Below are 54781 nucleotides of genomic sequence, written 5' to 3'. Positions count from 1 at the left end.
ACCTGGCCCTGGCCATTCGCAAGCACGTCTCGTCGGACCTGTCGCTGAGCGATTATGTGGCGTCGGGGGCCTTCGCGGATCTGGCGCGCCCGGACGCCTCTACGCACATCGACGCCCACCTGCGCACCCTGCTCGACGCGGGTGACGTCGCGGGCATGCTGGCCGCCGCAGTGAAGGGCCGTCGCAACATCCTCGTCTCCGGCGGCACCTCGACCGGCAAGACCACCTTCCTCAACGCCCTGATCCGCGAGATTCCGGCCGAGGAGCGCCTGATCCTGATCGAGGACACGCCCGAGCTTCACCTGCGCCATCCCAACGCCGTCGGCTTGCTGGCCGCCCGCAGCGCCCTGGGCGAAGCGGCCGTCACGGCCGAGGACCTGCTGAACGCCTCGCTGCGGATGCGGCCGGACCGAGTCATCCTGGGCGAACTGCGCGGCCCCGAGGCCTTCACCTTCCTGCGCGCGGTCAACACCGGCCACCCCGGCTCCATGACCACGGTCCACGCCGACAGCCCCGAACGCGCCGTCGAACAGATCGCCCTGCTCGTGCTCCAGGGCGGAACCCAGCTGCGACGCGACGACGTGCTCCACTACGTCCGCTCCACCATCGACGTCTTCGTGCAGTTGCAGCGCCTCGGCGGCCGCCGCAGCGTCGCCGGGATCAAGCTGCGAACCGCCCCATGACCGGCGACGGCGAGACGAACGTCCTGCTGGCGGCCGTCCGCTGGATCGAAGCCCTCCTCCTCGGCCCCCTCGCCACCAGCGTCGCGGTCATCGCTGTCGCCTCGATCGGCCTGCTGATGCTGGCCGGCCGCGTGAACGTCCGGCGCGGCCTGACGGTGATCCTGGGATGTTTCATCCTGTTCGGCGCAGGAGCCATTGCGCAGGGACTGCGTGGAGGGGTGGCGATGGTCGGGGGTGATGTTCCCACCATCGACGTATCCGCGCCTTCGTCGGATCTTCCCACCACGCTCCCGGCCTCCCTCGCTAATCCGACGCCGCAAGCAGATCCTTACGCTGGGGCTGCGCTTCGACGATAAGGCAGGCACTATCCGCGCCAACCAAACCTGAGTTCATCAAGCCGCGAGAGAATCCGGGCGATGCCAGAGGTGGCCATCACCTGACGCATGGGCACGCCGTAGATGAGCAGGGTCTCGAGCGCTTCCCGAGCATCCTCCGGCGAGCCGAAAATGTCCGCCGCATCCTTCGCAATGAGATCGAGGATTTCGTCCTGTCTCTCGTTCGGCACCCGCTCGCCACGCGCCAAGCCGAAGCGCTCGCATTCCGCAGCATAGTCCGTGATCGGGTATCGTTCAGCCATATGGCCTCCGGTGATCTGTCATGTTCCTCGTCATCAGGGGACTGCTCGCCTCAGTCCTGCTGCGCATCGAGCAATCGAGAAACGGACCTCAGCCGGATAACAGGGCTGTCGCTCACGGCCGTGAAACGAAGGTCCGATGTGCTGGGCCTGATCAACGGCTGCCAGACGCTCTCGTACTGATAATTTGGTCGTCGGGTCGCTGGGCCCATTACGACTCGTCGAGGAAGCCGAAGATGGGCGCGCAGTCTGGCCATGATCCCATCGGGCCGATGGAGATCTGCGCGATGCAAAAAACCCTCGTGTCGGGGAAACTGGTTGCGATGACCCCGGTCGGGCTCTTCGACCCAGGTTGAGAGGACGATCGCGGCGATTTCGCGGGTGCTGACGTATCGACTTCCAAACGTCTCTACCGACGCCGCACAAAGCGATGCCGGGTTGTCTGAAAGAAGCGTGAGGTTGCCGCTCTCGATGAGTCTGGTGATGTCTGCCGGATAGCAGTTCAAATAGCGCTCCGCTTCCGTCCGGGTCATCGCAGTGGGGCGGTACGGGCCGAAGTCGCTGATCCGCATTTCGTAGAACTGCTGGGCGCCGAACAACGCGCGCATCCGAAACGCCCATGCGACCGAGCTATGGATACACAGGTCACCGATCTTCAGTTCGTAGCGGCCGGAGCTTTGCAGCCCATGGGGAAACGTCCCGTACAGTGCCGCCAGCAAGACCGGCGCCCAAGGCTTATGCGCCCCGCCGATGACGGTGAACGCGTCATGCAGGGGCACCCAGTCGCGATGGGGGTGGCTGAACTGGATTCGATCCAGCAGGGCTGACGAGAACCCGTCGATCGACGCCTTGGTGAGCTGCGGCTTGTCGAAGACCTGCTCGACCTCGATCGACCGGTCCAGCTTGAGCAATCCGACGCCCAGGAGCTGCCGCACTACAACGGGCGAGACTCTGGTCTGTTTTGCCCAGGAAGAAGCGTAGGCGCGCCCTCCAACAAAGGCCGCTGCTCGGTGGAAATCCTCTTCTGAGAACCAGTCGTATCGTCTTTGCTGCCCGCGCGCTTCGCGATCGCCCAATACGCCGGCGTCGATGATCGTCCTCAACTGCGACCGCTCGATATGCAACGCGGCGGCGAGTTGCGTCGCGGTCATCTTCCCACCCGCCACTCGCTTTTGCTTCAGCCGAGACACGCCACGACGCCTTCCGCGCATGGCGGCCATGGTGTCGAGCATCTCCCTGAGCGGCCCGTCTCGCGCCTGGGCGGCGACCTCCAGTCGGTGGAAGAAGGCCGGCTCAATCTTGTTCTCATTGGCGTCAGCGACGCGCCTCAAGGATTCTGGAAAGCCGTACAGCGTTTCCAACCCGTCGATCAGGCCCTCCTCGGGGACGGTACCTCGTATCCCGCCCTCGCCTATACCATCCGGATTCTTGGCCTTGGCCAGCAGCACGATGAGCTCGAAGACTTGAGGGCCGGACAGCTGCGCCAACGGCCCCGGCAATCGAGTGTCGTAGACCCCGACACGGGTCCATTGTTTGAGAATGAACGTGGCGACGGTCGCCAGCCCCTCTCGGAGGTTTTTCGGGACTTCGCTCGTGACTGCTTCGCGGAGATCGAAACCGCATGACTTGCACTCGTAGAGCGGCGCGAGATCAAGTTTCAGCGACTTGCGGCACCCTGGACAGGCGTCGATCAGTCGCTGCCACGTGAACGGACAGAAGCCCAGCGGCCTGATCAGCCACGGCCATCGATGATGAGGCGATGCTTGAAGGGCGGCAGGAGCGACCCGCATCGACTCATAGGTCATGAAGGAAATATGCAGCCCGTTCTGATAGGTCTCACTGAACATGGAGCGTATCCGCGCGGCATACGATCGCACGACGACGGAGAGCTTGTTCTGAGCTGAAATGCTCAGATTGCTTGGCGGCCACTGGCGCTCGATCAGTATCGACGGATGCCCGAGCACGTTGTGATGCGCCACCCTCGCCATCAGACTGGGCAGGCTCTCGTTGTCTCCTACAGGCAGGCCGAACGCCACCCGCTGAGGGATCTTTCGGCTCACAACTGCATCCCTTTGAAAGGATTGCGGGATGTGAACTCCAGCGGCAGGGCCCATCTGTCGGTCGCTTGAGCCAGATCGTAGAGTTCGATCCGCCTGGCGTCGCGGCGCAGCGCAATGTCCAGGGCAGCCTCCGTCAGGCGAGATATGCGACCGACCACGCCGCTCGTGACGGTGTGAAGAGCCGCCACGACCTCAGCGTGATGCAGGCCGGTCGGCTCCGGCATAAGGCCAAGGCTTACGATCTCCTGATCGAGGCGTTCCCAATACCCTCGAAAGAGCTGCCTTTCCTCCTCGACGGTAGAGCGGAGGGGGTCGTAGTCACACGGCGGGAGCAGCCGGCCGTTGAGCTGGAGGTTTCGAGTGAACATGCCCTCCGCCTCCTCGGTGCCCATGAAGACGATAGGGACTACGCCGGCATCCAGCAGCGCTTTAAGGCTGTCGGTCACATCGGACTTGGGACCGCTTCTGAAATTGAGGTGCTGGACCTCATCAATGATCAACAGCTCGGTGTTGGCGTGCCCGAAATAGGTCAGCGCTCGCTGTCGCAACGTCTCTTCGGTTCCTCGTTCCGCGAACCCGTCACCGAACGCTCGCAGGATCGAACTGAACAGTCGCTTCACCGTCGTGGCGCTGCTGAGCGATACGTGTACGACCGGCCGGTCTGTCGACTTCGGGGGGAGCTCCCTGTTCACCGCTTCCACAAAGGCCAGGGCCGCCGTGGTCTTGCCAGACCCGGAAGGCGCCAACACCCGTAGCCCCCGTTGCGCCTGACCTCTCGTGGCGCGACCTAGCTGACGCAAGTAATCGCACCGCGAATGGAACTCGATGTGGCGAGGATAGGGGATGAAAATCTCCCGGAACCGGCCAATCTTTTCGGCCACCACCCGATTGGCTTCAGATGACGTCCGTTCGTGCAAATCTCCCGTCGCCGGCTCGCAGGCGAAAATCGTTTTGGAAGGATGGGTCATTCAAAGGTCTTCCATTGGCTCGATGGCTGGCTAGACGCAGGTTCAAACTTCGCTTCCTGCGTCACCGGTTTGGCGCGAGGTGCCTGGGGCGGAGCCTTCTTGGGTTTGCCGGCCCTGGCCGGACGAGACGAGATCGCCCCGCCGTCGCGGCGCTCGGAAGCTAAGGCGATCTGCGGGACGATCGGCGCCAGGCCGTCATGGCGCGCGGGTGCGTACTGAAGTTCGACCACGCCGTGCAGGCGATCCTGGATCGCAGGCGATTTCCAAAGCCGCGCGAGGGCCCGGCGTTGGCGGATTTTGGCGTCCGGTGCCAAGCGTTCGATCTTGGCGATGAGGTCCGCCCGCGCCTTGAGCCGCTCCGCCTGGGAGGAGAAGGCCAGGCCTGCCTGCCTTGCCCAGGCGTTGAGCGTGTTGTGGTGCCAGAGTGAAAGCCCCCGCGCGTATTGGGGCTCCGTGCACGGCAGGGTGACATACCGACGCCGGATGTGATGCCAGACGTGGATCTCACCCAAATCCGCCGGGTTGAACTTTACCTTGACCTTGGCTGTAGCGGAGCCGGATCGGCGCTGGTCCCTCTGAGGGTCTTGCGGGGCCAATTCAGACAACAAGGCGGAGACGACAACTGGATCGTGGTACTGAAGCGTATGCAGTTCGATGCCCGAACGACTGAGCCGGCGCCCCTCACGCACCGCGCCCATCATCTTGTCGAACTGCTGGAGGTCGTCGTGGACCGGGATTCCGAACGCTTCCACGTCTCGCGCCCAAACCAAGGCCGGCGGGGCTTTGATGCCGCTGTGCTCATCCAGGTGATAGAGCCGTAAGGCCTCCCAGATCAGCTCCTCGATCTCTTCGACCGTGAGCAACTGGCTGGCCTGCGGATCGTAGCCGAGCTCGCGCATTACCGGCACGGGCAGACGGGCGCCGGGGAGTTTGTGGTTCAGCAGGCTATTCAGGGTGCCGAAGAAGCGTTCGACCATCGCCTTGTGCTGCGGAGACGCCACCGGCGCCAGGCGGACCGTCATGCCTGCGTCCGCAAAGGCGTCCTCAAACGCGAGGCCCGCGAACTCCTTGCCGTTGTCGACCACGATCTCGTTGAAACGACCGAAGACGTTGACGAGACCGCCCGTCGCGCCGTCCTGGCCGTCGTAGTACATCTTCGGCGTACAGGCGCGTTTCAGGCACTCCATGACGCCGAGGGTCGATGGCGGTTCAAAGCTGAGGAAGAAGCCGACGATACAGCGGCTCTTCACGTCCATCACCACGACCAGCCAAGGCGTGCCGATGGGCAGCATCCAGGTCGCGTCCAATGCAGCGATCGCGTCGAAAGACGTCGCGTCCATCAGACCGAGGGACAGGATACGGGGAGCGGAAAGTCCCCCCTCCACGGCCTTGTAGCGATTGGCCGCACGCTTGGAGCCGAACTTGGCGGCTACCGTCTCACGACATTCGAGCGCCAGCACCTGCTGGCGGAAGGTCTCCCGCGACGGGATTGTGAAACCCCCTAGGCCGGCCCTCTCGCGCCATCGACTGAGACGCATGACCCTCATAGCCATCAGGGCGTAGGCGTCCTTGATGTCGAGCTCGCGCTGGGACCAGTACCGCAGCGCCCCCCGCTTCATCAGCGCCCGCACCTCTTCAGGAAGACGGCCGCGTCTGGGCACCCGTCCCGTCATGGAGACCATCTGGGCCATTGGCCTTGCGCCCGCCTCTCCTCGGGCCTGAAGCCAGCGGAGCACCGTCCTGGCCGGAGGCGGGGCCGATGTCGTCAGCGCGTCTGAGCTGGTAGCCCAGAGGCGGTCCAGCGCGGCCGCAACGGCTTTGACGCTGAGACTGGTGAGCCCAAGTTCGTCCATGCCGCGCAGCACGAAAAGGCGCAGCCGGGCGTCCGGGTCCATCTTGCGTATGGTGGTGCTGTCATACTCCCGAGCGGCCGCCACGCGGCGGGCGCTGCTGCCCTTGACAGCCGGCGCTCGCTTCAGGTCCCCCGCGGCATAGGCGGCTACGGCCCACCTAACATCTGGCGCGCCTCGCCCGCCCTCCGTTTCGATCTGGAGAGGCGCAAGCGTTCGCTCGTTCTGAAACAGGAGCAGGCCGTCGCCGAGTTCCCGCTCGAAGCTAAACGTCACGCCACGATAGCTCCAGCGTTCCCCTGGTTTGAAGGTGATCACAGAAGACATGGCGCGCCTCCGGCGATGACGACTCGCCGGACCGTGCTGGTCGGCCCCAGCGGACGGGAGAGATCGATTTGAACGACCCTTGCGGCCATCATTGCCCGCACCAGCGCCGCGCCCAGCGGGTGGGCGGCGACCTGGTCGGCTACGGTTTCGAAGGAGGCCTCCCCTCCCCCGGCGTCGATCGCCTCAAGCGCCGCGTAGACGTGAGTGTCGTCGAAACGGGCCATGCGGTCCTGTTCGACCATCAGCACGTTTGCGCGCAGCACAGGATCGGCAAGGAGCCGATCACGCGTGATGATTTTGAAGCGCCAACCTAGCAGGCAGCAAAGGGCCTCGGCGCCTTCGAGCTTGGACCGGTAGTCAGGATCTCGAAGCTGGCGATCATCGCCCTTGAGTTCCACGATCTCGATCGCGCCGTCGTCGAGCATGCGCGCGCAATCGGGGATGTAGATCCGCCGAACCCCGTCGACCACGAGCTCGAATCGAAACGGCTGGGCCCGGTAGTCGACCACGCGCGTGTCCACCTCGCAGAGCTGGTAGAAGGCGTATTCGTTCATGCTCTCGAACACCTGCCCGCAGCCGGCTTTTCGGCTGGCGTAGCTGCCGGTCACGCGGCGGTGGCGGCCAGTGAGGATGCTGCGGATCGGACGACCATTTTCGGTCATCACGATGCGGCCGGCGGTGCGGTATTCGCTGTGGCCAGCGCCGGCCAGGCAGCTGCGAACGATGTCTAAGACGCCCGGCGGCGAGGATCGGAGGCTTTGTGCGGGATTAGGGTGGCGAACGGCCGGCATGGCGCGCTCGCCGCCCCCTTCATGAGGGTGCGGATACATGGGAGAGCTCCTGAATATGGGAAGGACGAAGGGGCTGGCCTGATGGGCGCGCAGTCGCATTCCTCCCCTGTGAACCGGGAAGGACGGCTTGACGCGATCATCGCTTTCGGGGAGACTCTTCAGGTCGCTAGGAAACGACTTCGGGGCCCGCCCCGCGAAGAGCCCGCGCTTTGCAGAGCGCGGGCTTTTTCGTTTTCGGCCTATTGAGGCAAGGCTATGGCTCGGGCATCGACGCCTCCTTGCTGGCTCCTGTCTGGTATCGATTTGGCCAGATTTGAGCAGGTGACGAGCCGAGCGCATCAGCGATCGCCTGTTCAATGCGCCGCGAGCGGCGGTGTCCGCGCGACACGATCGAAACCGTCGATGGCGTGACGTCGAGCGACCGCGCAATGTCAGAAAGCGTCAGCCCCTTGAGACCCAAGGCGGACTTGATGCGGGCGTGGCGCTTGTCGTCTATCATGGCGCTCGACTCGGAGTTCTATATATGAGCAATGTTTCTCATACCGTCAGAACAGGCAAGCCCTTCGCCACCGGCATCGGCCGCAGACTGGCGGCAGTACGCCGCCACTTAGGGCTTACCCAGTCTGCTTTCGCCGAGCGTTTTGGCGTTCCCCGGCAAACCTATTTGTCTTGGGAGCACGAAAGGAACGAGCCCTCGGCGCGGCTGCTGGGCCAACTCGTCGAGGACATTGGTGTTGACGGATCCTGGCTTCTGGCGGGACCGGGAGACGGCTTCCAGCTTCGAGACCATCCGATTGATTGGGAACGGCTCCGACACCTGAGCATCCAGGTCGCAAAGGTCGCGAAGTCCGCACGAGTGGCGCTCCGCCCGGAACAGGTCTTAGATTATGCTCGAATTATGTACTTGGGCGATCCGGCAAAGGAGGAGTTCGCGCTCGCGCAGCTCGCCGAGATTCTTGGACCATTAGGACGCTGAAATGAGCGACGATAACGTCATTCCATTACCCCTAGCGTCGGGGCCGTCGAGCGAAGATGACCTGGCCCAGCAACTGAGAGACGCAACCGAGGCCAATCGCGTCGGCGATCCAACCCCGCCGGAAGAAGAGCCCGCCCCTTCTATCAAACCGCAGTGGGCAGCTATTGGCGCGTTCATCACCTTGATGGTGATCGCACTCGTAGCTTCTGTACTCGTGCCGCCGGCCCTAGGAGGTGGAATACGTTGGAACGCGGCATTCGCCCTGCTGTTGGCCGGATTTTGCGCCGTCCTCGTCGGATACTACCGCTTCAACCGCGACGCCTGGCGATAGGTCAGAGACGCGCCATAAGCCATTGGCACACCGGCAGAAAGCCGACATTCTCAGCGCCTAGCCGGCCATCCTACCCACCTCGCGAGCATTCTGACTGGCCTGAGGGCCGGGGTACCGATTAGTGCCTCCCGACGATATCCTTGGCGACTTCGAGGACTTCTTTCGCCACGCGCGGCTGCTCACCCTTTTGCAGTCGAAGTGCGACTACCAAGGGCTCCAAGGTGATAGCAGCCTCATGCTCCTGCACCAGGGCCAAGACAGCGTCGATGTCAGTTAGGCGCGCGACAGCCATTGCCGTATCCACGAAATCCGATAGCCACTCCCGCTGCACTGGAAGGCGATTCAGCGCCTGGCGCAGACATTCCAACGCCAGCGACAGTTCACCCCGTCTCGCCTCAAGCACAGCCAGCATTAACACCGCGGGCAGGAAGGTTTCGTCCTGATCGACCGCTGCGCGCAAGTCAGAGATTTGCGCCTCAGGCGCGCCGTGATTCAGGAGCTTCGCCCGCGCGAACAATGTGCGCGGATTGGCCGGCGCGAGCGCAATCGCACGCGCCAGCAGCGGCTCAGCCTGTGCCGGATCGACGAGCGCGAGACCCGTCAAGGCCGTTACGGATTCGTCTTCGAGCCTTAACACGGCGTCGAACGACTTGGTCGCCCCGTCTGCATCGCCTCTGCGTGCACAAATTTGTCCTCGCAGCAAAAGGCAGCAGACGCAGGTTTCGTTGATTTTCAACGCGTCATCCACAACCTGCTCAGCCCCCGCCTCATCACCCTTATGAACAAGCAGTTCAGCCAACTCTCGTGACGCCGCACAAACGCCGCGCCGCTGAGGATCTGCGATCGCCTCACGCAGGATTGCTTCGGCTTCCGATTGGGTTTCGATACGACCGGCGAGAATGCGAGCTAGGCCTACTCGAGCACCGACGTTGTCTTGATGATGGATCGAAGCGCGATAGGCGTTCTCTGCCTCGGCCTCCTCATCGAGGAAGGCGTACAAATCTCCCGCCAGATCCAGGGCCTCGGCCTTGTTCTGTATCTGGGTCACAGCGGTCGCCGCCAGCGCCATGAGCTGCTCGGGGGACGCTTCGGCCAAAATGAGCCGTTGTGCGAGGGCGCGGAATGGCAATGCACGATGCATCCCATGGGAAATGGAGGCTTCAAGCGCCTCCTGGGCCTCATTCGCGCGATCGGCATGCGTATTCAGGAAAAGACCCAGATCAGCCCAACCCATCGCATTGTTGAGCTCGACCGCCGCTGATCTAAGGATATCGACGGCTTCGTCAGTTCGCCCCGCATCGTTTAGCATGTCCACGAGGATGCGGCGGCTATCAAAGTTTTCAACGCTCTCGGCCAAGGCCGCTTTGAGAACCACCTCCGCCTCATCGTTTCGCCCGGCTTCGGCTAGCAGCATTCCGAAACGCGACCACAGCAGGTCGGGCATGGGGCCGACGGCGCGCGCGCGCTCGTAGATCGCGATCGCGGCATCCACGTCCCCCTCTTCTTCCCGCAGCTCGGCAAGCCCGACAGCGGCCATGACCTGAGCAGGATTCAGTTGCAGGGCCTGTTGGAAAAGGTCGATCGCCCGCGGGCGATCCCCAACGCCTACGAACGCTCGTCCGAGCACGGCCTTGGCCCACGCATCCTCCGGCGCCAACGCGACCGCTTTCTCTGCCGGTGCAATGGAAGCTTGATGATCATCGAGCCGTTGACGAACTAGAGCGAGCCGGAGCCAGGCCCCAGGCAGTTCAGGCCACCGATCCAGCATGGAGCCTAGGATGGAGAGCGCCTGCTCGAAATCTCCAAGATCGGCCGCCGCTTCAAATTCATCCGTCCGCGTCGCGATCTCAGCGTCTTCATCCGTCGATGCGGCGCTGCCGAATAAGTCGGGGTCCTCCATACGCAACAAGGATCGATCCCTGCGAAACACTCGGATGAACTCCTTCGGCGTCTGCTCCAGGATCTGCTTGCGAACGCCCTCCTCGGCTCTGCTCAGAATGGCATCGAAGGTCGAATGATAATCGCCGCGCAGTTCGGGCGCGATCGCACACGCTTCGCGCACCAGCAGGGCTGTGGTCTTCACCAGTTCGTCTTGATCGTAGTAACCGGTCATGAATGACACGAGCGCGCGCACACGATTGGACGGATGGCTGCGTCGCCGCATCAGGTAGTAGATATTGAATAGACGCTCAGCGGCGTAATAGATCGTCGCGCGTCCCTCGGCAGGCCCTCTGATCACGGCACCTCTGTCGCTGAGACGGCCCAGCATGGTCGAGGCGGTGTTGGTGTTCACTCGGGCTTGTTCAGCGATCTGTTTGGCGGACTGAGGATCCCAGGCGTCCAGCAGGGCTGCGAACACCTTGCGCTCCATCGGCGGAAGCGCATCGAGCTGACTTTTGAAATACTCGGTGTTCTGGTCGATCAGCTGGTTCAGATTGGCCATCAGATCTTGCAGGGACGGCGTCCGCATGAACTCTGCCAAGATATGCAGGAGTCGCGGACTTCCGCCGGTCAGGATTTCCAACGGCCTGATCCGCTCCCGCCGGACCGACTGGCCTGTGATGGCCTCCCAGAGCGTATGGCATTCCTCAAGCGTCAACGGCTCCAGATGAACCCGCACGTAGTCGGCCGGAATGACGTCCGGGTCCTCATCATCGATCCGCCCCTGCGCCACCGACGTCGCTAAGACGCCGAACAGGGTGGCGTCTGACAGCAGGGTTAGAAGACGGGCGGCGTCGGGCCCGATCTGATCGTGCAGGATAATGTGGAAGTTTTCGACGATGATCAGAAGGCGTTGCCTTCGTGTGAGGACAAAGTCCCGCAGCGCGGACAGGGTGGTCTCGATCAGTTCGTCTTCGCCTGAAGCCGCCACTGCCGCCTGATAACGCGCCTCGGGCACTGCCCCGGGCGTCTGGTCGCGTAGATGAAACAGACACTCTAAGAAGAACTCGCCGGGGGTCGTGACGACGTAGCTTTCCTCCCCAAGGAAGATGGCGTGCCAATCTTGGCTCAAACGGCCCTCACCCCGGCTTTCCGCCAAGACTCGGCGACACAGGGTCGTCTTGCCCGCTCCCCGGGGAGCCAAAACTAACACGCGGGCCGTCGATCCTCCGGGCGAGCTCTCGAACACGCTCAACACCGTATCGAGTTGACGCCTTCGGACGACGAAGTTGGCGACCGCCTCCTCGTCGGTGAGAAACCCTGGATTGAACTTGAACGCCTTGCTCATGCGGTGTGACGGCCCTTGTGCATCCCCCACCTACCATCCCAACAAAGTCGTTGGCAAACAGATATGCATGCGATATAGCCTCCGGCAAGTTCGCCAACAAAATCGTTGGCAACACAGCGTTGTCGATCAAGGAGGCTCAAACATGAACGATAAAACGACCCCCGCGGTCCGAAATGGAGGGAACTTCGTTTCCCGGTTTTCCGGCGACGACGGGCGGGCCAACCGCATCAAGGCCCTCATGGAGGCGACTCTGGTGCAGGGCGATCAACTTTTGGCGGAGGCCATCGCCAACGCGAGTGAGCCCGTGGCGCTTGAGGTGGGAGGCGCACTGATCACTGAAATGGGGCACGACACGGATCTCTATTTCATCCTCGCCGGAAAGGCCGGGATCATCGTCAAGGGCGTGCAGGTCAATGAGCGGGGGCCGGGCGACCACGTCGGCGAAATCGCCGCTCTCGACCCGACTCAGCAGCGCTCGGCCACTGTGGTGGGACAGTCCCCCGGTGTGGCATTGCGGTTGCCGGAACCGGCCCTGACCGACATCGCGGAACGCTTCCCGGCGATCTGGCGCCGTCTCGCCATCGAACAGGCAAAGCGTCTGGTCCAGCGCAACGACCTGGTGCGGGCGGCCAATGATCAGCCGATCGTTTTCATCATCTCCTCCGTCGAGGCGCTGACGGTCGCCCAGGAACTCCAGTCGCGCCTCACCCATGCGGACATGCAGGTCACGCTGTGGACGGACGGGGTGTTCCGCGCCTCCGACTATCCGATCCCGGCGCTTCAGCGGGCGATCGAGGCGTCGGACTTCGCCATTGCCGTGATCGACGGCGACGACACCATCGTGTCGCGCGAGACGACCCAGTTGGCGCCCCGGGACAATGTGACGTTCGAGCTGGGGCTCTTCATGGGCAAGCTGGACCTAGAGCGCACGATCCTGGTGGAGCCGCGTAACGCTCAGATCAAGCTCGCCAGCGACCTGCGCGGCATCACCACCCTCACCTACCGTCCCGGTGCGGACGACACCCTGGAAAGCCGCATCCAGCCCGTCGCCCACGAAATCTCCAAACACGTCCGCCGCGTCGGCGTGCGCCGCTCTTGAGGAAGCCCCCCATGCCCTGGTCAGAACCCCGCGCGCTCGAACGCATCGCCCGTCACCGCGCCTCCTCGCCCGAAACCGCTGTCTCCGTCTTCGATTTCTCCGACTATATGCGCTCGCGCCGGGTCGTGGCCGAACAGGCCCGCGCTTTGGGCGCCACGCCGCAACGCGAATGGTATGTGCCGCCCAACCGGGCGGTCACCACCCACGGCGTGCACATCTACGCCAATCTGCTGGCCTATAACGAACGACTGGTCGAACAGGGTCGTGAGACCGAGGCGAGCCATGCGCGGGCATTGCAGCTTCTGCACTTCCACTACAGCGCTTGCGATCTGCTGACCCAGGCGTTCGACATCCAGCGCGTCGACTTCCACGGCGGGCGGCTGCACGCGGTGGTGCTGACACCCGAGGGCGCTGATCGCGAAGGCGAACGGATCGCAAAGGCGCTCGCCTTCGCGGCGGCCTTCCGGGAAATGGTCGACCGGGCGGGCCGTCGATACGGCGCCGATTTCCAGACCGATGTCCGCGTCGGCATCGACAGCGGCCCGGCGGTGGCGGTGAATAGCGGTCGTGCGAGCGAGCCGGAGCCCCTGTTCATCGGGTCGCCCGCCAACCACGCCGCCAAGCTGGCGGACGGGGATGAGCCGGGCATCTTCCTGTCGCCGCGTCTGGAACAGGCGCGGACGGGGCTCCGGCCGCTCTCGCCCGTGCGATTTACCGAGGACGCCGCCACTCGGATTCTGAGCGAGGCCGTCGACATCCGGACCCTGCGCAAGAGCGCGCGGGGCCCTCTGGATGAGGCGTACGCCACCTTCGTCGAGGATCAGGAGCGGCTGCTCAAAGCGCATGGCGGCGTTCGACCTGCGGAGTTCACCTTCCACTACCGCCAGCCGCCGCTGCGGTCTGTGAAGTTCGCCGACCATCCGCCCAGTAACAGCATCCGGCTGCCGCTCGCCTCGGTGTTCGCCGACATCGACGGCTTCACCGCCTACGTGGACGCGGCGATCGCCAGCGGCCGGGTCGCCGAAGCGGTTTCGAACCTTCATGTCCTGCGGGCTGAAATGGCGGCCGTCCTTCAGGAGGACTTCGGAGGACGCAAGATTCGCTTCATCGGCGACTGCCTGCATGGCGTGATCGCCATCGGCAATGCGCGCGACACCGATGCGATGGCCACGATCAAGGAGGCGGTGCTTACCGCCGCCGCGATCCGGTCGTCCTTCGAGCTCTGCCGGGGCCAGCTGCCGGGGATCGCGGCCTTGGGCATCGCCATCGGGATCGAATACGGCCCGACCCCGATGTGCCGGTTGGGCCTGCGCGGGGACGCCAGCGTGCGGTGCTCGTCTAGCAAGGCGACCTGTGTCTCCGAGGCGGCGCAGGCCGCCTGTGGCGGGGTCGAGACCGCCATCGGCGAACGTGCCTATTCGGAGGCTGGCGCCACGGTGAAGCACCTATTCGGCCCGGCGCGGCGGGTGCCGAACCTGACCTATCCGGCGGCAGAAGCCCACCTTTCGCGGGTGAGCGCGCCGGCCGTCGTCGGCGCGGGAGCCGCTGCGGGGGCCTCGGCGGCGAGCGCCGCTTCGGCCGCGCCCATGCGGGCGCATAGCGCCGAATGATTGCGGCGATCGATCTTCTTGTGGCGACTGCGCCCGACTGGTTCACCGTGCGGTGCCGCACGGTGAACCAGGTGCGCGGCGACGCGGCGCATGGCCCGTGGGCCGAGTCGCCTGTGGATCTGACAATCCTGTCCGCGCCCTGCCCGATCGTGCGGGAAACCCAGCCGGGGACCCGGTTTCCGGCCTTCTGCCCGGATCGCCACATTCAGGGGGATCGCACCTTCTGCGTGGGGCTGGGCCGTCGGCCGGTCGACTCCCTGCGCCGCGCCCGGGCATGGTGGGCGGACCTAGATCAATATCTGGCCTGCCAGGCCATCGCCGAAGCCACCCGGCTGTGGCCGCCGCAGAACGCCCTCGATCACGGACCGGCGGGCCTCTATCACCAGCGCGCGCTCGGGCTGGCGGAACGCCTGGGCATCATGGACGCCTACCTCGAAGCCTATTTCGACCAACCGTCGTGGATCACCAGCACAGGGCTGACCAAGCTGGGCGAGCGAAAAGTGCGGCTGACGGGTCCGATCGTCGCGCGGGCGCCGGCGGTGAAGGGCGGGCGAAAGGCCCGGCTGCTGCTTCTGGAACTCGTTATGGCCGAAAGGGCGCGTCGCAAGGCGCTGAAGGCGTATAAAGATCTCATCGCCATCGGCACACAGACCTGCTGCGGGGCCATGCGCGATTGCGGCTTTCCAAGAACGGTTGCACTCGCCGCCTGAGTAAAACGGTATGCACAATGGTGATTAGTTTAGGCGCTACGAGCCACAAACGATCTGCTAATCAAGCCTCTGACGGTGCTGCGCAACACCCAACTCGAGTCGTGCGGTATCCAACTAACTGGTCTACCAAGACCATAGCGGACATTCCGATGTTCCGAAAAGCGTCAGAACCGACTGCAGGGGTCGGAAGCGCCGTCCTCCAACTTTTTGGGTAACGATCACGCGGGCGACGATCCACCCGATCATGGGGCCAGGTTCGAAAGGCCGAGAGACAAGTTAAGACTGGCACAACGCGCGGCGAGCCCTAGAAGAATCAACGTATTGATTTAATGCGGTATTTTTCTGAGTTTGTGCCAGTCTTAACTGGTTTGTGCCATCTTTAACTGGTTTCTGTGCCAGCCTTAACTGGTCCCGACAACGACGATGGCGACCCCGGCAGGACTCCAACCTGCGACCTCGGCTTTAGGAAAGCCTTGCTCTATGCGGCTGAGCTACGGGGCCGTCGCGGGTCGTCCCTAGCGGGTCTGGCGCTTCGGGAAAAGCCGGCGCGCGTCGCAAATCCTCCCGGCAAGAAAGTTCTAGCGATTAATAGCCGTTAAGCTACAATATGTTGTAGGGAACAAAGGCTGAATCGGGCCGTGTCGTTGATTCGATCATGATTCGTTTCACGCCTGTTCCGCTAGCGTCGCGCGTATCGTTAACCCGTCGCCGTTCCGCTTGATGAAACGCTCACCCTTCGCCACCTTGAACGCATGAGCGACCGCTCCGCAGGTTTGCCCCCGTCGCGCGTGGTCGCGGTGCTGGGCCCCACCAACACCGGCAAGACCCATATGGCGGTCGAGCGGATGCTGGGTCACGCCTCAGGCATGATCGGCCTGCCGTTGCGGCTGCTGGCGCGCGAGATTTATGACCGCATCGTCAGACAGCGCGGGGCCGCCGCCGTCGCCCTGATCACCGGCGAAGAGAAGATCGTCCCGGCGCGCCCGCACTATTTCGTCTGCACGGTCGAGGCCATGCCGATGGAGCGGTCGGTCGAATTCCTGGCCGTGGACGAGATCCAGCTGGTCGCCGACCCCGAGCGAGGGCACGTCTTCACCCACCGACTGCTGCATGCGCGCGGGCGGTTCGAGACCATGTTCCTGGGGGCCGGGACCATGGCGCCGCTGATGCGGTCGCTGATCCCCGATCTGGAGGTGGTGTCGCGCGAGCGGCTGTCGACCCTGTCCTATGCCGGATCGAAGAAGCTGACGCGTCTGCCGCGCCGGTCTGCGGTCGTCGCCTTCTCGACCGAGCGGGTCTATGCGATCGCCGAACTGCTGCGCCGTCAGAGGGGCGGGGCGGCCGTGGTCATGGGCAGCCTGTCCCCCCGCACGCGTAACGCCCAGGTCGAGCTGTTCCAGTCGGGCGAGGTGGACTTTCTGGTCGCCACCGACGCCATTGGCATGGGGCTGAACATGGACGTGGACCATGTCGCCTTCGCCGGCCTGAGAAAGTTCGACGGGCGGCGCACCCGCTGGCTGCACGCGCATGAGATCGGCCAGATCGCGGGCCGCGCCGGGCGGCATCTGCGCGACGGGACGTTCGGCGTCACGGCCGAGGCCGAGGACCTGGACGAGGATCTGGTCGAACAGGTGATCGAGCACCGCTTCGATCCGGTCGAGGCGGCCGAGTGGCGCAGCGGCAAACTGGATTTCGACACCCTGCCCGACCTGCTGCGGTCGCTGACCGTGACGCCGGATCGGCACGGCCTGCGGCTGACGGCCCAGGCGTTGGACGAGACCCTGTTGCGGCGCTTCGCCAACGACGAAGACGTAAAGAAGATCGCCCGATCGCGCGGGGCTCTGATGCGTCTGTGGGAGACGTGCCAGCTACCCGACTTCCAGAAGACGACCCTGGACGAGCATGCGCGCCTGTCGAAGGAGATCTTCCAGGCGCTGACCGGGCGACGTGGGCGGCTGACCGAGGACTGGATCGCCCCGCGCTTCAACGACCTGGATCGCGACGACGGCCAGATCGACCAGCTGTCGGCGCGCCTGTCGGGGGTGCGGACGCTGAGCTACATCGCCAACCGGCCCGATTGGATGGACCAGGCCCAGGGCTGGCGAGACAAGACCAAGGCGCTGGAGGAACGGCTGTCCGACGTGCTGCACGAACGGCTGACCGCCCGCTTCGTCGACCGGCGCACCACCGCCCTGATGCGGGTGCTGAACGTGCGCGAGGACGATGTGCCCGTCGGGGCCGAGGTGGGTGAGGACGGCGCCGTCATGGTCGAGGGCGAGGTGGTCGGCCTGCTGCAGGGCGTCCATTTCGCGCCAGAGAAGGGCGGATCGGTGCTGGAGGATCGCGCCCTGCGCCAGGCGGCCGTGCGGGCTGTGGCGCCCGAGATCGCCCGGCGACTGGGCCAGCTGGCGGCCGACGCGGACGAACATTTTGGCGTGACGCCCCAGGGCGACGTGCTGTGGCGCGGGGCGCTGGCGGCGCGGCTGGTCAACGACGATCCCTTCGCCCCCAAGGTCAGGCTGTTGGGCGAGCACGGCCCCGAGCCGGCGCGCGAGCGGGCGCGGCGCCGGATCGAGGCGGCGCTGGCGGCCGAGGCCGGGCGGGCGCTGCGGCCGCTGCGGCGGCTGAAACAGGCGGTGGAGTCCGGCGCGCTGAAGGGTCTGCCGCGCGGTCTGGCGTTTCGCCTGATCGAGGCCGGCGGTCTGATCGACCGGCGCGAGGTCGAGCGCGATCTGGCGGCGCTCAGCCAGGCCGAGCGGCGCACCGTCCGCACCTTCGCCATCCGGGTCGGCGTCCATTCCGTCTGGCTGCCCGCCCTGATGAAGCCGCGCTCGATGGCGCTGGCCCAGGCCTTCGTCGCGCGCGAGCCGTTCCGCGCGGGTCTGGACGAACTGACGTCCCTGCCCGATCCGGCGCCATCGGCGCGCGCCCTGGCCGCCTTTGGCCGCCGCGCCGTGGGTCGATGGACCGCCCCGGTCGAGGCGCTGGAGCGGTTCGCCGACCTGTCGCGCGAACGCAAGGGACCGCTGCCCCAGGCGGCGCTGGCCGAACTGGGCTGGACCGCAGATCAGGCGAAGGCGATCCAGGCGGCGCTACGCCCGACGCGGGCGCAACAGGCGCCGCGCCCCGACCGGCCGGTGACGGTGATCAAGGATTCGCCCTTCGCCGCCCTGGCCGAACTGACCCGCCCGCCCGCGCCGACGCGGCGTCGCCGGCGACCGAAGCGCAAGGGGGGCGTGGCGTGACCTTCCCTCCCCGCTCCTCCCGGCGGACGCCGGGATCCCGTGAGGACCGCATCGACCCCGGCCTGGCTTGGCCCAAGGCCTGGGTCCCGGCCTCCGCCGGGATGAGCGGAGCCTGAATGTCGGGTCCTGACTCCTGTCGCATCGACGTCTGGCTGTGGCGCGCGCGGTTCGCCAAGACGCGCAGTCTGGCCGCCAATCTGGTCGAGCGCGGCGCGGTGCGGCTGACCCATCAGGGCCGGCAAGTCCGGCTGGACAAGCCCAGTCGCAGCGTTCACCCCGGTGACGATCTGCTGTTCGCGGTCGGCGGGCGGATCACCGCCGTTCGCGTGGTCCAGTTGGGCGAAAGGCGCGGCCCGCCCGAGGAGGCCCGCGCCCTGTATCAGGCGCTGGACGCGCCTGAGTGAGCCTAAATCCTCCCCGTTCACGGGGGAGGGGGACCATGCGTAGCATGGTGGTGGGGGCGGAAACGACCTCAGCGATTGAAGCTCGCCCCCTACACCGCTTCGCGGTCCCCCTCCCCCGCTACGCAGGGGAGGATCGATGAACCTACTGCTTCACGAATTCGCCTTCGATGTGCAGTTCGACCTCGTCGCCCAGCATCGGCAGGGCGAAATTCACGCCGAAGTCCGAGCGTTTGATGACGGCCTCGCCGTCGAAGCCGGCCTTGTAGACGCCGCCCATGGACGGGCCCGCCTGGTTGAACTCGACCTCCATTGTCACGGACTTGGTGACGCCTCGCAGGGTCAGGTCGCCGACCACCGTCGCCTCGGTCGGATCGTCGGCGTCCACCGTGATCGAACGCGAGACGAAGGTCGCGACCGGGTGGTTGGCGGTGTCGAAGAAGTCCGGCGTCTGCAGGTGGGCGTTCAGCCCGTCCGAATTGGACGCGACCTTGGTCAGCGGAATGGTCGCGGTCAGCGTGCCGGCCGACGGGTTGGCCGGGTCCAGCGTCAGCTCGGCCTCCACCCCGACGAACTGGCCGACATAGGTCGAGAAGCCCAGATGATCGACTGACCAGGTGATCTTGCCATGGTCGGAATCCAGCTTGTAGGTCCCGGCCTGGACCTCGGCCGGAACCTTGGTCAGGGCGGCCTGGGCGACCACGCCGCCGGCGGCGATCAGGCTGAGCGCGGCGACACCGGCGACGGCGAGACGACGGGTGAACATCATGGGGAGCGTCCTTGGAAAACAATCTGTAATCGAGATGGATGCAGATATGATCCACCCCCGTCAAGACAAGGGTTGATGACGCGGACCACCTAGCTTGGTTGACAGCGCGGCCCGCCGGGGTCATGTCCCCGGCCTCCCATTCCGCCAACAGGCCTGCATCCGCCCCGCCATGACCTACATCGTCACCGACGCCTGCGTGAAATGTAAGTTCATGGACTGCGTCGAGGTCTGCCCGGTCGATTGCTTCTACGAAGGCGAGAACTTCCTGGTCATCGCGCCGGACGAATGCATCGACTGCGGCGTCTGCGAACCGGAATGCCCCGTCGACGCCATCGTGCCGGACACCGAGGACGAACCGGACGGCAAATGGCTTCAGGTCAACGCGGAGTACGCCAAGGTCTGGCCGAACATCACAGTGAAGGGCACGCCGCCCGCAGACCGTGAGCAGTACGAACGGGAAACCGGCAAGTACGAGAAGTATTTCAGCCCCAAGCCCGGCAAGGGCTCCTAAGACTTCGCCACAATGCGGTCACAACTTGCCACCCGGCTGACCGCTGGCTGTGGATGTTTTGAAATTCCGTCATTTTGTGATAGGTTCTGTTTCATTGGATCGGGCGGTCCGCGAACTCTTCGCGCCGCCCGCGTTTGCGACAGAACCCCGGCGGACGCCGGGGTCGGCCAGAGGTTGAGTGATCCGTTTCCGCTTTGACGCCTGAGTTGATCCCCGCCGTCGGTTCCGCCGCCGGCCCGGATCGCTTTTTCGTTTTCGCCTGACGCCACCCCTCCCTGAGTCCGGGAAAGGAATGACATGACGAGCAAGACCGGTCTGGAATTCAAGGTTGGCGACGCGGTTGTCTATCCGGCGCACGGCGTCGGCAAGGTCGCTGCGGTCGAGACCCAGGAAGTCGCGGGCATGTCGCTGGAGGTCTATGTCGTGACCTTCGACCACGAGAAGATGACCCTGCGCGTCCCGACCAAGAAGGCCAAGACCGCCGGTCTGCGCTCGCTGGCCGCCGACGACACCGTGACCAAGGCGCTGACCACCCTCAAGGGCCGCGCCCGCATCAAGCGCACCATGTGGTCGCGCCGGGCCCAGGAATACGAAGCCAAGATCAACTCGGGCGACCTGATCTCGATCGCCGAAGTGGTGCGCGACCTGCACCGCGCCGAGACCCAGCCGGAACAGTCCTATTCGGAGCGCCAGCTTTATGAATCGGCGCTGGACCGCATGGCGCGTGAAGTCGCCGCCGCCAACAAGATCGACAAGGACGCGGCCGTCGAACTGCTGGCCAAGTCGCTGAGCGCCAAGAAGCCGATCGTCCCGGCCGCCGAAGCCGCCTGATCCGGCGACAACGCTGAATATCGAAAGGCCCGGGAGCGATCCCGGGCCTTTCTGCTGTCGGCTATCGCCGCCGCGGAACTGGCGCGCAGCGCCTGTGCCTCAGACCTCAGAAATATTCAGCGCCGGCCGGGCATTGGGCGCTGATGCGGCGGGCCGTGATGCTGGCGGGGATATAGGGCGTGCCGCGGGCCAGTTGGGCCCCGCCGTTGAAGCGGAAGGCCGTCTCCGTATAGGTGCCGTTCAAGCGGATGTTCACCCGGCGGCCCTTGCGGTCCTGGCAGGTCCCTTCGAAGCGCGCATTGCCGTCGCCGACCACGCGGGTCGGATAGGTGCAGCGCCATTTGCGCGTCGACAGACCGCCGAAGAAGCGGTTGATCTCGCTGGGGCGGACGCATTTCTGCTCGGTGTCCCCCTGGCCCATGGCGCGGGTGGTGTATTCCCAATAGCCGGGCAGGACCTCGCTCTGCGCTGCGGTCTGGGCCGAGGGGGCGGCGGCAGGGGCGGCCAGCATGGCGGCGCCCGCCAACACCGGCGCGGCGACGGCCAGCAGGCGGATGGACACGGATCGCTTCATGGCGGGCTCCTTGGCGAGATGCGTATTCATGGTGAAGCCTATATAGGAAGTCCGGTTGAACGGCCGCTGAACAGGCCGCGTTCCCTTGCTGTCAGGGTTCGCGCGATGCAGCGCGGCATTGACTCCGGTCCGCGCCTTCCTCTATACGGCCCCCTCTTCGCGCGGGATGTCCTCCCGCGCGCTCCTGTTTCATGCGGCCGCGATAGTTTGTCGAGGGCCCTCCCGTAAGGATCTGACGATGTCGCGTCGTTGCGAACTCACCGGTATCGGCCCCATGGTCGGCCACAGCGTGAGCCACTCGAACATCAAGACCAAGCGCCGGTTCCTGCCGTCGCTGAAGACCGTCAAGGTCGCTTCGGACGCTCTGGGCCAGTCGTTCAGCCTGCGTATCTCGAACGCCGCCCTGCGCACCCTGGATTACAAGGGCGGCCTGGACGCCTTCATCGTCAAGGCCCGCGACGAGCAGCTGTCGACCGCCGCCCAGCGCATCAAGCGCCAGGTGAAGGCCAAGCTGGCCGAGCAAGCCGCCGCCTGATCGGGCGACACGCTTGAAAGCATTCCAAAGGGTCGGCGGAAACGCCGGCCCTTTTTGCTTGTCCGGTTCACTGTCGCGGCTAGGGTCGCCTTCGTCGTTTGCACGGGGACGGGCATGATTTCGAAGCGCATCTGGATGACGGCGGTCGCGGGCGCGGCCCTCCTGGCCGGCCCGGCCGTGGCCCAGGAGGCGCCACCCATTCGCGAATCGACCCCCTTCACCCTTCAGACCGATCAGCCGCGCACGCCGGAGCAGGAGGCCGTCCGCTTTGACAAGGCGGACCTGTCGATCAAGGTCATTCCCGACGATCAGGCGATCCAGGGCGTGGCCGTGCTGGACTTCACCGCCACCGCGCCGATCGATCGGATGTCGGTCGAACTGGACACCCTGCTGACCATCTCGGAAATCCAGGTCGACGGCCTCGTCGTACCCGCCGATCGGTGGAGCAACCCCGAAGGCCGGCTGACAGTGCAGTTGCCGCAACCTTTGGCGGCGGGGGGGAAGGTCGTCCTGCGCGTCGCCTATGCCGGGCGACCCCGCGTGGCGCCGAACGCCCCGTGGGACGGCGGCTTCGTCTGGGCCACCGCCCCGTCGGGCGAGCCGTGGATCGCCACGGCGGTCCAGCCGGACGGGTGCGACCTGTTCTGGCCCTGTATCGATCATCCGCTGGCCGAGCCGGGCCGCGTCGATCTGCACATCACCGTGCCCACGGGTCTGTCATCGCCATCGAACGGTCGTTTCCTGGGCGCCGTCGATCACGGTGACGGCTGGACCACCTGGAACTGGTCGGCGCGGTCGCCCAACACCTATGCCGTCGCCCTGAACATCGGGCCGTATATCGAGCTGACGCAGGACTATCGCAGCCGCTTCGGCAATACGATCCCGCTCAGCTTCTGGCATCTGAAGTCCGATGACCCGGCCGACGCGGCCAGCCTGTTCGCCCAGTTCAAACCGATGATGGACTTCTATGAATCCACCGTCGGCCCCTTCCCCTTCGGCGACGAGAAGATGGCAGTGGTCGAGACCCCGCACCTGGGCATGGAGCACCAGACCATCAACGCCTACGGCAACCAGTACCGGCTGGACGGCAAGGGCTACGACTGGCTGCTGCACCACGAACTGGCGCACGAATGGTTCGGCAACCAGCTGACCAATCTGAACGCCGACGACATGTGGCTGCACGAAGGACTGGGCAGCTATATGCAGCCACTCTACCTGGGCTGGCTGCACGGCGACCGCTTCATGCAGGCCGAACTGGCGACCCAGCGCGCCGGCCTGGCCAACCGTTTCCCCGTCGTATCCGGCCAGCGCCGGACCGAGGACGAGGTGTATCGCGGCGATATCGGCCCGGGGAACGACATCTATACGAAGGGATCGCTGATCTCGCACTCGCTGCGGATGCTGATCGGCGACGCGGCCTTCTTCAAGGCCGTGACCACCTTGGTCTATGGCCGCCCCGATCCGCGCCCCGGCAATTTCGAGCCGCTGTATCGGTCGACCCCGGACTTCCTGCGCATCGTCAATGAAGTGACGGGCAAGGACTACGGCTGGTTCTTCCAGGGGTATCTCTACCAGGCGGCCCTGCCGGTGCTGAAGGAGACGCGCGCTGACGGACGGCTGACCATGGAATGGTCCACGCCCGCCGGCGTCTTCCCCATGCCGATCGAGGTCGAGATCGACGGCCGTGTCACCACCGTGCCCATGACCAACGGGCGCGGCTCGGTCGCCGTGCGGGATGCTCAGCACATCCGCATCGACCCGCAGAACAAGGTCCTGCGCCAGCTCGACTTCATCGACGCCTATCAGGCCTATCAACGCGAACAGGCCCAACAGCGCCGCGCCGGGGGTGGGCGCTGATCTGGCGGGCAGTCGGACCATCGCGTCGTTTGCGTGAGCGATAGATTCGCTCGCACGGATTCAGCACAACTTGCCGCACCACGGGCACGCCAGAAGGGCCCTCCTCGCAGTTGCAGCAAAAAATGCACGCTCTTCACTTGTAGCTCGACAAAACCATTGCCCGGCTGTTCATTCCCGCATCCGATACGTCGGCGATGGGAATGACGATGAGAGTTGCGGTTCTGGGCGCGGGCGTGATCGGGGTCACGACGGCGTGGTCGCTGGCCCGGGCCGGGCACGAAGTGGTGGTCATCGACCGCCGCGAAGGCCCCGCGCTGGAGACCAGCTTCGCCAATGCTGGCGAGATCTCGCCCGGCTATTCGTCCCCCTGGGCCGCGCCGGGCATTCCGGCCAAGGCGCTGAAATGGCTGTTCATGCGCCATGCGCCGCTGGTGTTGAACCCGGTGTTCGACGCGGCGACCCTGCGCTGGTGCCTGGCTATCCTGCGCAACTGCACCGAGGCGCGGTACAAGCTGAACAAGGGCCGGATGGTTCGGCTGGCGGAGTACAGCGCCGACCAGCTGGATGCGCTGCGGGCCGAAACGGGCATCACCTATGACGAGCGGTCGCAGGGCACGCTGCAGCTGTTCCGCACGCAAAAGCAGCTGGACTCGATCGGCAAGGACACCGCCGTCCTGGCCGAGGGCGGCGTGGCGTTCGAGGTGCTGGACCAGGACGGCTGCATCGCCGCCGAACCGGGCCTGAGGGCGACGCGCGACCTGTTCGTCGGCGGCCTGCGCCTGCCGCGCGACGAGACCGGCGACTGTTTCATCTTCACCAACGCCCTGGCCGAGATGGCGCGCGGCCTGGGGGTCGAGTTCCGGCTGGGCGCCGACATCCACGGGATCGAGCAGACCGGCGGCCGGTTCACCGCCGTTCACACCTCGCAGGGCCCGATCACGGCCGACGCCTGCGTCGTGGCGCTGGGCAGCTGGTCGCCGCAGCTGGTGCGCCCGCTGGGCCTGAAGCTGCCTGTCTATCCGGTGAAGGGCTATTCGATCACCGCGCCGATCATCGACGCGGACAAGGCCCCGGTCTCGACCCTGATGGACGAGAGCTACAAGGTCGCGATCACCCGGCTGGGCGACCGCATCCGTGTCGGCGGCATGGCCGAGATCGCCGGCTTCGACCAGAGCCTGCACCTGCATCGCCGCCAGACGCTGGAGCATTCGGTCGGCTCGCTGTTCCCCGGCGCCGGGGATCTGGAAAAGGCCAGCTTCTGGTGCGGGCTGCGGCCGATGACGCCGGACGGCACGCCGGTGGTGGGTCCGACGACGGTCGAGGGCCTGTGGCTGAACACCGGTCACGGCACCCTGGGCTGGACCATGGCCTGCGGCTCGGCCCAGGTCATCGCCGACCAGATCAGCGGCCGCACGCCCGACATCGACGTCAGCGACCTGTCCATCGCCCGCTACGGCTGACCGCCCTACGGCTCCAGCTCGATGTCCCAGTAGAGGTAGTCCAGCCAGCTTTGGTGCAGATAGTGGGGCGGGAAGCGGCGGCCCGCGTCCTGAAGCTGCCAGGCGTTGGGCTGTTGTGGTCGGGTCAACAGCGGCATGCTGGCCTGCTGCGGCGTGCGCCCACCCTTCCTGAGATTGCAGGGCCCGCAGGCGGCGACGATATTCTCCCACGTCGTGCGACCGCCGCGCGAACGCGGGATGACGTGGTCAAAGGTCAGTTCCGACGCCGAGGCGCAGGCCCCTCCGCAATACTGACAGGCGAAACCGTCGCGCAGAAAGACGTTGAAGCGGGTGAAGGCCGGGCTGCGGTCCTGATCGACATAGGTCTTCAACGAGATGACGCTGGGCAGTTGCAGCTCCATCGACGGGCTGCGCACCACCTTGTCATAGACCGAGACGACGTCGACGCGCTCCTGCCACACCGCCTTGACCACCTCCTGCCACGGCCAGATCGACAGCGGGTAATAGGACAGCGGTCGGAAGTCGGCGTTCAGCACCAGCGCGGGCCAGCCGGACGGCGGCCGGGTCAGGACCTCCATGAGGCCCTCCCGGTCATGCGGGGGGATTTCGACGCGACAGGACTGAAGACACGTCTCCTTCCTTGGTCTGATGTCGAAAGCCTAACCCCGATTCGAGCGCACCGCCATGACGGGTTTGAGTAGGATCGGTGACGTCAGCGAACGCCGCCGCCGGGGAAGGCCGGCAGGCTCCACCCCCAGGTCAGGGCGCCGGCGCGCAGGGCGAAGCCGCTGACCGTGGCGATGCCCGCCGCCGGCCACAGACCCAGCCCGGCCCATTGCAGCCCCACGAACAGGGTCGCCGACAGCAGGGCGGCCGAAATCGTGATCTCTCGCCGCAGCAGGATTGACGGCTGTCCCGCCAGCAGGTCGCGGATCACCCCGCCGAAAGTCGCCGTCAACGCGCCCATGACGATGCAGATCAGCGGCGACACGCCAAACGCCGCCGCCTTGGCCGCGCCCATGACGCCGTAAGCGGCCAGCCCCAGCGCATCCAGCCACAGCAGGGCGCGGAACCGCCACGGCCCGGCGCCCAGCATCCAGATCGCCAGCGCGGCCGCCAGACACATCGCCATATAGCGCCAGTCCTGCACCCAGAAGACCGGCGCCCCGATCAGCAGGTCGCGCAAGGTCCCGCCGCCCACGCCCGTCACCGCAGCGAAAAAGGCGAAGGTGACCAGATCATGCTTCTCGCGCGCGGCGGCCAGCGCCCCGGTCGCGGCGAACACAGCGACGCCTGCGAAGTCCAGCGCGCCCAGCACCGTCTCCGGATGCGCAAGGTTCGGATCGATCATCGGCGCGGTCATGACAGCGGTCCCTCATGTGCGATCTCGCCGCGCTTCACCCCGCCATACCAGCCCCACAGCAGATGCGCCGCCACACCCCGGTGCGGACGCCAGATCTCGGCGCGGGCATAGGCCTGTTTTTCGGTCGGGCGCAGTGTCGCCTGATCGGCCCAGCGCATCGCCTCCTGCAAGGCCACATCGCCGCCGGGAAACACGTCCAGCCGACCCTCGCAGAACATCAGGAAGGTCTCGGCCGTCCATTTGCCGACCCCCTTGATGGCCACCAGAGCGGCGATCGCCTCGGCGTCGTCCAGCCGCTCCAGATGGTCGAAGTCGATCCGCCCCTCCGCTTGGGCGCGGGCGATCTCCTGCCCGTACTTCGCCTTCTGGCCCGACAGGCCGAAAGTGCGCAGCGTCTCGACATCCAGCGCCAGCACCGCGTCGGGCGTGACGACCCCGCCCAACCCCTCGACCGTGCGCCGCCAGATGGAGGCGGCGGCCGCCACCGAGACCTGCTGCTCCACGATCATGCGGAACAGCCCCTCATAGCCGCCGGGCCGCAGTCGCCACTCAAAGGCCGGCGTCAGGGCATGCGCCCGCGTCAGGGCCGGATCGGCGGCCGCCAGCGCCTCACGCGCGGCGGCGATGGATTGAGGGGTCGGAGCGGTCGCCATACCGCCATGCTAGGCCGGGCGCGGCGGTTCGCCAAAGGGGCGTTCCTGATGACGGCCGGAAACCGCTATGCTGGCGACGATGTTCGTCACCCGCTTTGCTCCTTCCCCGACCGGCCGGCTGCACAAGGGGCATGCCTTTTCGGCGCTGGCGGCGTGGACGGTGGCGCGCGAGGCGGGCGGGCGGTTCATCCTGCGGATCGAGGACATCGACCCGACGCGGTGCAGGCCCGAGTATGAGGCGGCGATCCTGGACGATCTGGCCTGGCTGGGGCTGGACTGGGAAACGCCGGTACGGCGCCAGTCCGATCATCTGGCCGACTATGCCGCCGTGATCGAGGCGCTGAACGCGCGCGGCCTGCTGTATCGCTGCTTTCGCACTCGCAAGGAGATTCTGGACGCCATCGGCGACGCGCCGCACGGGGCGGCCGAGGCGGTTCGTCCCGGCCCGCATCCGCCCGAAGATGAGGCCCGGCTGCTGGCCGAAGGTCGCCCCTTCGCCTGGCGTTTGTCGCTCGACCGCGCGCGAGCGGATCTGGGCGAAGCCGCGTGGGCCGCGCTGTCCTTCGTCGAGGAGGGCATGGGTCCGAACGGCGAGACCGGCGTGATCCCCGCCCGGCCCGAAACGGCGGGCGATGTGGTGCTGGCGCGCAAGGATGCGGGCGTCGCCTATCATCTGGCGGTGACGCATGACGACGCCTTGCAGGGTGTGACCCACGTGATCCGGGGGCAGGACCTGTTCGAGGCGACCCATATCCAGCGACTGATCCAGGCGCTGATGGGCTGGCCGACGCCAGTCTATAACCACCACCGACTGCTGACGGGGCCGGACGGCAAGCGCTACGCCAAGCGGGACCGTTCGGTCACCCTGGCTGAACTGCGCACGGGCGGCCTGACGGCGGCGGTGCTGCGCCGCGAACTGGGCTTTTGACGGCCCCAACAGAAAACGGGCGCGAAGACGATAAGCCCCCGCGCCCGCAAATCCAGAAGCCGAACGGCCCGGACCTTAACCTAGAGAAGCTTGAGATCCACCGCAGCCGTCTTGCCGCGCTGGTTCTCGAGTTCGTACTCGACCTTGGCGTTTTCATCGAGGCCTTGCAGGCCCGCTTTCTGAACCGCCGTGACGTGAACGAACACATCGTTGCCGCCGCCGTCGGGTTGGATGAAACCAAAGCCCTTGGTGGAGTTGAACCACTTGACCGTGCCGGTCGCCATTCTGCGTCTCCATAAACGCGTCTTGCCAGGCGAGCCCCCGCAAGCGGAAGCCCGTCAGCCCATCTGGACAACCTCGTTCAGGAGAAAGAGCGAGACACGGGTTTGGACCCCGCGCGAAATCCGGGCTGCGGGCAAGATGTCGCCTGACATTTGGCGTGCGGTCAACAGGAAACCGATTCGCGCACCACGCGAAAAGGGTTAAGCGCAAAGGCCCCGGGGGGCGCCGTCCAGGTGCAGATGGTCCCGATGGGCCGCATTGTAGTCGGGCGTCAGCACCGTCGAGAACACCCGGCACGCGCCGTTTCGCACGCGTTTCAGGAAGCGGCCGCCCTCGGGCCCGGCCCGTCCCTCGCCCTTCCAGTCGGCCGCCAGGTCCACGCGGCGCCCGTCCTTCAGCGTCACCCCGGACACGTCCAGCGCATTGGCCCGGGCATGTTCGCTGGGCCGGTCGCCCGGGCGCTGCGAGCCATAGATACGGCGGCAGGAATAGCTGCCGAAATTGTCCACGCTGGCGACCTCCGATCCCATTATCTCGCGCGCGGCGGGGCGCAGAACCTGTCGGTCCCAGATGACGTAACGCAGGGCCAGCGGGCACTGCATGACCAGACCACCGGGCGACAGCGGCGTCACGTCGCCGCCGGTGATCCGCACCGCGCCCTTCACCACGCAGAAGCCGCCGTCGTCGCGGTCGTCCGCCCGCTGGACGGTCACGCCCGCCTCGCGCAGCACCTGGATACAGGCGTCGGTGACGGCCTTGACCTCTTCCGGGGCGGCGGTGCGGGGGATTTCGAAGTCGGCGACCTTGGCCGCCGTGGCCTGGCCCAGCGGCTGGCGCAGATCCAGCGGCTTCCACGGCAGGTCCTGATCGGGCGCGAACAGGTTCAGCAGGGCGAACGCCGCGCACCCGGCCAGGGCCAGCTCCCACAACAGGTTCCAGAAGTCGGCCAGATCACGGTCCATCGCCGCGCACCCTGCCCCGGCGCGCGCCGTGGAACAACCGTGGTTCGGTGACGATCAGGCCGCGTGGATCGCGATCAACCGTTCCATCACCGCGCGGTTTGCGAGTTCACCCCGGGTCCGTTCATTGGCGATGCTGAACACAGCCAACCCGCGCGCGGGCGCGACATTGGCCGAGGCGTACCACATGGTGTTGGTGCCGTTGTGATACAGCGTCGGGCCGCCCGCGGCCCAGGCGTCGCCGGTGCGGATTCCCCAGCCATATGCATAGGGTCGCTCGCCCATGTTCGCGGGCGGCGTCAGCAGCCTGTCCATGGTCGCAGCGGAAACGAAACCGCCGCCCCGGGTCACATACAGCTGCAGGAATTTGCCATAGTCGGCGACCGACATATGCATCCGCCCTGCCGGTCCGAACGGCGCCGGGTTGTCCGCGCCCCGCACCGGATCGGCCGCGCCCCATTTGCCGTCCGGCAGAATGCGGTGGCCCCAGGGGTTGTCCCCCTGCGGCGCGCCGTGGCCCGCTGTGGTCATGCCCAGAGGATCGAACAGGTCGGCCTGGATCACCTGTTCCCACGGCTTGCTGGTGATGGTCTCGATCGCCGCGCCCGCCAGCACATAGCCGCTGTTGCTGTAGCCGAAGACGCCACGCTGGCCCGTCGGCGCCTTGCCCAGCAGATCGCGGGTGAAATCGGCGCGGTGTTCGTGCGGCGGGCGTCGGTCCGCATGCGCGGCCATCAGCCGCTCACGGTTCATGATGTCGGCTTCCTTTAGTCCGCTGGTGTGGCACAGCAGATCGTCGATGGTGATCGACTTCATGCCGTCGTCCATCACCTGCCCGGCAAAGATCTCACCCAGGGTCGCGCCCCATTTCGCCCGACCCTGCTCGACCAGCTTGGCGTACAGCATGGCCGTCATGGCCTTGCCGTTCGAGCCCAGGTGCCATTTCTGATCGACGGAAACAGGGTCGGCCCCCTCCATCACCCGCACGCCACGCGCGCCGGACCAGATCAGTCCGTCGCGGCCCACCACACCCGCAGCCATGGCGGGCGGCGCATGTTCGGCGAAGGCGGCGTCCAGCGCGGCGTCGGATTCAGTTTTGCGATCCCGCGCCCACGACAGGGACGGCAAGGCGGTGACGGCCGGCGCGGCGGCGAAACCGGCGAGAAGGGTGCGGCGGGTGGCGAGCATGGAGATCTCCTGTGACGTTCCGGCTCTAGCGGATCGCCGAACAACGATCAGCTTAGTTCGACGCAAGCTCGGCGGCGCGAACATGGCAGGGATGTTTCAGGTCTGAAACAGCTTGCAACCTTCGCCTTTCGGGCGCGCTGTTCCGCCATGGGCAAGAGCGACGATTACGACACCGAACTGGAGGCGCTGCAACGGCAGCTGGTCGAGACCCAGGACTGGACCATCCGTCAGGGCATCCGCACCGTCATCATCCTGGAAGGCCGCGACGCGGCGGGCAAGGACGGGGCGATCAAGCGGCTGACGGAATATTCCGCCCCGCGCCAGACCCGCGTTATCGCCCTGCCCAAACCGACCGAGCGCGAAACCGGCCAGTGGTATTTCCAGCGTTACGTCCCCCACCTGCCGGCGGCAGGCGAGACGGTGGTGTTCAACCGCTCCTGGTACAATCGCGGCGGGGTCGAGCCGGTGATGGGCTTCTGCACGCCCGAACAGGCCGAACGCTTTCTGCATGAGGCGCCGCTGTTCGAGCGGCTGCTGGTCGAGGACGGGGTGGCGCTGATCAAGGTCTGGCTGGACATCAGCCGCGACGAGCAGTCCAAACGGCTGGCCGCCCGCACCGAAGACCCGCTGAAGAAGTTCAAGGTCTCGCCGCTGGACGCCGAGGCCCAGGCGCGGTGGAGCGACTATTCCGCCGCGCGCGACCGGATGCTGGCCGCCACCCACACCGACTTCGCGCCCTGGACCGTGATCGCCACCGACAGCAAGAAGAAGGCGCGCTTGAATCTGCTGCGCCATGTGCTGCGCCGCGCCGGGCGACCGGACTGCAAGGTCGAGCGGCCCGATCGCGAGATCGTCTTCCCGGCCGATGCGGCCGAGGGTCGCCTGTTCCCCTGACCCACTGACGGCCCGCTGCAAAGCCGCTATCAAGACCGCATGTCCGCCACCGCCCCCCTTCCCGACGCCGGTCCCAGCAACTGGGTCGACCGACATGCGCCGGAGCGGTTGAAGCCGTGGCTGAAGCTGGGGCGGTTCGACCGGCCCATCGGAACCTGGCTGCTGTTGCTGCCCGGCTGGCAGGGGATCGCGCTGGCGCTGGCCCAGTATGACCGGGCGTTCGGCCTGTATGAGTTGTGGCTGGTCGTCGGCTTCGCCATCGGCGCAGCGCTGATGCGCGGGGCGGGTTGCGCGGTCAACGACATCGCCGACCGCGACTTCGACGCCAAGGTGGCGCGCACGGCGATGCGGCCCATTCCCGCCGGACTGATCTCGGTGAAACAGGCGCTGGCCTTCGTGGCGGGGCTGAGTCTGATCAGCCTGCTGATCCTGCTGACCATGAACCTGACAGCGGTGCTGCTGGGCGCGCTGTCGCTGGGGCTGGTGGCGGCCTATCCGTTCATGAAGCGGATCACCTGGTGGCCGCAGGCCTGGCTGGGGCTGACCTTCAACTGGGGCGCCCTGCTGGGGTTCGCGGCGGCGACGGGCGGCCTTTTCACCTTCGGCTGGCTGTATGTGCTGCAGGTTCAGGTCAGCGGTGACAGCTACTGGATGGCGCCGTCGTTGAAGGCGCCCGGCCATGTCGCCCTGTCCGCCCTGCTGCTCTATGCGGGCGGCGTGTTCTGGACCCTGGGCTACGACACCATCTACGCGCTGCAAGACATCGAGGACGACGCCATGGCGGGGGTGAAATCCTCGGCGCGGCGGCTGGGCGGCAAGGTGCGTCAGGGCGTGGCGATCTTCTATGTGCTGGCCGTGCTGCTGGCCGGGGCGGCGGGCGTGGCCGCCGGATTGGGGCCGCTGTTCTGGATCGGCGTCGCGGCCTACGCCCTGCATCTGGGATGGCAGGTGCGGCGTCTGGATCCCACCGACACGGCGGGCTGCCTGCGCCTGTTCAAATCCAATCGCGAGGCCGGGCTGATCCTGCTGGCCGCCATCGCTCTAGGCGCGCTGGTTTGATGCGCGCTAGGCTTCCGACCTCATGAAGGAGTTCCGCATGACCTCTCCCGTCCGGTTCCTGCTGATCGGCGCCGCCGTCGCGGCGACGCTGTCCGCCTGCCAACGCCGCGAGGACAAGGCCCCCGACGCCCCGCCGCCCGCCGCAGTGGCAGAGGCAGAGGCGCCGGTGACCAGCGCCGACGCCGCCGCGCCCCTGTCCTATGACAGCAAGAACCAGTTCGCCTCGGTCAAGCTCAGCCTGCCTGCTGCGCTCAAGGGCCAGCCAGACCTGCACGCCCGCCTTTACGCCGGGGCGGTGCGCGATCTGCGCCAGTTCGTCGAGGGCGCCCAGGCCGACCGGACCGAGGCCGGCGGCGACGGCGGCATGGCTCCGTATGAGAAGCTGATCACCGTCGAGGCCGGGGCGGAAACGGGCAAGCTGTTCAGCCTGCGCCGCGAGGATTACGATTTCACCGGCGGCGCGCACGGCAACACCCTGTTCACCGGCGTGCTGTGGGACAAGGCGCTGAAGCGCCAGATCACGATCGCCGACCTGTTCCGCAAGGGCGCCGACTTCGCCGTCCTGGACCAGGCCCTGTGCAACGCCGTCAATCAGGCCAAGGGCGTCCGCTCACCGGGCGCCCAGCCGGTCAGCCTGACGGGCAAGGACTGGTCCTGCCCCCCCGCCGCCCAGACGCCCTTCGTCCTGACCCCCGGCACGGTTCCGGGCAAGGCGGGCGGCCTGACCTTCATGATCGGCGCCTATCAGGTTGGACCCTATTCCGACGGCGCCTATTCCATCGCCGTGCCCCAGTCCGTCTTCCGCGCCCTGCTGAACCCCGCCTATGCCGACGAGTTCGCCGGTCAGCCGGTCAAGAGCGGGGATGTGACGCCGACCCGCGGATAAGCGCGACGCCTCTCCCTCCCCTTCATGGGGAGGGTGGCTGAGCCCGCAGGGCGAAGCCGGGTGGGGGCGGCAAGGCAAATCAAGCGCCGCGCCTGGTATCACCAAGCCCTCCCCACCCGGTCTCCGCTTCGCGTCGACCACCCTCCCCCTTCGTGGGAGGGAGAATGTCGCGCCTACTTCAGAAACGCATCCACCAGTTCGCCGAACCGCCCCGGCTGATCCGCCATGATGAAATGGCGGCTGTCATCGACACGGATCAGCTTCACCCCCGGCAGGGTCGTATACTCGCGCGCCCACAGGGCGTCGGCCATGGCGGCGGGCGCCCCGCCGTCGGCGTCTGACGCATACAGCGCCGTGACCGGCGTGCGCATGGCTGCCAGGCCAGGTCGGGCGTCGGTGGTCATCACGTCGCGCATGGCGGCGGCGATGGCGTGACGGTCGGACGCCAGACTCCACCGCACGATGGCCTCGCGCGTCGCCGGATCGCGGGCCATTCCGGCGCCGGTCTGCGCCTGACTGGCGGCGAAGGCGTCGTCGGGCATGGCGATCAGGGTCTGGGCCATGTTGGCGGCGATGGGCGCGGCGGTTTCGACCGTGGCGGTGGGACCGTACAGGGCGCTGAAGAAGGGCAGGCTGTCGACGCTCATCAATCGGCCGACCGTCTGCGGATGCGTCTGCGCCAGCCGCAGTCCCACCAGGGCGCCCATCGAATGGCCGATGACGGCGGGCTGGTTCAGCCCCTGCTCGCGGACATAGCGGGCCAGTTCGTCCACCACCGGCTGGACGAAGGCGCCGTCGCCATGGCTCCACGGCTCCCCGGCGAAGCCCGCCAGTTGCACCAGATGCACCCGATGGGTCGCCTTCAGCCGCTCGGCCTGGGCGGTCCATACCTCGCGAGACGAAGCCAGACCGGGGATCAGAATGACGTCAGGGCCGGACCCCGCCACCTGCACGCTGAGACGATCGGAGGCGAAGGCGGCGGGCGCCTGAACCGGCGCGGGTTCAGCCAGGGCCGGCCCGGCCATGACGCCCGCCCCGATGGACACGCCGGCGATGGAGGCGAGGAACAGGGCGCGCAGGGGCGAGCGCCCTCCGGATTGACGGAGATGCAGCATGGTCTTGATCCTTGTGTGTGAGGGGTGCGTCCGCCGGATCAACCGGCGTGCGGGTTTGCGAAAATCTCTTCCACCGGCCGCTCGAACAGGGCGGCGATGCGATAGGCGAGGTCCAGCGACGGATCGTGTTTCTCGGTCTCCAGGGCGTTGACCGCCTGACGCGAGACGCCCAGCGCCTGACCCAGCTGTTCCTGGGTCCAGTCACGCTCGACCCGCAGCAGCTTCAACCGGTTCCGCATCAGCGCGAGCTCCGGATCAGCGGCGAGATCAGGCCGAACACCGCCCAGAACAGCGGATAGATCAGCCAGCCCTCGGCGTGCGGCGCCCCGGCGAAGCTTTCGCCAAAGCCCCAGGCGCTGAACAGGGCCATCGACACGCCCGAGGCGACGATGAACCGCTTGGCCGTCAGGGCGCGGACGAACTCGTCGGATTCGCGCAGATAGCTCAGCATCGCCCAGATCTGCCCCGCGATCGGCGCAGACACCGCCAGCGCCAGGATCCAGGCGGCAGGCGTGTTCTGGATGCGGTCGAACGCGCCGCCGATGATGGCGACCATCACCGCCGTATAGCCGCCCATGAAGGCCATGGTGCGGAAGCCGTATTTCCTGGCGGCCGAGGTCCTAGGCTTTTCGCTGATGCAGTCCATTGGAAGGCGCTCCTGACTTTGTGTAAGGATAACCTTACATGCGCGATATGTCATGTCAACCTGACTTTTTATCAGGATAGCCTGACATCTAAGCTCAGGTCGCGTCCTTTTGGAAAACGGGCTAGACTGCCCCCATGGCCGCCGCCCCGCGCATCTCGCCCGCCGTGCTGTTCACGCCCGAGGAATGGGCGCCATTCCAAAGCCGCAGCGTCTGGACGGGGCCGCTTCTGGTCGCGCACTGCTGGGGCGTCATCGCCCTGGCCATAGCGACGGGCGTGATCTGGCCGCTGCTGATCCCGGTCTGCGTGGCGGTGATCGGCACGCGCCAGCTGGGCCTGGCCATTCTGATGCACGAGGCGGCGCATGGCGGCCTGTCCAGGAATGCGCGGTTGAACGATTTTCTCGGCCACTGGCTGTGCGCCGTGCCGATCGGGGCCAGCCTGACGGCCTATCGCCCGTATCACCTGAATCACCACCGCTTCGCCCAGAACCCGGAAGACCCCGACCTGATGCTGTCGGCGCCCTTTCCCGTCACGCCCGCCTCGCTACGCCGCAAGATCGTCCGCGACCTGACCGGCCAGACCTTCTTCAAGCAGCGGGTGCTGCTGCCGCTGGCCATAAGGCGTCGGGGCGCCGTCTTGGCGGACGAAGCCGCCCACGACTACGATTCCATCGTCACGGGCCGGTCGGTTGCCCCCTTCCTGATCGTCAACGCCGCCATGCTGGCCGCCTTTGTCGCGACCGGCCTGTGGTGGGCATGGTTCGCCCTGTGGCTGCTGCCCATGGCGACCTGGTTCCCGATGGTGACGCGGCTGCGGAACATCGCCGAACATGCCTGCGTCGAAGGCTCGGCGACCGACGCCTTCCGCGCCGCCCGCACCACCCGCGCCGCCTGGTGGGAGCGCGCCTTTATCGCCCCTTACTGGGTCAATTTCCACGCCGAGCATCACCTGTTCATGCACGTCCCCTGCTGGCAGCTGCCGCGTCTGCACCGCGCGGTTCGCGCCAGGCCCCGGGGCGCGGACATGGAGGTGACGTCCGGCTACGTCGAGGTGCTGCGGCTGGCCGCCTCGCGTCGCTGATCCGTCTGGCCTAGAAGCGCGCCATGCGCCTGACGCCCGAGAACGCCCCCGAGTTCATCCGCCAGAACACCCGCCTGCAGCCGGTCTCGCACACACCCGAGATTTCGCTGTGGATGGCGGACGAGGTCACGCCGATCTGGCGTCTGACGGAGGAAGAACTGGGCCAGATGGGCCTGCCGCCGCCCTTCTGGGCCTTCGCTTGGGCGGGCGGTCAGGCGCTGGCGCGCTGGCTGCTGGATCACCCGGAAGAGGTCGCGGGCAAGAGAGTCATCGACCTGGCCACCGGCTCGGGCCTGGTCGCGGTCGCGGCGATGAAGGCCGGCGCGGCCTATGTCCTGGCCGCCGACATCGACCCCTTCTGCGCCGCCGCCGTGGCCGCGAATGCGCGGGCGAACGGGGTCCAGATCGCCTTCATCGACGCCAACCTTCTGGACGCGCCGCCGCCCGCCGTCGATGTGATCTGCGCCGGCGACGTTTTCTATGAAAGGCCGATGGCCGAGGCGATGATGGCCTGGCTGACCCGCGCCCGCGCCAACGGCACGCGCGTCATCGTCGGCGATCCGGGCCGCAGCTATTTCCCGAAATCCGGCCTGACCCTGCTGGCCGAATACAGCGTGCCGACGACGCGCGAGCTGGAGGATCAGGAGGTCAAGCGCTCGCGCGTCTGGAACCTGGACTAGCTGTAGGTCGGTCTGGCCGCCTCGACCCCCGCCGCGCGCTGGCCACGATGACGACCTTCGGCGAATTCCTCGATCATCTTCGCATTGAAGGCCGGGATGTCGTCGGGCATGCGGCTGGTGACCAGGCCCTCGTCCACCACCACCTCTTCATCGACCACAGTGGCTCCGGCGTTCTTCAGGTCGATGCGGATGGTCTTGTAGCCGGTCAGGGTGCGCCCCTCGACCACGCCCGCGTCGATCAGGATCCACGGCGCATGGCAGATGGCGGCCACCGGCTTGCCCGCGTCAAAGAAGGCCCGCACGAAGGCGACCGCGTCCTTGTCACCGCGCAGCTGGTCCGGGTTGGCCACGCCGCCAGGCAGCAGCAGGGCGTCATAGACACCGGCGTCCGTCTGGCTCAGCGTTGTGTCCACCGCGATGGCGTCGCCCGGCGTCAGATGGTTGAAGCCCTGGATCGAGCCCGGTTTCAACGAAACCACGGCGACCGTCGCGCCTGCGGTCTTCAGCGCCTCGACGGGCTTCAGCAGTTCGATCTGCTCGACGCCGTCGGTGGCCAGGACGGCGACGGTCTTTCCGGTCAATTGACCCATGGGTGTCTCCTTCGAAATCGCGGTGTTGAGGAGATCGATCAACCCCGGCCGGGCGCATCGGTTGCGGCCACGCTTGGCCCCGCGACGATCCGCGCCCATCTTGAAGCCATGCGCACGCTTCTGCCGCTGCTGATCCTGTCGCTTGCGACGCCCGCCCTGGCCCAGACACGCCCGGGCGAGCCGTATCCGCAGATGAGCGTGGGCGAGCGGCATCGCTATGAAATGGACCGCCTGCGCGCCGTCAACGACGGTCAGGCGGCGCTGGCGCGTCAACAGGCGATCCAGGCACAGTTGACGGTGCTGCAGCTTGAGGCCGCTCGCCAACCTGCGCCGCCCCTGCCCTCGTCCACGCCCTATGTCCGGTCGCCTGAGGATGAACGCGCCGAACGCGAAGCCGCTACGGCCCGGCGAGAGGCGACCCGGACTGCGGTGGGTCAGATCGACGACTGGCTGGATCGCGGTCGCCAACAGCCTCGCTGAAGCATCCCTTCCCCTCGCTTCGCGTTAGCGCGTAGCTTGGGGTGATTGGACGAAAGGCCGGGATCATGCGTTGGCAAGGTGGGCGTCGCGGCGGCGGCGGGATCGAGGATCGGCGGGGACTGGGCGGCGGCGCCCTGACCGGCGGCGGCATCGGCGTCGGCATACTGGCCCTGATCGGATATTTCGTCTTTGGCATCGACCCGTCGACCACGACCCGGCTGGCCAGTCAGATGGGCGGCGTGGGCGCGGCGGAGCAACAGGGTAAGGCCGGCACGCCCGAGGATCAGGCGGGACAGTTCGTCGATGTCGTCGGCGGCAATATCAACGATGTCTGGAAGACCAGGCTGAACGGCTATACCGCGCCGGGTGTGGTCATCTACGAACAGGGCACACAGACAGGCTGCGGCTTGGGCCAGGCGGCGATGGGGCCGTTCTACTGTCCCACCGATCAGAAGGTCTATCTGGATCTCGGCTTCTGGCAGGAGATGGAGACCAAGCTGGGCGCGTCCGGCGCCGACTTCGCCCGCGCCTATGTCATCGCCCACGAGTTCGGTCACCACGTCCAGACCCTGACCGGCGCCAGCCAGCAGGTGCAGCGCGCCCAGCGCACCGCCCGCAGCGAAGCGGACGGCAACCGCCATTCCGTGGCGCTGGAGCTTCAGGCCGATTGCTACGCCGGGGTCTGGGCAGCCAACGCCTCGGCCGCATCGGGCGGGGCCGTGGCGCTGGAGCCGGGCGATCTGGAGGAGGGCATGAAGACCGCCAACGCCATCGGCGACGACACCCTGCAACGGCGGGGCGGCGGGCGGGTCGTGCCCGAGGCCTTCACCCACGGCTCCTCGGCCGAGCGGGTCGAATGGCTGCGGCGCGGCTATCAGTCAGGCGATCCCGCCGTGTGCGACACCTTTGCGCGACTCTGACGACCGCAGGTAGTTTCTTTCGCGAACGCTTGGCGACCGGGGCCGACACGGGCAAAAAGACGCCGTGTCACAGCCTGCCCCCACCGCCCGTTCGGCCCTGGCCGACGCCCGTCGCATCGTCGTCAAGATCGGCTCGTCGCTGGTCGTGGACGCAAAGTCGCGCGCACCGGCCACCGACTGGCTGGCCGCGCTGGCCGACGATCTGGCGACACTGAAGAAGGCGGGCCGCGAGGTCATTGTCGTGTCGTCCGGCGCGGTCGCCCTGGGGCGCGGACGACTGGGCCTGTCACGCAACGCCCGGCTGGACGAGAAACAGGCGGCGGCGGCCGTGGGACAGTCGCTGCTGATGCAGGCCTGGGACGAGGCGCTGCGCCCCCAGGGGCTGACGGTCGCGCAACTGCTGCTGACCCGCGACGACACCGAGCGTCGCCGCCGCTGGCTGAACGCCCGCGCCACGCTGGAGGCCCTGCTGAAACTGGGCGCCGTGCCGGTGGTCAACGAGAACGACACCGTCACCACCGAGGAAATCCGCTACGGCGACAATGACCGGCTGGCCGCCCGCACGGCGCAGCTGGCGCGGGCCGATCTGCTGATCCTGCTGTCCGACATCGACGGCCTGTACAGCGCCGACCCACGCCGCGATCCGGATGCGCGCCACCTGCCGCTGGTCGAGGCGCTGACGCCGGAGATCCTGGCCTGCGCCGGGGCCGCCAACGCCGAGGCCGACGTGGGCACCGGCGGCATGCGCACCAAGCTGGAGGCGGCGCGTATCGCCCGCTCGGCCGGGTGCGCCACCCTGATCGTCTCGGGACTGACGCCCCACCCGCTGAAGGCGCTTCAGGACGGCGCCGCCGCGACCCTGATCACCGCCCCGGCCACGCCGCTGGCCGCCTACAAACAATGGATCGCCGGCAGTCTGGAGCCGGCGGGCGTCCTGACCGTGGATGACGGCGCCCTCACCGCCCTGCGCGGCGGACGCAGCCTGCTGGTCTCGGGCGTGCGCGAGGTGCAGGGCCGGTTTGACCGTGGCGACAGCGTGCGCGTGGTCACCCCGGACGGCGCCCGCGTCGCGGTCGGTCTGGCCGCCTACGCCGCCGACGAGATGACCCGCATCCAGGGCCGTCACAGCGGCGAGATCGAGGCGCTGGTGGGCTATAAGGGGCCGGGCGTCGCCATCCACCGCGACGATCTGGTGCTGGAGGGCTGATCATGACCGACCTGATTGACCGCATGCTGGACATGGGCCGCCGCGCCCGCTTGGCCGCCGATGCCGTACGAAACGCGACGCCAGAGACCCGCACCGTGGCCCTGTCGGGCATGGCGGCCGCCGTGCGCGCTCGCGCCGACGCCATCCTGGCCGCCAACGCCCGCGACATCGAACGCGCCCGCAGCAACGGCATGGCCGAGGCGCAGATCGACCGGCTGGCGCTGAACCCGGCGCGGGTCGAGGCCATCGCCGCTGCCCTGGACGACATCGCCGCCCAACCCGACCCGCTGGGCGTCGAGACCGCGCGCTGGACCCGGCCCAATGGTCTGGATATCGCCCGCGTCCGCACCCCCATCGGCGTGCTGGCCATCATCTACGAGAGCCGGCCGAACGTGACCGCCGACACCGCCGCCCTGTGCGTGCGCGCGGGCAATGTCGCCATCCTGCGCTGCGGCTCGGATTGTCTGGACAGCTCGCTGGCGATCCATGGCGCGGTCGTTGAAGGCCTGACGGGCGCGGGCCTGCCCGGGGATGCGGTGCAACTGGTCGATACGCCGGACCGCGCCGCCGTCGGCGCCCTGCTGACCGGACTGCAGGGAACGGTCGATCTGCTGGTCCCGCGCGGCGGCAAGAGCCTGGTCGCCCGTGTCCAGGCCGAGGCGCGCGTGCCGGTGCTGGGCCATCTGGAGGGGCTGTGCCACACCTATCTGGACGCCGCCGCCGATCCGGCCATGGCGGTCGATATCGTCACCAACGCCAAGCTGCGTCGCACCTCGATCTGCGGTGCGACCGAGACCCTGCTGATCGACGCCGCCGCCGCCGAGCGTTTGCTGCCGCCGGTCGTCCAGGCCCTGATCGCCAAAGGCTGCGAACTGCGCGGCGACCCTGCCGCGCGCGTCATCATCCCGACCATGGCAGTTGCGGATGAGGCCGACTGGACCACCGAATATCTGGCCCCGATCCTGTCGGTCGCCGTGGTCAACGGCGTGGACGGCGCGGTCGATCACATCCGCCGCTACGGCTCCGGCCACACCGAGGCGATCGTGACCCATGACGCCGAAGCCGCCGCCCGCTTCCTGACGGCCGTCGATAGCGCCATCGTCATGTGGAACGCCTCGACCCAGTTCGCCGACGGCGGCGAGTTCGGCTTCGGCGGCGAGATCGGCATCTCCACCTCGCGCCTGCATGCGCGTGGGCCGGTCGGGGCCGAACAACTGACCAGCTACAAATACGTCGTGCGCGGGACGGGCCAGACGCGGGGCTAGACCACCGCCACCTCCAGCAATCGCGACACCGACAGGTCGCCGGCGCCCAGATCCAGCCGCACGCGTCGCCCCTCGAACGCGCCCATTCCTACCAGCGCGCGGGGGAATCCGGGCAGGCGGACATCAGCGTAAATTGGCACCCGTGCGGCCCGATGAACCGTCCCGCCGATGCTGATTTCGGCGGCCTCGACCACCGTCGAGGCAATGGCGCCGCCCAGAACAATGCTGGTTCCCGGCCGCGCAGGACGTCCGTCCAGCAGCCCCGCCTCGGTCGCCGCCTCTTGGCTGAGCGACAGCAAGGCCGAGGCGCCGGTGTCGATCACCGCTTCCAGCGACCGACCCTCGACCTCGACCGCCAACGACAGAGCCCCGCCCTTCAGCCGCGTCTCCAGCTCATGCAGATCGGCTGCGGGCGAGTGGGCGTGAGGGCGCGACAATCGCAGGCGGCGGCGCTCCGTATCCAGATCCAGCGTCAACAGACGCAGCACGTCCTGACCCAGGATCAGCGGCGTCCCCAGCCCCTCGGGCAAGGCCAGAGGGCCGAGATCCAGGACGGCGGCGCGTAGCCGGTTTAGGCCCAGCTGGCCGATCGCGACATCCAGCGTCACCCCCCGCCCGACCTGCGGCTGGCCGCCGACGCCAAAGGCGACCATGGGAATCTCGAAGACGGGCAGGTCGGCGCCCGCAGCGGTCAGGCCGGCGACCAGGGCGCGGTCGATCACCGAATATTGCGCCCCGCTGTCGATCAAGGCCGCGACGTCACGCCCGGCGAGTCGGACCTGCACGGTCGGTGTCGAGGCAGCGGAGACATAGGGCGTCCAGCCTGTGCTTTCGCCCTCGCCTGTGAAGGCGACCCGGGGCGCGGGCCACAGCAGATGATCGCGGACCCACCAGGCCCCGCCCAGGCCGCCGGCCAACAGGCCCAGCCGGATCAGAAGATCGCGTCGCTTCATCACCACAGACATGAGGCCGAACGTCGTCGAACGCCAGAGAGAGGCCCGCGAAACGCCGTCACAGCCGGTATTTCTACATGACGACAGCGAACGGGGCCGATACGAAGAGGAGGTGATGATCGCCTCTCCCTCTCCCGCCCTTTACCGCTCCACCCGCGATTCCAGCGACGGTCCCGGCGTCGATTTCACCGACGCCTTGCTGCGCGGCATCGCGCCCGACGGCGGCCTGTACATGCCGGCCGCCTGGCCGACCCTGCCCGCCGGCGCGACGGCGCCGGGCCAGACCTATGCGGCGATGGCCAGGGCGGCGATGGGCCCCTTCCTCGGCGACGCCCTGCCGGTTGGAGCGCTGGACCGCGCGCTGGATCGACTGGTCGCCGGCTTTGATCATTCGACGGTGACGCCCCTGGTCGAGCTGGAGCCCGACCTGTTCGTGCTGGAGCTGTTCCACGGTCCGACGGCGGCGTTCAAGGATTTGGCCATGCAACTGGTCGCCGCCCTGTCGGACGAGGCGCTGGCCGCCACGGGCGAACGGCTGACCCTGCTGACCGCCACCAGCGGCGACACCGGCGCTGCGGCAGTACGCGCCTTTGCGGGGGCCGAGCGCATCAATCTGGTGGTGCTGCACCCGCTGGACCGAGTCTCGCCCGTGCAACGCAAACAGATGACGACGGTCCAGGCGGACAACGTCCTGAACCTGGCCGTGCGCGGCGATTTCGACGACTGCCAGCGTCTGGTGAAGGGACTGTTGGCGGACGAAAGCCTGCGCGGCGGGCGGCGGCTTTCCTCGGTCAATTCGATCAACTGGGGCCGGCTGGCAGGCCAGATTCCGTACTATGTCTCGGCCACGGCCCAACTGGGCCAGGCGGCGACCTTCGTCGTGCCGACCGGCAATTTCGGCGACGCGTTTGCGGGGATCGCGGCGCGCAAGATGGGTCTGCCCGCGCGCAACTTCGTCGCCGCCGTCAACCAGAACGACGCCCTGGCCCGCGCCATCAACGACGGTGTCTACGCCCGCCGCCCGGCTGTCGAGAGTGGCAGCGTGTCGATGGACGTTCAGGCGCCCTCGAACTTTGAACGGCTGGTGTTTGAGGCGTCCGGCCGCGACGCCGACGCGACCCGCGCGGTGTTCGAAACCTTCGCCCGCGACGGGTCGGTCATCCTGCCCCCCGACCTGCTGGCCGCGCTGCGGGCACAGGTCGCGGCCGTCTCCATCGACGAGGCCGGCACCCGCGCCGAGATCGCCCGCGCCCATGCCGACTGGGGCCGCGTCGTCTGTCCGCACACCGCCGTCGCCCTGGCCGCCGCGCAGACGCTGGATCGCGCAGAAGGCCCCGTCGTCGCCCTGTCCACCGCCCATCCGTCGAAATTCGGCGCCTTCGTCTCGGGCGTTCTGGGCTTCGAGCCCGAGCCCGCGCCCGTCATTCGCGCTCTGGGCGAGCGTCCCGAACGCCTGACGATCATCGACAACACACCCGAGGCGGCGCTGGCGGCGGTGAAGGGCTTTGTCGCCTAGCTTTCCGAAGCGGGTCGCCTAGATCATGGAGGCAAGGAGCCCGCCATGATCGACACCCCCGCCAGGACCGCCGTCCTCTATCGCATGGTGATGAAGGACCACGTCTGTCCCTGGGGTCTGCGCGCCCGGCATCTGCTGCGCCGCCGGGGCTATCAGGTCGATGACCGCTGGCTGGAAACGCGCCAGGCGACCGACGCCTTCAAGGCCGAACTCGGGGTCAAGACGACGCCCCAAACCTTCATCGACGGCGCCCGCATCGGCGGCTACGACGACCTGCGGCGCTTCTTCGGGCTGAAGGTGCGTGATCCGAAGGCGCTAACCTATACGCCGGTGCTGGTGGTCTTCGCGGTCACGGCCCTGATGGCGCTGGCGGCCAGCCATGCGGCGTTCGGATCGCCCTTCACCGTCCGTGCGGGCGAATGGTTCATCGCCTTCAGTATGTGCGCCCTGGCGATGCTGAAGCTGCAGAACCTGGACAGCTTCGCGACCATGTTCCTGAACTACGACCTGCTGGCCAAACGGTGGGTTCCGTATGGCCGGGTCTATCCGTTTGCGGAGCTGGGGGCCGGGGTGTTGATGGCGGCGCACGCCCTCACCTGGCTGTCGGCGCCCGTCGCCCTGTTCATCGCCGGGATCGGCGCGGTCTCGGTGTTCAAGGCGGTCTATGTCGACAAGCGTGAGCTGAAATGCGCCTGCGTCGGCGGCGACAGCAATGTGCCGCTGGGCTTTCTGTCACTGACCGAGAACCTGATGATGATCGCCATGGCCGTGTGGATGCTGGCCCGGATCTAGGGGGTCAGGCCACCTGTTCCGCCGCCCAGTAGTCCAGCCGCCTTAGGAAGGGCGCCGGATCCTTGGGCGTGACCAGATTGGCCGGGTCGTGGAACAAGCGGTCATGCAGCCGGGTCAGGGTAAAGCGTACCGCGGCCGCCGCGCCCAGCGCCGGCAGGGCCGCCTGCTCGGCCACACTCAGGGGGCGGACGCTCTCATACCCCTTCTGAAAGGCGCGCAGGGCGGCCCGTATCGGTCGCCCCTCGGCGTCAAAACCCCAGGCGCTGAGCGCGATGGCCAGATCGTAGGCAAAGGCGTCGTCGCAGGCGAAATAGAAATCGATCACCCCGCCGATATCGCCGCCGTCGAACAGCACATTGTCGGGGAAATAGTCCGCATGGATCGGACCGCGCGGCAGGTTCGGATCCGCCCACGATTCCGCCGCGCGCGACAGCATCTTCCTGATCCGCTCCAGCATCGCCCGTTCTTCACCCGTTGCGACGGTGTCGCAGCGCGCGGCCAGCGTCGTCCAGGCGTCCGGCCCCACCGGATTGGCACGGGTCATGGCGAACCCTTGGGCGTCCAGATGCAGCAGGGCCAGCACCTGCCCCGCGCGATACCGGTCCCGCTCTGACGGCGCGCGCAGCCAGGCGCCAGGCGCCCAGTTCACCACCGCCGCCGCCCGCCCGTTCAGCCGCCCGATCAGCTGTCCGCGCCGATCCGTAACGGGCGCCGGCGTCGGGAAACCAGCCGCTGCCAGTCGCCGCGTCAGCCTCAGGCAATAGGGCAGCGCCGCCGCGTCCGTGCGTCCCTCGAACAGGGTCAGGACGAACCGCCCCGCCGTGGTGTCCAGGCGATAGTTGGTGTTCTCCACCCCCTCGACGATCGGCTCCAGCGCGGTCAGTTCGCCCAGGTCATGGTCGGCCAGGAACGCCTGGGCCTCGGCTTCGGATACGGGGGTGAAGACGGCCATCGTGGAACTTCAAATTCGGGCTTCGGCGCGGGCGCGCATCAGGTCGTTCAGGTCGGCCAGCAGGCTTTCAGCCGTGGCCCAGCGGCCGGCGCCGCGTCCGCGACACGTCCACACCCGACCGCCCTGACCGATGACCTTCAAGGCGTTGCCCTCTCCGCGCAGGGACAGGAAAAGGGGATCCACCCCCTCGGCGTCAAGTCGCACGGCGGCGGACAGGCCCGTCTCTTCGGCGCGGCAGGACGCGACCTGACGCGCATCGCCCGTGGGCGCGGCCTCGGCGGACAGCACGTCGCGGGCGATCTCGGACGGCGCGGCGCCGAACGCCTCATAGGCCAGCAGCTTCACCTTGGCGGCGGCGTCGTGGCCCTCCAGATCGGCCGAGGGATCTTCCTCGGCAAAGCCGGCCAGCCGCGCTTCGTGCAACGCCTGATCGAAGGCAGCGCCCTGGCCCAGCCGCTCCAGCATGAAGTTGACGGTGCCGTTCAACACCGCCTCGAAGGCTACGACCGGCCCGGCGGCGCGCGCCGCGCGGATGGTCTCGACCATGGGCGAGCCGCCGCCGACCGAGGCCGACCACAGCACCCGCGCGCCCTTGTCGGCGGCCAGGACCAGAAGCCCGCCGGGGTCGCGCGCGACGGCCTGCTTGTTGGCGCTGGCCACGTCCACGCCGCGTTCCAGCGCCGCGCGGACCAGGGCGTATCCCGCCTCGCCGTCCGACAGGGCCTCCAGCAGCACCTCGGGGCGCCGGTCCAGCAGATCGGCCGGATCGGTCACGAACAGATGGGCGGGACAGTCGATGTCGCGCGGCTTGAGCGGATTGCGCACCAGCACGCCCACCACCTCGAACCGCGGATCCGGCAGCAGGCGGCGTAGCGCCCCGCCGCCGACCACGCCGCACCCGGCCACCGCGACGCGCAGGCGTTTCTGCGGACGCGCCGGCGCGGGCGCTTCGGACCGGTCGCCGATCAGGGTGTGGTCGGCGCGGCCCAGGGCGGCGATCTCGATCTGCACGCCGCGCTGGCGGCCCAGGTCGATGGCGTCCGTCTGGACCAGGCGTCCGCCCAAGCGACACGCCTCGTCCCAGCTGGCGTATGCGAAACGGCGGGCCGCGCCGCGCGCCGGATCGTGGTCGTACAGGCCGTCGACATCCTTCACCAGTCGCACCCGGTCCAGCCCCAGTTCAGCGGCCAGGAAGGCGGCTGTCAAATCCGATCCGCCGCGTCCCAGCAAGGCCACGCGCCCGTCCGCCCGCACGGCGCCGAAGCCGGGCGCCACCACCACCTGATGCGCCACCAGCGCAGCCTTCAATCCGTCGCCGACCAGGGCCAGCGGATGAGCGTGCTCGGACGGCCCGGCGGCCAACAGGCCCAGTTCGCGCACCGACAGGGCCCGGGCATCCAGGCCGACACGGTCGCAGGCGATGGCCACCAGCGCCGCCGCCCGTTCTTCGCCCAGGGCCACATAGGCGGGCAACAGGTCGTTGTCGTGCGCCAGGCCCAAGGCCCGCGCCTCGGACAGCAGCCGGTCCGTCTCGCCCGCCAGGGCCGAGACCACCGCCACCACCCGGCGCCCGGCGCGGACATGGGCATAGATTTCAGACGCCACGGCCGGGGCGTCGGCGGGCGAGGTCAGCACCGAACTGCCGAACTTCAGCACCACGACGGCGGCGGGATCAAGCGCGCCCGCCAGATTGGCGACGGGGGCGGGGCGGCTGTGCAGGGCGACGACGGACATGGGATTTCTCGATTTTTCGAAGGCGGCGTGGGGAGGCGGCGAAACGGGCAAAGAAAAACCCCGCCCGGGCGAACCGGGCGGGGTTTGGGTGTGTGGCTGAGACCTGTGCTCGGCGCGCGCTACCCTCTCCCCACCCGACGGGTGGCGGTGATGGTGGTACCCATGGTCATACCGATGACGCCGGCCATCCGGCCGGTCGTGTCGTCAGCGATGAGAAGGGCGCGCAGCGTCATGGGGAGTAGCGGACAGGTCCGGTTGAAACGTGGCCCAAGCCTGATGCATGGGCGCGGCCGCCGTCAAGCCTCAATGGTGAAATTTTTCCACTAGCGACAACCTGTAGCATTTTTGACCACGCAGTCGCGATTGTTCGCGACATTGAGGTTGAAAATTTCACTTGACGATCCGGCTGCGTTTTCGCCACCGTAGGGGCGCTCATCAAGACCGGCTGAGGGATAGGCCCTTTGACGCCGGGGCAACCATCGGGGACACCCCCCGAAACGGTGCCAACTCCTGCGGGGATTCCGTCACCGGATTCCGCGAGAGATGAGGGACGCGTCGGCAGGCGACGCGACCACCGTCTGTCGACGCATGGGTCCTTGCCGGGCGTGATCGCCAAGCCGGACGCCACGAATGACCCTCGCCTTCCCCGAAACGACTTCCGAACCTCGCTGTCGCCCCGCGCCGGCTCGCCGTCCGGCGGCCATCGGCCGGGGCGTGCCCGCCGCGACCGACGTGTTCGCCGACATCCCCGCCGACTTCCGCCTGGCGTCGGGCGAACGCCTGTCGCAAGGCCGCGTGGCCGGACGCCTGCACGGCCCGGCCGGGGCGCCGCTGATCATCGTCGCGGGCGGCATTTCCTCGGATCGTTGCGTGCACCGGACCGAGACGCGCGGCCTGGGTTGGTGGTCGGGCGCCGTGGCGCCGGGCGCGCCGATCGACCTGACCCGGTTTCAGGTTCTGGCCTTTGATTTCGCGCCAGATTTCGGCCCCGAGGCCATCGAGGCGAAGACGCCGCTGACCGTCACCACCCACGACCAGGCGCGCCTGCTGGCCCTGCTGCTGGACCGGATCGGGGCGGCCTCGGCGGCGGCCTTCGTCGGCTGCTCCTACGGCGGCATGATCGCCCTGGCCTTCGCCGAGCTGTTCCCCGCGCGGGTCGAGCAGCTGGTGGTGGTTTCGGGCGCCCACCGGCCCCATCCGCTGGCCACCGCCTGGCGCGGAATCCAGCGGCGCATCCTGCAACTGGGCCTGGCCTCTGGCCGAACGGACGAGGCGATCTCGCTGGCCCGCGAACTGGCCATGACCACCTATCGCACGCCTGAGGAATTCGGCCTGCGCTTCGACGTGGCCGCGCCGGACCGGGCGGGCCAGACCTATCCGGTCTGTGACTATCTGCGCTCACGCGGGCGCGCTTATCGCGACCGCACCAGCCCATCGCGCTGGCTGACGCTGTCGGATTCCATCGACCGTCACAGCGTCACGCCCGAGGCGGTCCGCACACCGACCACCCTGGTCGGCTTCACCTCCGATCGCCTGTGCCCGATCGAGGACATGCAGGAGCTGGCCGACCGCCTGCCCGCCCTGTTCCGCTTCGTCCAGGCCCCCTCCCTCTACGGCCACGACGCCTTCCTGAAGGAAGACGCCCTGGTCGCCGACATCCTGTGCGCCGCCCTGAAGGACATCGCCCAATGACCCGCCCGACCGATCCCCGCACCCTCGCTGCCCGCACCGGCGTCGATCAGGATACGGCCCACGGCGCGGTCATGCCGCCGCTGTATCTGTCGTCGAACTATTCCTTCGCCGGCTTCGACCAGAAGCGTCGCTACGACTATTCGCGCTCGGGCAATCCGACCCGCGACGTGCTGGCCGAGACCCTGGCCGGGCTGGAGGGCGGCGCCGGCTGCGTGGTCACGGCCACCGGCATGGCGGCGGTCGACCTGCCACTGTCGCTGCTGAACCCCGGCGACCTGCTGATCGCGCCGCACGACTGTTACGGCGGCACCCATCGCCTGCTGACCGCCCGAGCCAGGAAGAGTCATTTCCGCCTGGCCTTCGTCGATCAGAACGACGGCGCGGCCATGGACGCCGCCCTGGCCGACGGCGCGAAACTGGTGCTGGTCGAGACGCCGTCCAACCCCCTGCTGCGCGTCGTCGATGTGGCCGAGGTCTGTCGCCGCGCCCATGCCGTGGGGGCCAAGGTGGTGGCCGACAACACCTTCCTGTCGCCGGCCCTGCAACGCCCGCTGGAGCTGGGGGCCGACATCGTCGTTCACTCGACCACCAAATACATCAACGGCCATTCCGACGTGGTCGGCGGCGCGGTCATCTGCGCCGACCCCCGCGACCACGACGAGCTGGCGTGGTGGGCCAACTGCCTGGGGGTCACGGGCTCGCCGTTCGACGCCTATCTGACCCTGCGCGGCGTGCGCACCCTGTTCGCGCGGATCGAGCGGCAGCAGGCGACGGCCGACGCCGTGGCCCGCGTGCTGGACGCCCATCCGGCGGTGCGTACCGTCCACTATCCGGGCCTGGCCTCCCACCCCGGTCACGATCTGGCCGCGCGTCAGCAGCTGGGCTTCGGCGCCATGCTGTCGTTCGAACTGGATGGGGGTGTCGAGGCGGTCCGCGCCCTGGTCGAGGATCTGGAGGTCTTCACCCTGGCGGAATCGCTGGGCGGGGTCGAAAGCCTGATCGCCCACCCGGCCACCATGACCCACGCCGCCATGGACGCCGAGGCGCGCCGCATCGCCGGCATCGGCGACGGCCTGCTGCGCCTGTCGGTCGGGCTGGAGCATCAGGACGACCTGATCGCCGACCTGACCCGTGCGCTGGACGCCTTGCCGGCGGCGATCGCCAAGGCGGCCTGATTGTCAGCGGTGACAGGCGGTCCATCCGGCGCCCCCCGGGCCGGATGGACCGCCATCGCCACGGAACAGCCCTCCCGGCCCCAGGCGAAGAACAGCGAACTTCCCCCGAAGTCCGCTGTCCCATATCTGGACACAAGCCGAACGGCGTTGTCCACGCCCCTCGCCCTCAAGGCGAGGTTTAAGCTTAACAAGCGTGGCTTTTAGGCCACCGTCAGCGGGACCGGCCGAAGGGCACGACCTTGTTGTCGCCGTCGTGGCCGATGTCCGCCTCGCCCAAAAACGGAATGCCCGACCGCGCGCACCAGTAGCGGACGATCTCTTCCGGCGTCTGGCCAAAGTCCGGCTCGTTATAGGTGATGTCGCTGACGCGACCCAGGCGGATGCCCGCGACCCGGCGGATCGAGGCCTGGCCGGTCAGGTGGAACATCATCCGGTCGATCCGGTACAGCGCCTCGGACACCTCCTCCAGCATCAGGACATGTCCGGTCAGGTCCGGCTCCAGCGCCGTGCCGATCAGCTGGTCCAGGATGGTCAGGTTGAAGGCCACGGCCGGGCGATCGTCCAGATTCGGCTCCAGCCCCGAGGTCTTGCCCTTGGTCAGCCAGTCGATCGACCGCTGCACCGTCTGCGGCCCGGTGCGCCGGTTGATGTCGGACACCATCGGTCCGTGGGCGACGTGCGGGAACCCGGCCTTGTAGAGCGCAGCCAGTATGCTGCCCGCGTCGGAATAGCCCAGGTAACGCTTGCTCCGCGCCTCAGGCCCCAGCCCCTGCACCACCGCTTCGGCGATCCGGCACGAGCCATAGCCGCCGCGCGCGAACCACACGGCGCCCAGACGCGGGTCGTTGGCGAATTCGATGACCGCGCGGGCGCGGGCGGCGTCGTCGCCGGCGAAATGGCCGTGGTTTTCGAAACTGGCCTCATGGAACACCAGGCCGACATCGCCGGTGGGATACCGTTCGGCCATGAAGGCCGTCATGCGATCGGCGGTTTCCCGACTGAAGCGGGACGAGGCGGCGACGACACCGATCTTCATGAACGACAGGCTCTGGTCTGATGCTGCGCCCGTGCTAGTCAGGCCGCCGGACCATCCCCGGTTTCGGCCCAAAAGATCAAGACGCAGATGCAGACGGACGCCCCCTACTTCTTTTGCGGCATCGGCGGCTCGGGCATGTTGCCGCTGGCGCTGATCGTTCAGGCGCGGGGCGCGCGGATCGAGGGCTCGGACCGGTCGCGCGACCAGGGCCGGACGCCCGAGAAATTCGCCTGGCTGCAAGATCACGGCGTCACCCTGCACCCCCAGGACGGATCGGGCGTCACGCGGGCGGAGCAGATCGTCGTCGCCTCGGGCGCGGTCGAGGATACGGTGCCCGACATCGCCGCCGCCCGCCGGGTGGGCGCGACGGTTTCGACCCGCCCCGAAATGCTCAGCCGGCTGTTCAACGCCGCCCCGACCTCGGTCGGCGTGGCCGGCACCAGCGGCAAGTCCACCATCACCGGCATGGTGGCCTGGATCCTGTCGCAGGCCGGACGCGACCCCACCGTGGTCAACGGCGCGGTGATGAAGAATTTCGTCGACGCCGACCATCCCTTCGCCAGCGCTTTGGTCGGCGCGCCCGATCTGTTCGTGGCCGAGGTGGATGAAAGCGACGGCTCCATCGCTCGCTATGATCCGACCGTGGCCGTGATCTCCAACATCTCGCTGGACCACAAGTCGATGGAGGAGTTACGCGACCTGTTCGGCGGCTTCGTGCATCGCGCGCGCCATGCGGTGCTGAACCTCGACAACCCGGAAACGGCGGCCTTGGCTCAAACCCTGTCGCAGGACGTGGCCCCCGATCGCATCGCCACCTTCGCCCTGGGAAACGAGAGCGCCGACCTGTCGGCCCATGATCTGGAGCCCCTGCCCGCCGGCATGCGTTTCGACCTGATCGAGCGCGAGAGCGGCGCGCGGCGCACGATGACGCTGAACGTGCCCGGCGCGCACAATGTCGCCAATGCCCTGGCCGCGCTGGGGGCCGTGCGGGCGCTGGGCGTCGATCTGGATCAGGCCATCGCCGCGCTTGAGACCTTTTCCGGCATTCGCCGCCGGATGGAGGTGGTCGGCACGGTGAACGGGATCACCGTCATCGACGACTTCGCCCACAACCCGGACAAGATCGCCGCGACGCTGAAGACGCTGCACGCCTTTGACGGACGCCTGCTGATCATGTTCCAGCCGCATGGCTTTGGCCCGCTGAAGCTGATGCAGGACGAGTTCGTTGAGGGTTTCGCGGGCCTGATGCGGCCCGACGACGTGCTGTTGATGCCCGAGCCCGTCTATTTCGGCGGCACCACCGATCGCAGCGTCGGCAGCGAGGACATCGCCCGGGGCGTGCGCGCGGCCGGCCTGCATGCCGAAGCGCTGGCCGACCGTCCGGCCTGCGGGGACCGGCTGGTGGAACTGGCGCGACCCGGCGACCGGATCGTGATCATGGGCGCGCGCGACGACACCCTGTCGGTCTTCGCGGCCGAGGTTCTGGACCGGCTGGCGGACTGATCCGCCATCGGATCAATTGTCGAAAACTCGTGTCAAAACATTCATTTCCGGACAAGCGCCTGTTAAGCTGAGCGGCCTAGACCCTGCCTGCGTAACAAGGGGCGGGCATGGCCAACAGCGGCGCCAGAATCGGCGATTTCGTGGAGCGGACCCAGGCGGCGTCGCCTGGGGCTGCCGGCTCGGATATTCTCGAACGCTTCCAGGCCGAACCCGACACCCTGGTCATCGCCGTGATCGACGCAGAGGATCGGCCGGTCGGCCTGATCGAACGCAACGCCCTCACCCTGAAGATGGCCGCCGAGTTCGGCCGCGCCCTGTACGCCCGCCGACCGGTGACCGCGCTGATGGACCCGGCGCCGTTGATCGTGGACGCCGACGCCCAGGTCGAGGCCCTGTTCCAGGGCATGGACGCGGCGGGCATCAACGCCCTGCTGAAGGGATTCATCGTCACCGCGAACGGGCGCTATGTCGGCGTCGGCTCGGGCCTGCAACTGCTTCAGGCGGGGGCCGCCGTGCATCGGCGCCGCGCGGAAACCCTCAGCGACCTGGCTCAAAATTTGGCCCGCGCCGAGGCCGAGGCCCGCGCCTCCAGCCGGGCCAAGTCGGAATTCCTGGCGGTGATGAGCCACGAGATCCGCACCCCGCTGAACGGCGTGCTGGGTGTCGCCGGCCTGATGGAGCGCGAGCTGACGCAGGACAGTCTACGCCCCCACGTCCGCACCATTCTCGATTCGGGCCACAGCCTGCTGCGCCTGCTGACCGATGCGCTGGACATGTCGCGGGCCGAGGCCGGCATGCTGACGCTGGAGACCGGGCCGGTGCATCTGGACGCGGTCGCCGCCGATCTGTCGGCCCTGTGGCGCCCCCGCGCCGAGGAACAGGCGCTGGACTTCACCGTCACCTGCGACACGGCCGGTCATGACTGGGTCATGGGCGACGAGATGCGGCTGAAGCAGTTGCTGAACAATCTGATCGGCAACGCCCTGAAATTCACCAAGACGGGCCGGGTCGCGGTGCGGATCACCAGCCGCTGGCAAGACGACGGCGTCGGCATCGAAGGCTGGGTCGACGACAGCGGACCCGGCGTGCCCGACGACAAGGCCGCCGCCATCTTCCAGCCCTTCAACACCGGCGACGCCGGGCGTGGCGGCGCGGGCGCCGGACTGGGTCTGGCGATCTGTCGCCAGATCGTCGAGCGGATGGAGGGCGAACTGACAGTGGCGCGATCCCCGTTCGGCGGCGCCCGTTTCCACTTCGGACTGCGCCTGCCCTGTTGCGGTCCCGAGATGCGCGTCGTGGCCACTCCGGCGGCCGAGCCGACGCCGCACGAGACGCTGCATGTGCTGGTGGTGGACGACAACGCCGCCAACCGTTTCGTAGCCGGGCGTGTGCTGGAGCTGTTCGGCTGCACCCACGAAACCGCCGAGGACGGACGTCAGGCGGTGGAGCGCGCGACCCTGGGCGGGCTGGATCTGATCCTGATGGACATCAAGATGCCGGTGATGGACGGCGTCACCGCCGCCCGCGCCATCCGCGCCCTGCCCGGCCCGGCATCCCGGGTCCCGATCCTGGCCCTGACCGCAAACGCCGACCCGCGCGACGAGGTCGAATATCGGGCCGCGGGCATGGGCGGCGTGGCCCAGAAGCCGATCCAGCCAGACACCCTGCTGAACGCCATTCGCCGGCTGCTGGAGGCACCGCCCCTGGAACAGGCGGCCTGATCGACGCAGGCGGCAACCTGGCGGCTTCCTGAGTATTGTAACGCTTGATGCAGGACCTC

General features: G+C 67.4%; 53 protein-coding genes, 1 tRNA gene and 1 riboswitch (1 of these 55 cut by a window edge). Of the genes, 30 read left to right on the top strand and 24 right to left on the bottom strand.

Annotated elements, in window-relative coordinates; translation table 11 throughout:
- Together virB11 and EON91_RS01545 are read left to right on the top strand one after the other, a co-directional pair.
- Positions 1 to 683, top strand: the 3' portion of a protein-coding gene (gene virB11 / locus EON91_RS01550) for a P-type DNA transfer ATPase VirB11 (RefSeq protein ID WP_292091126.1). Its footprint begins 310 nt before the window's first position; 683 of the gene's 993 nt are visible here — the last part of the coding sequence; its start codon lies off the left edge, out of view; it ends in the stop codon at positions 681 to 683.
- Positions 680 to 1039 (top strand): TrbC/VirB2 family protein, encoded by a 360-nt coding sequence (locus tag EON91_RS01545; protein WP_292091125.1) that lies wholly within the window; start codon positions 680 to 682, stop codon positions 1037 to 1039. Before virB11 ends, EON91_RS01545 begins: the two co-directional genes overlap by 4 nt.
- 8 nt (positions 1040 to 1047) lie before the next feature.
- Here the strand turns inward: EON91_RS01545 and EON91_RS01540 are convergent, their stop codons facing one another.
- The 6 genes from EON91_RS01540 to EON91_RS01515 form a co-directional block, all read right to left on the bottom strand.
- The gene (locus EON91_RS01540) at positions 1048 to 1320 is read right to left on the bottom strand and encodes a hypothetical protein (RefSeq protein ID WP_292091124.1); all 273 of its coding nucleotides are present in this window, start codon (positions 1318 to 1320) and stop codon (positions 1048 to 1050) included.
- A gap of 50 nt (positions 1321 to 1370) precedes the next feature.
- Entirely contained in the window at positions 1371 to 3377 is a 2007-nt protein-coding gene (locus tag EON91_RS01535; protein ID WP_292091123.1) for a hypothetical protein, read from the bottom strand.
- Entirely contained in the window at positions 3374 to 4345 is a 972-nt protein-coding gene (locus EON91_RS01530) for a TniB family NTP-binding protein (protein ID WP_292091121.1), read from the bottom strand. Before EON91_RS01530 ends, EON91_RS01535 begins: the two co-directional genes overlap by 4 nt.
- The gene (locus tag EON91_RS01525; RefSeq protein WP_292091119.1) at positions 4342 to 6522 is read right to left on the bottom strand and encodes a Mu transposase C-terminal domain-containing protein; all 2181 of its coding nucleotides are present in this window, start codon (positions 6520 to 6522) and stop codon (positions 4342 to 4344) included. The genes EON91_RS01530 and EON91_RS01525 overlap by 4 nt, the downstream gene beginning before the upstream one ends.
- Entirely contained in the window at positions 6510 to 7352 is an 843-nt protein-coding gene (locus EON91_RS01520) for a TnsA endonuclease N-terminal domain-containing protein (protein ID WP_292091118.1), read from the bottom strand. The genes EON91_RS01525 and EON91_RS01520 overlap by 13 nt, the downstream gene beginning before the upstream one ends.
- Before the next feature lie 214 nt (positions 7353 to 7566).
- Positions 7567 to 7812: a helix-turn-helix domain-containing protein gene (locus tag EON91_RS01515; RefSeq protein WP_292091116.1), complete on the bottom strand. Its 246-nt coding sequence runs from the start codon at positions 7810 to 7812 to the stop codon at positions 7567 to 7569.
- A gap of 24 nt (positions 7813 to 7836) precedes the next feature.
- Here EON91_RS01515 and EON91_RS01510 point away from each other — a divergent pair, with 24 nt between their 5' ends.
- Together EON91_RS01510 and EON91_RS01505 are read left to right on the top strand one after the other, a co-directional pair.
- A complete protein-coding gene (locus tag EON91_RS01510; protein ID WP_292091115.1) occupies positions 7837 to 8289 on the top strand; it encodes a helix-turn-helix transcriptional regulator in 453 nt (150 codons plus the stop codon).
- A 1-nt stretch (position 8290) separates the two neighbouring features.
- A complete protein-coding gene (locus EON91_RS01505) occupies positions 8291 to 8620 on the top strand; it encodes a hypothetical protein (protein ID WP_292091114.1) in 330 nt (109 codons plus the stop codon).
- 118 nt (positions 8621 to 8738) lie between these two features.
- Here the strand turns inward: EON91_RS01505 and EON91_RS01500 are convergent, their stop codons facing one another.
- Entirely contained in the window at positions 8739 to 11849 is a 3111-nt protein-coding gene (locus EON91_RS01500) for a tetratricopeptide repeat protein (protein ID WP_292091113.1), read from the bottom strand.
- 142 nt (positions 11850 to 11991) lie between these two features.
- Here EON91_RS01500 and EON91_RS01495 point away from each other — a divergent pair, with 142 nt between their 5' ends.
- The 3 genes from EON91_RS01495 to EON91_RS01485 are packed head-to-tail and all read left to right on the top strand — an operon-like array spanning position 11992 to position 15268.
- Positions 11992 to 12948 (top strand): TIR domain-containing protein, encoded by a 957-nt coding sequence (locus EON91_RS01495; protein ID WP_292091112.1) that lies wholly within the window; start codon positions 11992 to 11994, stop codon positions 12946 to 12948.
- Between the two features lie 11 nt (positions 12949 to 12959).
- Complete coding sequence (locus EON91_RS01490) at positions 12960 to 14558, top strand: hypothetical protein (RefSeq protein ID WP_292091111.1); 1599 nt, start codon at positions 12960 to 12962, stop codon at positions 14556 to 14558.
- The gene (locus EON91_RS01485; protein ID WP_292091110.1) at positions 14555 to 15268 is read left to right on the top strand and encodes an E2 domain-containing protein; all 714 of its coding nucleotides are present in this window, start codon (positions 14555 to 14557) and stop codon (positions 15266 to 15268) included. The genes EON91_RS01490 and EON91_RS01485 overlap by 4 nt, the downstream gene beginning before the upstream one ends.
- A gap of 424 nt (positions 15269 to 15692) precedes the next feature.
- Here EON91_RS01485 and EON91_RS01480 read toward each other — a convergent pair.
- Positions 15693 to 15769, bottom strand: a tRNA-Arg gene (locus EON91_RS01480).
- A gap of 251 nt (positions 15770 to 16020) precedes the next feature.
- Here EON91_RS01480 and EON91_RS01475 point away from each other — a divergent pair.
- Both EON91_RS01475 and EON91_RS01470 read left to right on the top strand, forming a co-directional pair.
- Positions 16021 to 18513, top strand: coding sequence for a helicase-related protein (locus tag EON91_RS01475; RefSeq protein ID WP_292091109.1), 2493 nt, complete (start codon positions 16021 to 16023; stop codon positions 18511 to 18513).
- A gap of 116 nt (positions 18514 to 18629) precedes the next feature.
- Positions 18630 to 18917, top strand: a complete 288-nt coding sequence (locus EON91_RS01470; RefSeq protein WP_292091107.1) for an RNA-binding S4 domain-containing protein — start codon at positions 18630 to 18632, stop codon at positions 18915 to 18917.
- A gap of 142 nt (positions 18918 to 19059) precedes the next feature.
- Here the strand turns inward: EON91_RS01470 and EON91_RS01465 are convergent, their stop codons facing one another.
- Positions 19060 to 19683 (bottom strand): YceI family protein, encoded by a 624-nt coding sequence (locus EON91_RS01465; RefSeq protein ID WP_292091105.1) that lies wholly within the window; start codon positions 19681 to 19683, stop codon positions 19060 to 19062.
- A 169-nt stretch (positions 19684 to 19852) separates the two neighbouring features.
- On the opposite strand from EON91_RS01465, the gene fdxA reads away from it, so the two are divergent.
- Both fdxA and EON91_RS01455 read left to right on the top strand, forming a co-directional pair.
- The gene (fdxA, locus tag EON91_RS01460; RefSeq protein WP_017505910.1) at positions 19853 to 20194 is read left to right on the top strand and encodes a ferredoxin FdxA; all 342 of its coding nucleotides are present in this window, start codon (positions 19853 to 19855) and stop codon (positions 20192 to 20194) included.
- A 297-nt stretch (positions 20195 to 20491) separates the two neighbouring features.
- The gene (locus EON91_RS01455) at positions 20492 to 21025 is read left to right on the top strand and encodes a CarD family transcriptional regulator (protein WP_292091104.1); all 534 of its coding nucleotides are present in this window, start codon (positions 20492 to 20494) and stop codon (positions 21023 to 21025) included.
- Positions 21026 to 21131: 106 nt separating this feature from the next.
- On the opposite strand, the gene EON91_RS01450 is transcribed toward EON91_RS01455, so the two are convergent.
- Positions 21132 to 21599: a DUF3617 family protein gene (locus EON91_RS01450; protein WP_292091102.1), complete on the bottom strand. Its 468-nt coding sequence runs from the start codon at positions 21597 to 21599 to the stop codon at positions 21132 to 21134.
- Between the two features lie 238 nt (positions 21600 to 21837).
- Here EON91_RS01450 and rpmB point away from each other — a divergent pair, with 238 nt between their 5' ends.
- The 3 genes from rpmB (at position 21838) to EON91_RS01435 (ending at position 25451) form a co-directional block, all read left to right on the top strand.
- Positions 21838 to 22134: a 50S ribosomal protein L28 gene (rpmB, locus tag EON91_RS01445; RefSeq protein WP_292091101.1), complete on the top strand. Its 297-nt coding sequence runs from the start codon at positions 21838 to 21840 to the stop codon at positions 22132 to 22134.
- A gap of 114 nt (positions 22135 to 22248) precedes the next feature.
- Positions 22249 to 23991 (top strand): M1 family metallopeptidase, encoded by a 1743-nt coding sequence (locus tag EON91_RS01440; RefSeq protein ID WP_292091100.1) that lies wholly within the window; start codon positions 22249 to 22251, stop codon positions 23989 to 23991.
- A gap of 206 nt (positions 23992 to 24197) precedes the next feature.
- Positions 24198 to 25451, top strand: coding sequence for a D-amino acid dehydrogenase (locus tag EON91_RS01435; protein WP_292091159.1), 1254 nt, complete (start codon positions 24198 to 24200; stop codon positions 25449 to 25451).
- 5 nt (positions 25452 to 25456) lie between these two features.
- Here EON91_RS01435 and EON91_RS01430 read toward each other — a convergent pair whose 3' ends face one another.
- The 3 genes from EON91_RS01430 to EON91_RS01420 form a co-directional block, all read right to left on the bottom strand.
- A complete protein-coding gene (locus EON91_RS01430; RefSeq protein WP_292091098.1) occupies positions 25457 to 26029 on the bottom strand; it encodes an HNH endonuclease in 573 nt (190 codons plus the stop codon).
- Positions 26030 to 26163: 134 nt separating this feature from the next.
- The gene (locus EON91_RS01425; protein WP_292091096.1) at positions 26164 to 26814 is read right to left on the bottom strand and encodes a trimeric intracellular cation channel family protein; all 651 of its coding nucleotides are present in this window, start codon (positions 26812 to 26814) and stop codon (positions 26164 to 26166) included.
- Positions 26811 to 27467: a DNA-3-methyladenine glycosylase gene (locus EON91_RS01420; RefSeq protein WP_292091095.1), complete on the bottom strand. Its 657-nt coding sequence runs from the start codon at positions 27465 to 27467 to the stop codon at positions 26811 to 26813. The genes EON91_RS01425 and EON91_RS01420 overlap by 4 nt, the downstream gene beginning before the upstream one ends.
- A gap of 79 nt (positions 27468 to 27546) precedes the next feature.
- Between EON91_RS01420 and gluQRS the strand changes: the two genes are divergently transcribed.
- Positions 27547 to 28395, top strand: a complete 849-nt coding sequence (gene gluQRS, locus EON91_RS01415; protein WP_292091158.1) for a tRNA glutamyl-Q(34) synthetase GluQRS — start codon at positions 27547 to 27549, stop codon at positions 28393 to 28395.
- An 80-nt stretch (positions 28396 to 28475) separates the two neighbouring features.
- Here the strand turns inward: gluQRS and EON91_RS01410 are convergent, their stop codons facing one another.
- From EON91_RS01410 to EON91_RS01400, 3 genes are all read right to left on the bottom strand, one after another.
- Positions 28476 to 28679, bottom strand: a complete 204-nt coding sequence (locus EON91_RS01410) for a cold-shock protein (protein WP_292091093.1) — start codon at positions 28677 to 28679, stop codon at positions 28476 to 28478.
- A gap of 198 nt (positions 28680 to 28877) precedes the next feature.
- Complete coding sequence (locus tag EON91_RS01405; RefSeq protein ID WP_292091091.1) at positions 28878 to 29639, bottom strand: extensin family protein; 762 nt, start codon at positions 29637 to 29639, stop codon at positions 28878 to 28880.
- Between the two features lie 54 nt (positions 29640 to 29693).
- Positions 29694 to 30824 carry a serine hydrolase domain-containing protein gene (locus EON91_RS01400; RefSeq protein WP_292091089.1) on the bottom strand — a complete coding sequence of 377 codons (1131 nt, stop codon included), beginning with the start codon at positions 30822 to 30824 and terminating at the stop codon, positions 29694 to 29696.
- Between the two features lie 147 nt (positions 30825 to 30971).
- On the opposite strand from EON91_RS01400, the gene ppk2 reads away from it, so the two are divergent.
- From ppk2 to EON91_RS01385, 3 genes are read left to right on the top strand one after another with little or no spacing between them, the layout of a single operon-like run.
- Complete coding sequence (ppk2, locus tag EON91_RS01395; RefSeq protein ID WP_292091088.1) at positions 30972 to 31718, top strand: polyphosphate kinase 2; 747 nt, start codon at positions 30972 to 30974, stop codon at positions 31716 to 31718.
- Positions 31719 to 31757: 39 nt separating this feature from the next.
- Positions 31758 to 32777, top strand: a complete 1020-nt coding sequence (locus EON91_RS01390) for a UbiA family prenyltransferase (protein WP_292091086.1) — start codon at positions 31758 to 31760, stop codon at positions 32775 to 32777.
- A 37-nt stretch (positions 32778 to 32814) separates the two neighbouring features.
- On the top strand, positions 32815 to 33663 hold the full coding sequence (locus EON91_RS01385; protein WP_292091085.1) for a DUF3298 and DUF4163 domain-containing protein: 849 nt from the start codon (positions 32815 to 32817) through the stop codon (positions 33661 to 33663).
- 173 nt (positions 33664 to 33836) lie between these two features.
- Here the strand turns inward: EON91_RS01385 and EON91_RS01380 are convergent, their stop codons facing one another.
- Genes EON91_RS01380 through EON91_RS01370 form a run of 3 tightly spaced genes read right to left on the bottom strand, consistent with a single transcriptional unit; the run spans position 33837 to position 35424 of the window.
- Positions 33837 to 34778, bottom strand: a complete 942-nt coding sequence (locus EON91_RS01380; RefSeq protein ID WP_292091084.1) for an alpha/beta hydrolase — start codon at positions 34776 to 34778, stop codon at positions 33837 to 33839.
- Positions 34779 to 34816: 38 nt separating this feature from the next.
- Positions 34817 to 35017, bottom strand: coding sequence for a helix-turn-helix transcriptional regulator (locus tag EON91_RS01375; protein ID WP_292091083.1), 201 nt, complete (start codon positions 35015 to 35017; stop codon positions 34817 to 34819).
- Positions 35017 to 35424 carry a hypothetical protein gene (locus EON91_RS01370; RefSeq protein ID WP_292091080.1) on the bottom strand — a complete coding sequence of 136 codons (408 nt, stop codon included), beginning with the start codon at positions 35422 to 35424 and terminating at the stop codon, positions 35017 to 35019. Before EON91_RS01370 ends, EON91_RS01375 begins: the two co-directional genes overlap by 1 nt.
- 134 nt (positions 35425 to 35558) lie before the next feature.
- On the opposite strand from EON91_RS01370, the gene EON91_RS01365 reads away from it, so the two are divergent.
- Complete coding sequence (locus EON91_RS01365; protein ID WP_292091079.1) at positions 35559 to 36506, top strand: fatty acid desaturase family protein; 948 nt, start codon at positions 35559 to 35561, stop codon at positions 36504 to 36506.
- Positions 36507 to 36529: 23 nt separating this feature from the next.
- Positions 36530 to 37186 carry a methyltransferase gene (locus EON91_RS01360; RefSeq protein WP_292091077.1) on the top strand — a complete coding sequence of 219 codons (657 nt, stop codon included), beginning with the start codon at positions 36530 to 36532 and terminating at the stop codon, positions 37184 to 37186.
- Here EON91_RS01360 and EON91_RS01355 read toward each other — a convergent pair.
- Positions 37183 to 37776 carry a type 1 glutamine amidotransferase domain-containing protein gene (locus EON91_RS01355; RefSeq protein ID WP_292091076.1) on the bottom strand — a complete coding sequence of 198 codons (594 nt, stop codon included), beginning with the start codon at positions 37774 to 37776 and terminating at the stop codon, positions 37183 to 37185. The two genes, EON91_RS01360 and EON91_RS01355, sit on opposite strands and share 4 nt — an antisense overlap.
- 108 nt (positions 37777 to 37884) lie before the next feature.
- On the opposite strand from EON91_RS01355, the gene EON91_RS01350 reads away from it, so the two are divergent.
- The 4 genes from EON91_RS01350 (at position 37885) to EON91_RS01335 (ending at position 41648) form a co-directional block, all read left to right on the top strand.
- Complete coding sequence (locus EON91_RS01350) at positions 37885 to 38256, top strand: hypothetical protein (RefSeq protein WP_292091075.1); 372 nt, start codon at positions 37885 to 37887, stop codon at positions 38254 to 38256.
- Between the two features lie 65 nt (positions 38257 to 38321).
- Positions 38322 to 39176: a neutral zinc metallopeptidase gene (locus EON91_RS01345; RefSeq protein ID WP_292091074.1), complete on the top strand. Its 855-nt coding sequence runs from the start codon at positions 38322 to 38324 to the stop codon at positions 39174 to 39176.
- Between the two features lie 64 nt (positions 39177 to 39240).
- Complete coding sequence (gene proB, locus EON91_RS01340; RefSeq protein ID WP_292091072.1) at positions 39241 to 40383, top strand: glutamate 5-kinase; 1143 nt, start codon at positions 39241 to 39243, stop codon at positions 40381 to 40383.
- Positions 40384 to 40385: 2 nt separating this feature from the next.
- A complete protein-coding gene (locus EON91_RS01335; protein ID WP_292091071.1) occupies positions 40386 to 41648 on the top strand; it encodes a glutamate-5-semialdehyde dehydrogenase in 1263 nt (420 codons plus the stop codon).
- Here the strand turns inward: EON91_RS01335 and EON91_RS01330 are convergent.
- The gene (locus EON91_RS01330) at positions 41645 to 42601 is read right to left on the bottom strand and encodes an aspartyl protease family protein (RefSeq protein ID WP_292091069.1); all 957 of its coding nucleotides are present in this window, start codon (positions 42599 to 42601) and stop codon (positions 41645 to 41647) included. The two genes, EON91_RS01335 and EON91_RS01330, sit on opposite strands and share 4 nt — an antisense overlap.
- Positions 42602 to 42716: 115 nt before the next feature.
- On the opposite strand from EON91_RS01330, the gene thrC reads away from it, so the two are divergent.
- Both thrC and EON91_RS01320 read left to right on the top strand, forming a co-directional pair.
- Positions 42717 to 44117: a threonine synthase gene (gene thrC / locus EON91_RS01325; protein ID WP_292091068.1), complete on the top strand. Its 1401-nt coding sequence runs from the start codon at positions 42717 to 42719 to the stop codon at positions 44115 to 44117.
- Positions 44118 to 44162: 45 nt separating this feature from the next.
- Positions 44163 to 44909: a MauE/DoxX family redox-associated membrane protein gene (locus tag EON91_RS01320; protein ID WP_292091067.1), complete on the top strand. Its 747-nt coding sequence runs from the start codon at positions 44163 to 44165 to the stop codon at positions 44907 to 44909.
- 4 nt (positions 44910 to 44913) lie between these two features.
- On the opposite strand, the gene EON91_RS01315 is transcribed toward EON91_RS01320, so the two are convergent.
- Together EON91_RS01315 and EON91_RS01310 are read right to left on the bottom strand one after the other, a co-directional pair.
- Positions 44914 to 45861 (bottom strand): homoserine kinase, encoded by a 948-nt coding sequence (locus tag EON91_RS01315; protein WP_292091065.1) that lies wholly within the window; start codon positions 45859 to 45861, stop codon positions 44914 to 44916.
- A 9-nt stretch (positions 45862 to 45870) separates the two neighbouring features.
- Positions 45871 to 47595 (bottom strand): homoserine dehydrogenase, encoded by a 1725-nt coding sequence (locus tag EON91_RS01310; RefSeq protein WP_292091063.1) that lies wholly within the window; start codon positions 47593 to 47595, stop codon positions 45871 to 45873.
- 429 nt (positions 47596 to 48024) lie between these two features.
- Positions 48025 to 48145, top strand: a riboswitch (SAM riboswitch).
- 80 nt (positions 48146 to 48225) lie between these two features.
- On the opposite strand from EON91_RS01310, the gene EON91_RS01305 reads away from it, so the two are divergent.
- Positions 48226 to 49287 (top strand): homoserine O-succinyltransferase, encoded by a 1062-nt coding sequence (locus tag EON91_RS01305; RefSeq protein WP_292091062.1) that lies wholly within the window; start codon positions 48226 to 48228, stop codon positions 49285 to 49287.
- Positions 49284 to 50462 carry a cystathionine gamma-synthase gene (metB, locus tag EON91_RS01300; RefSeq protein WP_292091059.1) on the top strand — a complete coding sequence of 393 codons (1179 nt, stop codon included), beginning with the start codon at positions 49284 to 49286 and terminating at the stop codon, positions 50460 to 50462. Before EON91_RS01305 ends, metB begins: the two co-directional genes overlap by 4 nt.
- A 211-nt stretch (positions 50463 to 50673) precedes the next feature.
- Here metB and EON91_RS01295 read toward each other — a convergent pair whose 3' ends face one another.
- Positions 50674 to 51498 (bottom strand): LD-carboxypeptidase, encoded by an 825-nt coding sequence (locus tag EON91_RS01295; RefSeq protein WP_292091058.1) that lies wholly within the window; start codon positions 51496 to 51498, stop codon positions 50674 to 50676.
- Positions 51499 to 51585: 87 nt separating this feature from the next.
- Between EON91_RS01295 and EON91_RS01290 the strand changes: the two genes are divergently transcribed.
- Both EON91_RS01290 and EON91_RS01285 read left to right on the top strand, forming a co-directional pair.
- Positions 51586 to 53001 carry a Mur ligase family protein gene (locus EON91_RS01290; protein ID WP_292091057.1) on the top strand — a complete coding sequence of 472 codons (1416 nt, stop codon included), beginning with the start codon at positions 51586 to 51588 and terminating at the stop codon, positions 52999 to 53001.
- 107 nt (positions 53002 to 53108) lie between these two features.
- Positions 53109 to 54722 (top strand): ATP-binding protein, encoded by a 1614-nt coding sequence (locus EON91_RS01285; RefSeq protein ID WP_292091056.1) that lies wholly within the window; start codon positions 53109 to 53111, stop codon positions 54720 to 54722.
- Positions 54723 to 54781: the final 59 nt, after the last annotated feature.

Origin of the sequence: Brevundimonas sp. (assembly GCF_004210735.1) — a bacterium.
In the GTDB taxonomy this organism is placed as follows: Bacteria; Pseudomonadota; Alphaproteobacteria; order Caulobacterales; family Caulobacteraceae; genus Brevundimonas.
This window is presented reverse-complemented; position numbering and strand designations above follow the sequence as displayed.

Excerpts from the sequence above, each read along its gene's own strand:
- EON91_RS01450 (WP_292091102.1), bottom strand. The coding sequence starts at position 21,599 with ATGAAGCGATCCGTGTCCATCCGCCTGCTGGCCGTCGCCGCGCCGGTG.
- metB (WP_292091059.1), top strand. The coding sequence starts at position 49,284 with ATGACCCGCCCGACCGATCCCCGCACCCTCGCTGCCCGCACCGGCGTC.
- EON91_RS01515 (WP_292091116.1), bottom strand. The coding sequence starts at position 7,812 with ATGATAGACGACAAGCGCCACGCCCGCATCAAGTCCGCCTTGGGTCTC.
- thrC (WP_292091068.1), top strand. The coding sequence starts at position 42,717 with ATGATCGCCTCTCCCTCTCCCGCCCTTTACCGCTCCACCCGCGATTCC.
- EON91_RS01540 (WP_292091124.1), bottom strand. The coding sequence starts at position 1,320 with ATGGCTGAACGATACCCGATCACGGACTATGCTGCGGAATGCGAGCGC.
- EON91_RS01470 (WP_292091107.1), top strand. The coding sequence starts at position 18,630 with ATGTCGGGTCCTGACTCCTGTCGCATCGACGTCTGGCTGTGGCGCGCG.
- EON91_RS01385 (WP_292091085.1), top strand. The coding sequence starts at position 32,815 with ATGACCTCTCCCGTCCGGTTCCTGCTGATCGGCGCCGCCGTCGCGGCG.
- EON91_RS01440 (WP_292091100.1), top strand. The coding sequence starts at position 22,249 with ATGATTTCGAAGCGCATCTGGATGACGGCGGTCGCGGGCGCGGCCCTC.
- EON91_RS01455 (WP_292091104.1), top strand. The coding sequence starts at position 20,492 with ATGACGAGCAAGACCGGTCTGGAATTCAAGGTTGGCGACGCGGTTGTC.
- EON91_RS01335 (WP_292091071.1), top strand. The coding sequence starts at position 40,386 with ATGACCGACCTGATTGACCGCATGCTGGACATGGGCCGCCGCGCCCGC.
- EON91_RS01530 (WP_292091121.1), bottom strand. The coding sequence starts at position 4,345 with ATGACCCATCCTTCCAAAACGATTTTCGCCTGCGAGCCGGCGACGGGA.
- EON91_RS01505 (WP_292091114.1), top strand. The coding sequence starts at position 8,291 with ATGAGCGACGATAACGTCATTCCATTACCCCTAGCGTCGGGGCCGTCG.
- EON91_RS01350 (WP_292091075.1), top strand. The coding sequence starts at position 37,885 with ATGCGCACGCTTCTGCCGCTGCTGATCCTGTCGCTTGCGACGCCCGCC.
- EON91_RS01380 (WP_292091084.1), bottom strand. The coding sequence starts at position 34,778 with ATGCTGCATCTCCGTCAATCCGGAGGGCGCTCGCCCCTGCGCGCCCTG.
- EON91_RS01355 (WP_292091076.1), bottom strand. The coding sequence starts at position 37,776 with ATGGGTCAATTGACCGGAAAGACCGTCGCCGTCCTGGCCACCGACGGC.
- EON91_RS01545 (WP_292091125.1), top strand. The coding sequence starts at position 680 with ATGACCGGCGACGGCGAGACGAACGTCCTGCTGGCGGCCGTCCGCTGG.
- EON91_RS01285 (WP_292091056.1), top strand. The coding sequence starts at position 53,109 with ATGGCCAACAGCGGCGCCAGAATCGGCGATTTCGTGGAGCGGACCCAG.
- EON91_RS01365 (WP_292091079.1), top strand. The coding sequence starts at position 35,559 with ATGGCCGCCGCCCCGCGCATCTCGCCCGCCGTGCTGTTCACGCCCGAG.
- EON91_RS01345 (WP_292091074.1), top strand. The coding sequence starts at position 38,322 with ATGCGTTGGCAAGGTGGGCGTCGCGGCGGCGGCGGGATCGAGGATCGG.
- EON91_RS01295 (WP_292091058.1), bottom strand. The coding sequence starts at position 51,498 with ATGAAGATCGGTGTCGTCGCCGCCTCGTCCCGCTTCAGTCGGGAAACC.
- EON91_RS01465 (WP_292091105.1), bottom strand. The coding sequence starts at position 19,683 with ATGATGTTCACCCGTCGTCTCGCCGTCGCCGGTGTCGCCGCGCTCAGC.
- EON91_RS01400 (WP_292091089.1), bottom strand. The coding sequence starts at position 30,824 with ATGCTCGCCACCCGCCGCACCCTTCTCGCCGGTTTCGCCGCCGCGCCG.
- EON91_RS01475 (WP_292091109.1), top strand. The coding sequence starts at position 16,021 with ATGAGCGACCGCTCCGCAGGTTTGCCCCCGTCGCGCGTGGTCGCGGTG.
- EON91_RS01305 (WP_292091062.1), top strand. The coding sequence starts at position 48,226 with ATGACCCTCGCCTTCCCCGAAACGACTTCCGAACCTCGCTGTCGCCCC.
- EON91_RS01520 (WP_292091118.1), bottom strand. The coding sequence starts at position 7,352 with ATGTATCCGCACCCTCATGAAGGGGGCGGCGAGCGCGCCATGCCGGCC.
- ppk2 (WP_292091088.1), top strand. The coding sequence starts at position 30,972 with ATGGGCAAGAGCGACGATTACGACACCGAACTGGAGGCGCTGCAACGG.
- EON91_RS01390 (WP_292091086.1), top strand. The coding sequence starts at position 31,758 with ATGTCCGCCACCGCCCCCCTTCCCGACGCCGGTCCCAGCAACTGGGTC.
- EON91_RS01490 (WP_292091111.1), top strand. The coding sequence starts at position 12,960 with ATGCCCTGGTCAGAACCCCGCGCGCTCGAACGCATCGCCCGTCACCGC.
- EON91_RS01430 (WP_292091098.1), bottom strand. The coding sequence starts at position 26,029 with ATGGAGGTCCTGACCCGGCCGCCGTCCGGCTGGCCCGCGCTGGTGCTG.
- EON91_RS01315 (WP_292091065.1), bottom strand. The coding sequence starts at position 45,861 with ATGGCCGTCTTCACCCCCGTATCCGAAGCCGAGGCCCAGGCGTTCCTG.
- EON91_RS01495 (WP_292091112.1), top strand. The coding sequence starts at position 11,992 with ATGAACGATAAAACGACCCCCGCGGTCCGAAATGGAGGGAACTTCGTT.
- rpmB (WP_292091101.1), top strand. The coding sequence starts at position 21,838 with ATGTCGCGTCGTTGCGAACTCACCGGTATCGGCCCCATGGTCGGCCAC.
- EON91_RS01410 (WP_292091093.1), bottom strand. The coding sequence starts at position 28,679 with ATGGCGACCGGCACGGTCAAGTGGTTCAACTCCACCAAGGGCTTTGGT.
- EON91_RS01485 (WP_292091110.1), top strand. The coding sequence starts at position 14,555 with ATGATTGCGGCGATCGATCTTCTTGTGGCGACTGCGCCCGACTGGTTC.
- gluQRS (WP_292091158.1), top strand. The coding sequence starts at position 27,547 with ATGTTCGTCACCCGCTTTGCTCCTTCCCCGACCGGCCGGCTGCACAAG.
- EON91_RS01510 (WP_292091115.1), top strand. The coding sequence starts at position 7,837 with ATGAGCAATGTTTCTCATACCGTCAGAACAGGCAAGCCCTTCGCCACC.
- EON91_RS01360 (WP_292091077.1), top strand. The coding sequence starts at position 36,530 with ATGCGCCTGACGCCCGAGAACGCCCCCGAGTTCATCCGCCAGAACACC.
- EON91_RS01370 (WP_292091080.1), bottom strand. The coding sequence starts at position 35,424 with ATGGACTGCATCAGCGAAAAGCCTAGGACCTCGGCCGCCAGGAAATAC.
- EON91_RS01525 (WP_292091119.1), bottom strand. The coding sequence starts at position 6,522 with ATGTCTTCTGTGATCACCTTCAAACCAGGGGAACGCTGGAGCTATCGT.
- EON91_RS01500 (WP_292091113.1), bottom strand. The coding sequence starts at position 11,849 with ATGAGCAAGGCGTTCAAGTTCAATCCAGGGTTTCTCACCGACGAGGAG.
- EON91_RS01330 (WP_292091069.1), bottom strand. The coding sequence starts at position 42,601 with ATGAAGCGACGCGATCTTCTGATCCGGCTGGGCCTGTTGGCCGGCGGC.
- EON91_RS01420 (WP_292091095.1), bottom strand. The coding sequence starts at position 27,467 with ATGGCGACCGCTCCGACCCCTCAATCCATCGCCGCCGCGCGTGAGGCG.
- EON91_RS01425 (WP_292091096.1), bottom strand. The coding sequence starts at position 26,814 with ATGACCGCGCCGATGATCGATCCGAACCTTGCGCATCCGGAGACGGTG.
- EON91_RS01320 (WP_292091067.1), top strand. The coding sequence starts at position 44,163 with ATGATCGACACCCCCGCCAGGACCGCCGTCCTCTATCGCATGGTGATG.
- EON91_RS01435 (WP_292091159.1), top strand. The coding sequence starts at position 24,198 with ATGAGAGTTGCGGTTCTGGGCGCGGGCGTGATCGGGGTCACGACGGCG.
- EON91_RS01375 (WP_292091083.1), bottom strand. The coding sequence starts at position 35,017 with ATGCGGAACCGGTTGAAGCTGCTGCGGGTCGAGCGTGACTGGACCCAG.
- EON91_RS01405 (WP_292091091.1), bottom strand. The coding sequence starts at position 29,639 with ATGGACCGTGATCTGGCCGACTTCTGGAACCTGTTGTGGGAGCTGGCC.
- EON91_RS01290 (WP_292091057.1), top strand. The coding sequence starts at position 51,586 with ATGCAGACGGACGCCCCCTACTTCTTTTGCGGCATCGGCGGCTCGGGC.
- EON91_RS01310 (WP_292091063.1), bottom strand. The coding sequence starts at position 47,595 with ATGTCCGTCGTCGCCCTGCACAGCCGCCCCGCCCCCGTCGCCAATCTG.
- fdxA (WP_017505910.1), top strand. The coding sequence starts at position 19,853 with ATGACCTACATCGTCACCGACGCCTGCGTGAAATGTAAGTTCATGGAC.